This window comes from Desulfatiferula olefinivorans (assembly GCF_054657895.1).
Map to the genome: position 1 here is coordinate 172,282 of NZ_BAAHXV010000004.1, position 56,716 is coordinate 228,997.

53 protein-coding genes (2 of these 53 running past the window's edge) are annotated in these 56,716 nt (G+C 57.5%); 14 read left to right on the forward strand and 39 right to left on the reverse strand.

All coding sequences use genetic code 11. The annotated features are described in order from the left end of the window. Together uvrA and pdxA are read right to left on the reverse strand one after the other, a co-directional pair. Positions 1-1,525, reverse strand: the 5' portion of a protein-coding gene (uvrA, locus tag ACYQ11_RS05050; protein ID WP_459922662.1) for an excinuclease ABC subunit UvrA. It extends 1,313 nt beyond the left edge of the window; only the first 1,525 of its 2,838 coding nucleotides appear in the window; the start codon lies at positions 1,523-1,525; its stop codon lies off the left edge, out of view. Beyond that, complete coding sequence (gene pdxA / locus ACYQ11_RS05055) at positions 1,522-2,532, reverse strand: 4-hydroxythreonine-4-phosphate dehydrogenase PdxA (protein WP_459922663.1); 1,011 nt, start codon at positions 2,530-2,532, stop codon at positions 1,522-1,524. Before pdxA ends, uvrA begins: the two co-directional genes overlap by 4 nt. Before the next feature lie 598 nt (positions 2,533-3,130). On the opposite strand from pdxA, the gene dnaA reads away from it, so the two are divergent. The 3 genes from dnaA to ACYQ11_RS05070 all read left to right on the forward strand — a co-directional run bounded on the left by dnaA (position 3,131) and on the right by ACYQ11_RS05070 (position 6,235). Further along, positions 3,131-4,504 carry a chromosomal replication initiator protein DnaA gene (gene dnaA, locus ACYQ11_RS05060; RefSeq protein ID WP_459922664.1) on the forward strand — a complete coding sequence of 458 codons (1,374 nt, stop codon included), beginning with the start codon at positions 3,131-3,133 and terminating at the stop codon, positions 4,502-4,504. A gap of 54 nt (positions 4,505-4,558) precedes the next feature. Then, positions 4,559-4,735 carry a hypothetical protein gene (locus ACYQ11_RS05065; RefSeq protein ID WP_459922665.1) on the forward strand — a complete coding sequence of 59 codons (177 nt, stop codon included), beginning with the start codon at positions 4,559-4,561 and terminating at the stop codon, positions 4,733-4,735. Positions 4,736-4,855: 120 nt separating this feature from the next. Next, on the forward strand, positions 4,856-6,235 hold the full coding sequence (locus ACYQ11_RS05070) for an FAD-binding oxidoreductase (protein WP_459922666.1): 1,380 nt from the start codon (positions 4,856-4,858) through the stop codon (positions 6,233-6,235). 30 nt (positions 6,236-6,265) lie between these two features. On the opposite strand, the gene ACYQ11_RS05075 is transcribed toward ACYQ11_RS05070, so the two are convergent. The 8 genes from ACYQ11_RS05075 to rpsF form a co-directional block, all read right to left on the reverse strand. Next, the gene (locus ACYQ11_RS05075) at positions 6,266-6,460 is read right to left on the reverse strand and encodes a hypothetical protein (RefSeq protein WP_459922667.1); all 195 of its coding nucleotides are present in this window, start codon (positions 6,458-6,460) and stop codon (positions 6,266-6,268) included. A gap of 4 nt (positions 6,461-6,464) precedes the next feature. Continuing rightward, on the reverse strand, positions 6,465-7,241 hold the full coding sequence (locus ACYQ11_RS05080; protein WP_459922668.1) for an inositol monophosphatase family protein: 777 nt from the start codon (positions 7,239-7,241) through the stop codon (positions 6,465-6,467). A gap of 56 nt (positions 7,242-7,297) precedes the next feature. Beyond that, the gene (gene hflX, locus ACYQ11_RS05085; RefSeq protein ID WP_459922669.1) at positions 7,298-8,941 is read right to left on the reverse strand and encodes a GTPase HflX; all 1,644 of its coding nucleotides are present in this window, start codon (positions 8,939-8,941) and stop codon (positions 7,298-7,300) included. Positions 8,942-8,949: 8 nt separating this feature from the next. Then, positions 8,950-10,329, reverse strand: coding sequence for a replicative DNA helicase (gene dnaB, locus ACYQ11_RS05090; protein ID WP_459922670.1), 1,380 nt, complete (start codon positions 10,327-10,329; stop codon positions 8,950-8,952). A gap of 172 nt (positions 10,330-10,501) precedes the next feature. After that, positions 10,502-10,969 carry a 50S ribosomal protein L9 gene (gene rplI / locus ACYQ11_RS05095; protein ID WP_459922671.1) on the reverse strand — a complete coding sequence of 156 codons (468 nt, stop codon included), beginning with the start codon at positions 10,967-10,969 and terminating at the stop codon, positions 10,502-10,504. Between the two features lie 86 nt (positions 10,970-11,055). Next, positions 11,056-11,964 carry a DUF2232 domain-containing protein gene (locus tag ACYQ11_RS05100; protein WP_459922672.1) on the reverse strand — a complete coding sequence of 303 codons (909 nt, stop codon included), beginning with the start codon at positions 11,962-11,964 and terminating at the stop codon, positions 11,056-11,058. 31 nt (positions 11,965-11,995) lie between these two features. Next, positions 11,996-12,277, reverse strand: coding sequence for a 30S ribosomal protein S18 (gene rpsR, locus ACYQ11_RS05105; protein ID WP_459922673.1), 282 nt, complete (start codon positions 12,275-12,277; stop codon positions 11,996-11,998). Then, entirely contained in the window at positions 12,277-12,717 is a 441-nt protein-coding gene (gene rpsF / locus ACYQ11_RS05110) for a 30S ribosomal protein S6 (protein WP_459922674.1), read from the reverse strand. The genes rpsR and rpsF overlap by 1 nt, the downstream gene beginning before the upstream one ends. A gap of 335 nt (positions 12,718-13,052) precedes the next feature. On the opposite strand from rpsF, the gene ACYQ11_RS05115 reads away from it, so the two are divergent. Then, positions 13,053-14,147, forward strand: a complete 1,095-nt coding sequence (locus ACYQ11_RS05115) for an acyl-CoA dehydrogenase family protein (protein WP_459922675.1) — start codon at positions 13,053-13,055, stop codon at positions 14,145-14,147. Positions 14,148-14,215: 68 nt separating this feature from the next. Continuing rightward, positions 14,216-15,421, forward strand: a complete 1,206-nt coding sequence (locus ACYQ11_RS05120) for an acyl-CoA dehydrogenase family protein (protein ID WP_459922676.1) — start codon at positions 14,216-14,218, stop codon at positions 15,419-15,421. A gap of 66 nt (positions 15,422-15,487) precedes the next feature. Here the strand turns inward: ACYQ11_RS05120 and ACYQ11_RS05125 are convergent, their stop codons facing one another. Continuing rightward, positions 15,488-17,371, reverse strand: coding sequence for an AMP-binding protein (locus ACYQ11_RS05125; RefSeq protein ID WP_459922677.1), 1,884 nt, complete (start codon positions 17,369-17,371; stop codon positions 15,488-15,490). A gap of 385 nt (positions 17,372-17,756) precedes the next feature. On the opposite strand from ACYQ11_RS05125, the gene ACYQ11_RS05130 reads away from it, so the two are divergent. Then, entirely contained in the window at positions 17,757-18,374 is a 618-nt protein-coding gene (locus ACYQ11_RS05130) for a TetR/AcrR family transcriptional regulator (RefSeq protein WP_459922678.1), read from the forward strand. A gap of 124 nt (positions 18,375-18,498) precedes the next feature. Here the strand turns inward: ACYQ11_RS05130 and satP are convergent, their stop codons facing one another. The 9 genes from satP to ACYQ11_RS05175 form a co-directional block, all read right to left on the reverse strand. Continuing rightward, positions 18,499-19,062, reverse strand: coding sequence for an acetate uptake transporter (gene satP / locus ACYQ11_RS05135; protein WP_459922679.1), 564 nt, complete (start codon positions 19,060-19,062; stop codon positions 18,499-18,501). Between the two features lie 423 nt (positions 19,063-19,485). Next, complete coding sequence (locus ACYQ11_RS05140; RefSeq protein WP_459922680.1) at positions 19,486-20,910, reverse strand: sigma-54 interaction domain-containing protein; 1,425 nt, start codon at positions 20,908-20,910, stop codon at positions 19,486-19,488. A gap of 91 nt (positions 20,911-21,001) precedes the next feature. Beyond that, positions 21,002-21,298 carry a hypothetical protein gene (locus ACYQ11_RS05145; RefSeq protein WP_459922681.1) on the reverse strand — a complete coding sequence of 99 codons (297 nt, stop codon included), beginning with the start codon at positions 21,296-21,298 and terminating at the stop codon, positions 21,002-21,004. Continuing rightward, the gene (locus tag ACYQ11_RS05150; RefSeq protein ID WP_459922682.1) at positions 21,288-21,491 is read right to left on the reverse strand and encodes an addiction module protein; all 204 of its coding nucleotides are present in this window, start codon (positions 21,489-21,491) and stop codon (positions 21,288-21,290) included. Before ACYQ11_RS05150 ends, ACYQ11_RS05145 begins: the two co-directional genes overlap by 11 nt. A 157-nt stretch (positions 21,492-21,648) precedes the next feature. After that, positions 21,649-22,407 carry a SagB/ThcOx family dehydrogenase gene (locus ACYQ11_RS05155; RefSeq protein WP_459922683.1) on the reverse strand — a complete coding sequence of 253 codons (759 nt, stop codon included), beginning with the start codon at positions 22,405-22,407 and terminating at the stop codon, positions 21,649-21,651. 28 nt (positions 22,408-22,435) lie between these two features. Beyond that, positions 22,436-23,833, reverse strand: a complete 1,398-nt coding sequence (gene rsmB / locus ACYQ11_RS05160) for a 16S rRNA (cytosine(967)-C(5))-methyltransferase RsmB (RefSeq protein WP_459922684.1) — start codon at positions 23,831-23,833, stop codon at positions 22,436-22,438. A gap of 607 nt (positions 23,834-24,440) precedes the next feature. After that, complete coding sequence (locus tag ACYQ11_RS05165) at positions 24,441-25,133, reverse strand: substrate-binding periplasmic protein (protein WP_459922685.1); 693 nt, start codon at positions 25,131-25,133, stop codon at positions 24,441-24,443. A 322-nt stretch (positions 25,134-25,455) separates the two neighbouring features. Continuing rightward, positions 25,456-25,710: a helix-turn-helix transcriptional regulator gene (locus tag ACYQ11_RS05170; protein WP_459922686.1), complete on the reverse strand. Its 255-nt coding sequence runs from the start codon at positions 25,708-25,710 to the stop codon at positions 25,456-25,458. A gap of 147 nt (positions 25,711-25,857) precedes the next feature. Continuing rightward, a complete protein-coding gene (locus tag ACYQ11_RS05175) occupies positions 25,858-26,532 on the reverse strand; it encodes an NUDIX hydrolase (RefSeq protein ID WP_459922687.1) in 675 nt (224 codons plus the stop codon). A 441-nt stretch (positions 26,533-26,973) separates the two neighbouring features. On the opposite strand from ACYQ11_RS05175, the gene ACYQ11_RS05180 reads away from it, so the two are divergent. Beyond that, a complete protein-coding gene (locus ACYQ11_RS05180) occupies positions 26,974-27,975 on the forward strand; it encodes an FAD:protein FMN transferase (RefSeq protein ID WP_459922688.1) in 1,002 nt (333 codons plus the stop codon). Here the strand turns inward: ACYQ11_RS05180 and ACYQ11_RS05185 are convergent. The 7 genes from ACYQ11_RS05185 to ACYQ11_RS05215 form a co-directional block, all read right to left on the reverse strand. Then, the gene (locus ACYQ11_RS05185; RefSeq protein WP_459922689.1) at positions 27,967-28,665 is read right to left on the reverse strand and encodes a zf-TFIIB domain-containing protein; all 699 of its coding nucleotides are present in this window, start codon (positions 28,663-28,665) and stop codon (positions 27,967-27,969) included. The two genes, ACYQ11_RS05180 and ACYQ11_RS05185, sit on opposite strands and share 9 nt — an antisense overlap. 90 nt (positions 28,666-28,755) lie before the next feature. Further along, the gene (locus tag ACYQ11_RS05190; protein WP_459922690.1) at positions 28,756-29,865 is read right to left on the reverse strand and encodes an SPFH domain-containing protein; all 1,110 of its coding nucleotides are present in this window, start codon (positions 29,863-29,865) and stop codon (positions 28,756-28,758) included. Positions 29,866-29,921: 56 nt separating this feature from the next. After that, positions 29,922-30,452, reverse strand: coding sequence for a DUF2914 domain-containing protein (locus tag ACYQ11_RS05195; protein ID WP_459922691.1), 531 nt, complete (start codon positions 30,450-30,452; stop codon positions 29,922-29,924). Between the two features lie 53 nt (positions 30,453-30,505). Next, positions 30,506-30,994: a YchJ family protein gene (locus ACYQ11_RS05200; protein ID WP_459922692.1), complete on the reverse strand. Its 489-nt coding sequence runs from the start codon at positions 30,992-30,994 to the stop codon at positions 30,506-30,508. A 185-nt stretch (positions 30,995-31,179) separates the two neighbouring features. Continuing rightward, positions 31,180-31,566: a hypothetical protein gene (locus tag ACYQ11_RS05205; RefSeq protein WP_459922693.1), complete on the reverse strand. Its 387-nt coding sequence runs from the start codon at positions 31,564-31,566 to the stop codon at positions 31,180-31,182. A gap of 35 nt (positions 31,567-31,601) precedes the next feature. After that, positions 31,602-32,516, reverse strand: a complete 915-nt coding sequence (locus ACYQ11_RS05210; protein WP_459922694.1) for an SUMF1/EgtB/PvdO family nonheme iron enzyme — start codon at positions 32,514-32,516, stop codon at positions 31,602-31,604. Beyond that, entirely contained in the window at positions 32,513-32,896 is a 384-nt protein-coding gene (locus ACYQ11_RS05215; protein ID WP_459922695.1) for a PaaI family thioesterase, read from the reverse strand. Before ACYQ11_RS05215 ends, ACYQ11_RS05210 begins: the two co-directional genes overlap by 4 nt. 199 nt (positions 32,897-33,095) lie before the next feature. On the opposite strand from ACYQ11_RS05215, the gene ACYQ11_RS05220 reads away from it, so the two are divergent. Together ACYQ11_RS05220 and ACYQ11_RS05225 are read left to right on the forward strand one after the other, a co-directional pair. Next, positions 33,096-33,647 carry a YkgJ family cysteine cluster protein gene (locus ACYQ11_RS05220; protein WP_459922696.1) on the forward strand — a complete coding sequence of 184 codons (552 nt, stop codon included), beginning with the start codon at positions 33,096-33,098 and terminating at the stop codon, positions 33,645-33,647. A gap of 205 nt (positions 33,648-33,852) precedes the next feature. Continuing rightward, positions 33,853-34,053, forward strand: a complete 201-nt coding sequence (locus ACYQ11_RS05225) for a hypothetical protein (protein WP_459922697.1) — start codon at positions 33,853-33,855, stop codon at positions 34,051-34,053. A 6-nt stretch (positions 34,054-34,059) separates the two neighbouring features. Here the strand turns inward: ACYQ11_RS05225 and ACYQ11_RS05230 are convergent, their stop codons facing one another. The 3 genes from ACYQ11_RS05230 to ACYQ11_RS05240 all read right to left on the reverse strand — a co-directional run bounded on the left by ACYQ11_RS05230 (position 34,060) and on the right by ACYQ11_RS05240 (position 37,679). Beyond that, positions 34,060-36,186, reverse strand: a complete 2,127-nt coding sequence (locus ACYQ11_RS05230; protein WP_459922698.1) for a DEAD/DEAH box helicase — start codon at positions 36,184-36,186, stop codon at positions 34,060-34,062. Between the two features lie 96 nt (positions 36,187-36,282). Further along, positions 36,283-36,852 carry a hypothetical protein gene (locus tag ACYQ11_RS05235; protein WP_459922699.1) on the reverse strand — a complete coding sequence of 190 codons (570 nt, stop codon included), beginning with the start codon at positions 36,850-36,852 and terminating at the stop codon, positions 36,283-36,285. After that, positions 36,849-37,679 (reverse strand): FRG domain-containing protein, encoded by an 831-nt coding sequence (locus ACYQ11_RS05240; protein WP_459922700.1) that lies wholly within the window; start codon positions 37,677-37,679, stop codon positions 36,849-36,851. Before ACYQ11_RS05240 ends, ACYQ11_RS05235 begins: the two co-directional genes overlap by 4 nt. Before the next feature lie 204 nt (positions 37,680-37,883). On the opposite strand from ACYQ11_RS05240, the gene ACYQ11_RS05245 reads away from it, so the two are divergent. Continuing rightward, complete coding sequence (locus tag ACYQ11_RS05245) at positions 37,884-39,569, forward strand: MXAN_6640 family putative metalloprotease (RefSeq protein WP_459922701.1); 1,686 nt, start codon at positions 37,884-37,886, stop codon at positions 39,567-39,569. A gap of 24 nt (positions 39,570-39,593) precedes the next feature. Here ACYQ11_RS05245 and ACYQ11_RS05250 read toward each other — a convergent pair whose 3' ends face one another. From ACYQ11_RS05250 to dapF, 6 genes are all read right to left on the reverse strand, one after another. Continuing rightward, positions 39,594-43,544, reverse strand: coding sequence for a beta strand repeat-containing protein (locus ACYQ11_RS05250; protein WP_459922702.1), 3,951 nt, complete (start codon positions 43,542-43,544; stop codon positions 39,594-39,596). Positions 43,545-43,629: 85 nt separating this feature from the next. After that, a complete protein-coding gene (locus ACYQ11_RS05255; RefSeq protein ID WP_459922703.1) occupies positions 43,630-44,589 on the reverse strand; it encodes a hypothetical protein in 960 nt (319 codons plus the stop codon). Beyond that, positions 44,586-45,077, reverse strand: a complete 492-nt coding sequence (locus ACYQ11_RS05260) for a hypothetical protein (RefSeq protein ID WP_459922704.1) — start codon at positions 45,075-45,077, stop codon at positions 44,586-44,588. The genes ACYQ11_RS05255 and ACYQ11_RS05260 overlap by 4 nt, the downstream gene beginning before the upstream one ends. Then, the gene (locus tag ACYQ11_RS05265) at positions 45,043-45,681 is read right to left on the reverse strand and encodes a hypothetical protein (protein WP_459922705.1); all 639 of its coding nucleotides are present in this window, start codon (positions 45,679-45,681) and stop codon (positions 45,043-45,045) included. Before ACYQ11_RS05265 ends, ACYQ11_RS05260 begins: the two co-directional genes overlap by 35 nt. A gap of 295 nt (positions 45,682-45,976) precedes the next feature. Further along, the gene (locus ACYQ11_RS05270; protein ID WP_459922706.1) at positions 45,977-46,267 is read right to left on the reverse strand and encodes a GYD domain-containing protein; all 291 of its coding nucleotides are present in this window, start codon (positions 46,265-46,267) and stop codon (positions 45,977-45,979) included. 286 nt (positions 46,268-46,553) lie between these two features. Next, positions 46,554-47,405, reverse strand: a complete 852-nt coding sequence (gene dapF, locus ACYQ11_RS05275) for a diaminopimelate epimerase (protein ID WP_459922707.1) — start codon at positions 47,403-47,405, stop codon at positions 46,554-46,556. A gap of 172 nt (positions 47,406-47,577) precedes the next feature. On the opposite strand from dapF, the gene ACYQ11_RS05280 reads away from it, so the two are divergent. Beyond that, positions 47,578-47,988: a hypothetical protein gene (locus tag ACYQ11_RS05280; RefSeq protein WP_459922708.1), complete on the forward strand. Its 411-nt coding sequence runs from the start codon at positions 47,578-47,580 to the stop codon at positions 47,986-47,988. A gap of 277 nt (positions 47,989-48,265) precedes the next feature. Here ACYQ11_RS05280 and ACYQ11_RS05285 read toward each other — a convergent pair whose 3' ends face one another. Beyond that, complete coding sequence (locus ACYQ11_RS05285) at positions 48,266-49,024, reverse strand: Mut7-C RNAse domain-containing protein (protein WP_459922709.1); 759 nt, start codon at positions 49,022-49,024, stop codon at positions 48,266-48,268. A 5-nt stretch (positions 49,025-49,029) separates the two neighbouring features. Further along, complete coding sequence (amrS, locus tag ACYQ11_RS05290; protein ID WP_459922710.1) at positions 49,030-50,217, reverse strand: AmmeMemoRadiSam system radical SAM enzyme; 1,188 nt, start codon at positions 50,215-50,217, stop codon at positions 49,030-49,032. A 559-nt stretch (positions 50,218-50,776) separates the two neighbouring features. Between amrS and ACYQ11_RS05295 the strand changes: the two genes are divergently transcribed. The 3 genes from ACYQ11_RS05295 (at position 50,777) to ACYQ11_RS05305 (ending at position 55,824) form a co-directional block, all read left to right on the forward strand. Then, positions 50,777-53,035, forward strand: coding sequence for a methyl-accepting chemotaxis protein (locus tag ACYQ11_RS05295; protein WP_459922711.1), 2,259 nt, complete (start codon positions 50,777-50,779; stop codon positions 53,033-53,035). 99 nt (positions 53,036-53,134) lie between these two features. After that, a complete protein-coding gene (locus ACYQ11_RS05300) occupies positions 53,135-53,743 on the forward strand; it encodes a chalcone isomerase family protein (protein WP_459922712.1) in 609 nt (202 codons plus the stop codon). A gap of 272 nt (positions 53,744-54,015) precedes the next feature. Further along, a complete protein-coding gene (locus ACYQ11_RS05305; RefSeq protein ID WP_459922713.1) occupies positions 54,016-55,824 on the forward strand; it encodes an acyl-CoA dehydrogenase in 1,809 nt (602 codons plus the stop codon). An 86-nt stretch (positions 55,825-55,910) separates the two neighbouring features. Here the strand turns inward: ACYQ11_RS05305 and ACYQ11_RS05310 are convergent, their stop codons facing one another. Continuing rightward, a protein-coding gene (locus ACYQ11_RS05310; protein WP_459922714.1) for an MATE family efflux transporter crosses the window boundary here: on the reverse strand, positions 55,911-56,716 show its 3' portion. It continues 538 nt past the right edge of the window; only the last 806 of its 1,344 coding nucleotides appear in the window; its start codon lies off the right edge, out of view; the stop codon is at positions 55,911-55,913.

Here is a 56,716-nt window from a genome sequence, read left to right on the forward strand (position 1 = left end):
AACCGATCTGGGTGGCAAGGCGGATGCGCTGGTTTTCCCCGCCGGACAGGGTTTCCGCCGGACGGCTCAGGGTCAGGTATTTCAACCCGACGTTCGTGAGAAAACCCAGGCGGTTCCGGATTTCAGCGACGATGCTTTCGGCAATGGCTCGATGCTTGTCCGAAAGGGCCAGCCCGCCTATGAATTCGTAGGCCTGGTCGATGGGCAGGGCTGAAAACTCCGGGAGGTTGAGGCCACCGACCTTCACTGACCGTCCGACCGGATTCAGCCGTGTGCCCCGGCACTGGGGGCAGGGCCTGAAGCTGATGTACCGGCGGACGTCCTCCCGGGCACGGGATGCGGCCCCGTCGCCGAGACGGTCCCTCAAACCGGGGATGATCCCTTCGTATACCTTTTTATAGGTGATTTTCTTTCCGTCCCGGTCAAAATAGAAGGGGACCTCCTCACCGCCGGAACCATACATGATGACGGTTTTGAAGCTGTCGGGCAACGCTTTGTACGGGGTGTTCATGTCCACGCCGTAATAACGGGTCAGGGCGTCGAGAAATTCAAAAAACTGCATGGATTCCCGATTGGCCCAGGGGGCGACGGCACCCTCGCGCAGCGATAATTCCGGGTTGGGAACGATCAGGTCCGGATCGAAGTCCGTGGTGGTTCCAAGGCCTTCACAGGCCGGGCAGGCGCCCTGGTGTGAGTTGAACGAAAAATTGGCGGGACTGAGGTCCGGATAGCTTACGTTGCAGTCGACGCAGGCCGCCTGTTCGGAAAAGAACCATTCCTGATCCTTCCGGGCGGGATCATCGGACAGAATCAGGACGACGGCCCGGCCCCGGGATTGGGCCAGGGCCAGTTCCAGGGAGTCGGCAAGGCGGTTCCGGATGGTCGGTTTGGCCACCAGCCGGTCGATGACAACGTCCACAGAATCACCAACGAGGGAGGCCGGATCGCCGATCTCGTCGATGTCGATGATTTTCTCACGGTGGCGCAGACGGGTGAACCCGTTTTTTTTGAGCGCCCGGAACCGTTTTTCAGGGGGCTGGTCATCCGAGTCCGTGATCGGAGAAAGAATGAGCAGGCGGGTGCCTTCCGGCAGTCCCATGACCTGATCAATGATCTGATCCAGCGATTGGGACAAAATTTCCCGGCCGCACAGATGACAGTGGGGGATGCCGATGCGGGCATAAAGAAGACGAAGATAATCGTGGATTTCGGTAACGGTCCCCACCGTGGATCGGGGGTTGTGGCTGACGGACTTCTGCTCGATGGCGATGGCCGGCGAAAGGCCGTCAATGGTGTCCACATCGGGTTTTTCCATGCGTCCCAGAAACTGGCGGGCATAGGTGGACAACGATTCGACATATCGTCTCCGGCCTTCGGCGTACAGGGTGTCAAAGGCCAGCGAGGATTTACCCGATCCCGACAGGCCGGTGATGACCACCAGCCTGTTCCGGGGGAAGCTTAGATCGATGTTTTTGAGATTGTGCTGCCGTGCGCCACGGATCACAATGGTGTCGCTGGTTGTCATGTGTCTTTCCGGTTGAGGGCCTGACGGACCGACAGTTTGACGGCTGCAACCAGACTGCCGGGATCCGCCTGTCCGGTTCCGGCGATGTCGTAGGCCGTGCCGTGATCCACGGAGGTCCGGATGATGGGCAGGCCCAGGGTGGTGTTGACCCCGTCTTTGAAGTGAATCATTTTAAAGGGAATCAGGCCCTGGTCGTGGTACATGCAGACCACCACATCGTAACGCCCGTCAACGGCATGATAAAACAGTGTGTCCGGCGGCAGGGGATCGGTGACATCGAAGCCCTCGGCCCGGGCCATGGAAACGGCCGGAGCGATCACGTCCTGTTCTTCGGAGCCGAACAGGCCGTCCTCCCCGGCATGGGGATTGAGTGCGGCCACGGCGATGCGGGGGTGATCGATGCCGAAACGGTTTTTCAGCGCCTGACCGGTGACCCGGATGGTTGAAAGAATCGTGTCGGGGCTCAGGGCGGCAGGGACGTCGGCCAGGGCCGTGTGGATGGTGACCAGCACGACCGAAAGGCGCGATCCGGCCATCATCATGACAAAATCCCGTGAGCCGGTCCGGGCGGCGATCAGTTCGGTGTGGCCGTGAAAGGCCGATCCCGATTGTTTCATCGATACCTTGTGGATGGGGCAGGTGACCATGGCCGCGATGTCTCCCGCATAGGCCAGGTCGGCGGCTTCTTCGATGTACCGGACCATGGCCCTGCCGCTTTCCCCGGTGGGTTTTCCCGGTGCCAGCGTCGAGGGGTCAAGATCCGAAAGGGGCAGCACCTCCACGGTTCCCGGCAGGAACCGGGCCTCGTTTACCCGCAAGACCGGTAGAATGGTCAGGCCGGTGCCCAAAAGGGCCTCAGCGGCCTCAAGGATCCGGAGATCCCCAAGGACCAGGGGGCGACAGCAGGCCCGGACATCTTGCCGGGCCAGGGCTTTGAGCAGGATTTCAGGGCCGATTCCAACGGGATCACCCATGGTGATACCGATGATCGGAAGAGGATCTTTCATGGTCACGTCCTTGCGTTTGTGATTGGGTTGTTTCTGAGGAGTTATAAATGATCGGATCACCGCAGGCAAGGGTTTAAAACAGCCGTCCTGAAAAGAGAAATTTTGGAAAAAAGGGGTTGACAACCCCCGAAGCCGGGGCGGAGTAGGGGGGGCATGAACGGGTCGAAATGCCGGTCGTGGATTTAGAAAATAGAAGGTAATTAAAGAAAATCAAAGAATTTTCGAGTTTATCATTACAGGGAACATCCCAGGCAATCCCGTGAATCTCCTTAAAAACACTTGTGATAATTCATGCGTGAAAATAGGTTGTATTTCGAAAAGGTTGAACGTGTGAATTTAAAAATATTTTTTAAAAACAATATGTTGCGCTTTGATTAATGTTCCTCTCGGGGCGCGCAAAAAATTCAGATCTTCCGGCTTGACTGAAAAATAGCTTTGTCCTAAAACGATTCTCACATTGTTCAGGGCACAATAGCCATTTATTTTCAGGCCCTGAAATCCTGAATAAACCTCAGAGTTTCGACATATTAAAGAATAATATCATTATTATTTTATTGATGATGTGTGTCGTCTTTTTTTTGGATGAAGGTGTATCGTTATGAAATCTGTCTGGGCTGAAGTGAAAACATCGATCAAAGAGCAGATTCCAGGCCACAGCTTCAGGATGTGGATTGAACCCATTCAGTTTATCCGGGGTGAAGAGTCGACCTTTATTCTGGGTTGCCCCAGTTATTTTTCAAAAAAAAGGGTTGAAAACCAATACAGCACTCTCATTGAAGATGCCCTGAGGCGGTTGACCGGCAGTGACAGCCGCCTGATCATCGAAGTCAGTGCCGGTCCTTCGGGCTCTGAGACAGCGGAAAAGCATTCCGAGGTCCTGTCGGTCAAGCCCCGGCCCCGTCAGATGCTTCTGCCCAGCGTCGGCCAGCCGGTGATGCACAGCGGCCGGATGCTTCGTGAAAATTATACCTTTGACGAATTCGTCGTGGGACGGAACAACGATTTTGCCTATTCGGCGGCCCTTTCCCTGGCCATGTCCGATCAGGCCGCCGGCAATTCCCTGTTTCTGATGTCCGGAACGGGCATGGGAAAAAGCCATCTGTCCCAGGCCATCGGTCATTACATCATTCGGAAAAAGCCCGCCCAGCGCGTCTATTATATCACGGCGGAGGATTTCACCAACGAGATGATCGGGTCCATCCGAAACAAAACCGCCGAGCAGTTCAAGGAAAAATACCGCAATCACTGTGATGTCCTTCTGCTCGAAGATATTCATTTTCTGACCGGTAAGGAACACACCCAGGTCGAACTGGCCATGACCCTGGATCACCTGTCCGAATCGGGCAAGAAAATCATGTTCAGCAGCTGTCATCTCCCCTCGGATATTCCCAAGATGAACGATCAGCTCAAATCCCGGTTCGCATCCAGCCTGATCTCCAATATCGACGCACCGGATTTTTCTACCCGCCTCAAGATTCTCAAGCGCAAGGCCAAACGGGCCGCCTGCCAGGTGCCCGATCACATTCTCGAATACCTGGCCGGCGAATTGACCGAGGACATTCGTCAGCTGGAAAGCGGTCTGGTGGGGGTGATCACCAAATCATCCCTTCTTGGGGTCCCCATCGATTATGAACTGGCGGAGAGCGTGGTCAGAAATATTGCGGCCCGCAAAAAAGCGATCACCATTGATCTGATCAAGAATACGGTGTCCCGGGAATACGGCATTTCGGTCAATGAAATGGTGTCCAAGTCCCGACGACAGGCCGTGGTCCGGCCCAGGCAGGTGGCCATGTACCTGGCCCGGCGATACACGGACCAGACCCTCCAGGCCATCGGACGAAGCTTCAACCGGTATCATGCCACCGCCATGCATGCGGTGGGATGCATTGAAAAGAGTATGAAAGAGGAAACGGCCGTTAAAAAACATATCGAATACATCGCAAAAAAGCTGGAAGCCGGAATGATAAAATAGTAAACTATGTCCATGGATTGAACTGCTGTTGTTGTATACAGGAGTGTTGATGTCATGAATGAGAAACTGGCTTTATGTAATCGGAAGACCTCGGAAAGCTTCGAACATGCGTTAAAGGGTCTTGATCGGGCAAGTGAGATCGCCGTGAAGCTGGGCGTTTTCCCCGGCGAGGTGGATCGGCTGAAAGAGCAGGAACTCAAGGAACTACGCCGGCATTTCTTGAAACGCTGACCGGATCGCATCACGGATCTCTGATTGTCCGTTCACTTTGTCTTTTCTTTTCAAACACCTGGACCCATCGACTGATCGCTGAGAAACCCTTACGGACGTTCAGGACACCTGCGGACGATCATGCGCCTATCCAATCAGATTTATAAGGAACTGAGGGCCATCACGGGCCCAGACCGCTGTCTTCGCGACGCGGAAGACCTCGCCTGCTACGCCTACGACGCCATTACACGGAATGCCCTTCCCGATGTGGTGATGTTTCCGGACAACGCCCGGGAAATCTCCGCCATCCTGGCCCTGGCTGACCGGGAGCGGATTCCGGTTACTCCCCGGGGTAACGGTACCGGAACCACGGGCGGTTCCTTGCCGGTAAACGGCGGCATCGTTCTGGTCATGACCCGGATGAACCGGATTATTGAGATTGATCGGGATAACTTCGTGGCGAGGGTGGAGCCCGGGGTGATCACCGGGGATTTCCACAAGGCCGTGGAGGCCCAGGGGCTGTTTTATCCCCCGGACCCGTCGAGCGCCATGTTTTCGACTCTGGGAGGGAATCTGGCCGAGTGCGCCGGTGGTCCCCGGGCCGTCAAATACGGTGTGACCCGCGATTATGTCCTGGGGCTTTCTGCGGTCCTTCCCGGAGGGGAGATCATCAAGACCGGGGTAAAAACCGCCAAAGGGGTGGTGGGATACGATCTGACCCGGCTGATCGTCGGTTCGGAAGGTACCCTGGCCGTGATCACGGAGATGACGATCCGTCTGCTGCCCCTGCCCGAGGCGGTCAGGACCATGTCCGTGTTTTTCGACAGCATGGACACGGCCGCCGAGACGGTCAGCGCCGTCATCCGCAGCGGCATCGTTCCCCGTACCGTGGAATACCTGGACCGGGCCTCCATCGACTGCGCCCGGAGCTATGCCTCCCTCGACCTTCCCGAGGACATTCAGGCCCTGTTGATCATCGAAACCGACGGGCGTCGTGAGGCGGCGGATCATGATATCCGAACCCTGGCCGATCTCTGCCGGGCCCGGGGGGCCATCGGCCTGCGGACCGCCGAGTCGGAGCAGGACAAGGAACGTCTCTGGTCGGCCAGGAAGGCCGTGTCCCCGGCCCTTTACATGTATGGCCCGGATAAGATCAACGAGGATATCGTGGTGCCCCGGAGCCGGATTCCCGATATGGTCAGACGCATCGAGGCGATACGGCAGGAATGCAATCTGACCATGGTCAGCTTCGGACATGCCGGGGACGGGAATATCCACGTGAACATCATGCTCGATAAAACCCGTGCAGACGATGCGGCCCGGGCGAAACGCGCCGTTGACCGGATCTTCGATGACACCCTGGCCCTGGGCGGGACCCTGTCCGGAGAGCATGGGGTGGGTATTACGAAAGCGCCCTATATCGCCAAGGAAATCGGTCCGGTGGAAATGGATTTGATGAGGAGGATCAAGAAGGCATTCGATCCGAACAACATCCTCAATCCGGGTAAGATGTTCGATTGAGGCCGCGCTGCGTCGAAACGAACGCTGCGGTTACTGGATGCGCGCGGGAATCAGTTCCGAGGCCATCATTTCTTCGAAAATTTCCATACGCGTGTTCTGATTCTTTTCGATGATGCATCGCAGGCAGAGGATGCAGTGCAATTTGCAAATGGGATCGGTCATATCGAAATTGCCGAAACAATTCAAATAGGTATCCGTAATCAGTTCGTCAAGTTTATTTGTCATGGCATCAGAGCTTCAAAAGTGAAAGCATATCCTCGTGAATGTTACCGTTCGTTGCAAGTATCTGTTTCATCGCAAGGTCAAAGGGTCGGCCTGAAAAATCGGTAACCCTGGCCCCGGCTTCCCGGCAGATCAGAAGTCCGGCCGCCGTGTCCCAGGGATTGAGATTCTGTTCCCAGAATCCGTCAAACCGACCGCATGCCGTGTAGCAGAGATCCAGAGCGGCAGAGCCCAGTCGTCTCACGCCTTGAACCGCTTTGAGGCATCGGGCGAACCGGGGCAGGACCTCGTCGACGATATCATTGAAATTGTAGGGGAAACCGGTTACGAGCAAGCACTCCGAAAGGGATTGCCGTGTCGTTACCGACACCTTTTTCCCATTTAAAAAAGCCCCTTCCCCGAGGGCGGCTGAGAAAAGTTCACCCGAAACAGGGTTATGAACAATGCCCACCTTGACCACGCCGTCGTGTTCAAACGCGATGGATGAGGTGAACAGCGGCAGTTCGTGGGCGAAGTTGGTTGTTCCGTCCAGAGGGTCGATGATCCACCGGCAACGGGGGTCATCTACGATAAGACCCCGTTCTTCAGCCAGAATGGAATGACGTGGGAAGCAGGACCGGATGATGCTGATGATGGCCTTTTCAGACTGGGTGTCCGCTTCGGTCACCAGGTCGATGCGGCCTTTTTTGGCAATCGAAGAAATATTCCCATATCGGGAACGAAGAATTCGTCCGCTTTCATGTGTGGCAGCCAGGGCCACCTGTTTGATCCGTTCCAAGTCCATTGGGGCTCTTTTATAATTTTTCCAGGCGGGAGTCAATACAATAATCCGGGGAGGTTTCAGGGCTCCGGCTGAATCACCAACGGTTCCACGGTTTTTTCCAGCTCACGGAGCAGGGGAAGAAGGCTTGCCCGGTCCTGGGCGCAGACGGCGAATCCCCGGTATTTTAAGGCCAGGTTTTCCGACATCTGTCGGGGGACACGATCCGATTTGTTGAGCACATTGACCGTGGGAATCCGATCGAGCTTGAGTTCGCCTAAAATGGCGTTGACGGAATGGATCTGTTCTTCAAACCGGGGGTTGCTGATATCGATCACATGAAGAAGGATATCCGCATTTTCCAGTTCCTCCAGGGTCGCACGGAAGGAAACCATCAGTTCTTTGGGCAGATTGCGGATAAAACCCACGGTGTCGGTGATGATCACCTCCACATCCGCGGGGAAACGCAATCGTCTGCTGGACGGATCCAGCGTGGCGAAAAGCTGGTCTTCGGCCAGAACCCGGCTTTGGGTGAGGGTGTTTAAGAGGGTGGATTTCCCCGCGTTGGTATAGCCGACGATGGAGATCACCGGAACCCCCTTTTTTTTCCGCATGGATTTCTGGAGGCCCCGCTGTTTTTTGACCTGTTCCAGGGCCTTCTGGAGGGCATTGATCCGGTCATGCACCCGGCGCCGGTTGAGTTCAAGCTTGGTTTCACCGGGGCCCCTGCCGCCGATCCCCCCGGTCAGGCGGGACATGGCCGTGTTCTGGGTGACCAGCCGGGGCAGCAGGTATTTGAGCTGGGCCAGCTCGACCTGGAGCTTGCCTTCCCGGGTCTGGGCCCTTCGGGCGAAGATATCGAGAATCATCTGGGTCCGGTCAATGACCTTGATCTCCACCTGGTTGGTGATCGACCGGATCTGGGAGGGGTTGAGTTCCTGGTCGAAAATCAGGATAGTGGCGCCTTTCTGCATGGCCAGAATGGTCAGTTCGGACAGCTTGCCCTGGCCCAGAAGGTACCGGGGGTCGGGTTTATGGCGAAGTTGCAACACGGTATCGAGAACACGGATATCGCTTGAACGGGCCAGTTCCTTGAGCTCATCCAGGGAGTCCAGAGCATCGGCCCGGGTCTCGGTGCTGACGCTGACCAGAATGGCCCGTTCCTGGCCCTTTTCCGCATCGTAGAGCCCTTCGTTTCGGGCCAGGGCGGCTTCGGTGGTTCGAATGATCCGGTCGCAGTCGACCATCAGGCCGCCGGGGTAGACCGGAGGCTCGATGATGCAGGGATCGCCGTCGGTTTCGGGGCGGACATGGGCCCAGTGGATGATGTGGGGGTTCCCGTCCCGCCCCAGGGTCACGGCGGCCATCAGATCGAAGCGCAACAGGGACAAATCCGTGATGTCGTCCCGGGACAGTGCCTCATCGGCGGTCAGGTGGGTATGGATGTATTTCAGGCCTAAAAGACGCCCCGGAACCACCCGATGGTCTGCAAGGGGAGGGATCACGATCTGGTGGGCGTCCCCGACGATCACGTAGAGAATTTTTCCTGCCCGATTGATCAGAAGGCCGATCTGACGCTGGATGTCGAAGGACAGCCGGGCCATTTCATGGCAGAGTTCGGAGCTGACGATGAAGGCGGAAGGCTCCTTGCGTCGGTAGAGATTGTCCAGTCTGCGTTTCTGGTCGGCTTTCAGGCCGTCGGTGTTACCGAAGATGGTTTTCATGGAGCCGATCACCCGAAATGGTCATATTCTCCGATCACCGCGTTTTCAAAGCGGGTGTACTTGCCGATAAAGGTCAGCATGGCCTTGCCCGTTGCGCCGTTCCGGTTTTTGGCAACGATCAGTTCGGCCTTGCCCTTGTTGGGGTTGTTTTCGTCCTTGTTGTACACCTCATCCCGATAAATGAAGGCGATGATGTCGGCGTCCTGTTCGATGGCGCCGGACTCACGCAAATCGGACATCAGGGGGCGTTTGTCGGCCCGCTGTTCGAGCATGCGGTTGAGCTGGGACAGGGCGATGACGGGTATGTTCAGCTCTTTGGCCAGCGATTTCAGGGACCGTGAAATTTCAGCGATCTCAAGATCCCGCCGGTCTCCCATGCTGGGGCCTTTCATCAACTGAAGATAATCGATGATGATCAGGGCCAGGTCCTTGTCGAGTTTGAGTTTTCGGGCCTTGGCCCGGATTTCCATGGCCGTGATGTTGGGCGTGTCGTCGATGTAGATGGGGGCTGCGGAGATCACATCGGCAGCCTGAATGACCTGGTGCCAGTCGTCGCCTTCGATCATGCCGGTTTTCAGCCTGTCCGAATTCACCCTTGCCTCGGCCGTCAAAAGACGCATGGACAACTGATCCTTGGACATTTCCAGGGAAAAGACAGCCACCAGTTTTTTCTGGTCGATGGCCACGTTGCGGGCCATGTTCAGGGCGAAGGCCGTTTTTCCCATGCTGGGCCGGGCCGCCAGGATGATCAGATCCGAGTTCTGAAGACCCGAGGTCAGGTCGTCGAACTGGCGGTAGCCCGTCGGGATGCCGGAGTATTCGCTGTTGTTGTTCTGGCGTTCTTCAAGGGTGTTGATGTTCTGGTTGATCAGTTCGCCGACATGGGAAAACGACGGTTTGAGCTTGTTGTCGGCCACGTTGAAAATGGCGTTCTGGGCAAAGTCAATGGTGTCGGCCACATCGCCCCGTTCTTCGTAGCAGCGGTGGATGATTTCCGAGGATTTTTCGATCAGGCGCCTGAGCGACGCTTTGTCGTGGATGATCCGGGCATGGTATTCGGCGTTGACGGTGATGGGCACCGAGTCCATCAGCCTGGCCAGATAGGCCGCGCCACCTGTTTCCTCGAGCTTGCCCGATTCTCTCAGCTGATTGACCAGGGTGACCAGATCCACCGGTTCGCCCTTGGAAAAAAGCTCGCCCATGGATTTGAAAATCAGTTGATGGGACGGCTTGTAAAAATCCTGGGGTTTCAGGATGTCGGCGACATCGTTCAGGGTGTCGTTGTCCAGGAGAATGGCGCTCAGGATGGACTCTTCCGCCTCGATGCTGTGGGGGGGAAGCTTAGTCTGGGCCTGATCCTGGATTTTTTGAATCGGGGTGGCTTGCATGTGTGGAAAATAGTCGGAGGCCGTTTAAAAATCAAGACAATTCTTATGAACGACCCAAGGAAAAAAACAAGGCCCCCGGCACGTACGATACGGCAGTCTGCAGTGTGTGGTTCGAAAAAAAATCATGGCCCCCGCCCGGAGTCCGGTGGGGGCCATGGAGCCTGAGACGGGCCTATTCTTCGGACGCGCTCTTTTCACCCATGACGGTGACGGTGATTTCAGGTTCGACGCTTTTGTAAAGACGGATCGGAACCTTGTATTCGCCGACTTCCTTGATGGGGTCCGCCAGGAGGATCATGCGTTTTTCCACGATGATGTCCTGGGCGCGGAGGGCCTCGAGAATGTCGTTGATGGTGATGGAACCATACAGACGGCCTTCGTTGCTGACCTTTGCACTGAGGGTACAGGCAATGGTTTCAACTTTTTTGGCCATTTCTTCAGCAGCTTCCCGCTCCTTGGCGATCTGGAGTTCGAAGCGCGCCTTCTGCTGTTCGATCATTTTCTTGTTCTGGGGTGTCGCAAGGACGGCTTTCCCCTGGGGAAGAAGATAGTTACGGGCGTAACCGTCTTTCACCGTGGCTTCAGTTCCGATGATACCGATGGTATCGATCGTTTCTGTTAAGATGACTTGTGTTGGCATGTTAACCTCCGTTAAAGGATACCCTTTACGTTTGATTCAGTCCGGACAAGAGGCGAAGGCGTCTTTTTTCCGGACATGGAATTTATCTATTCATCCCTGTCGCCGGTTTTTTTGAAGCTTCGGGTCCTGAAATCCGCCCACATGTCGAAGAAACCGACACCCGTGATCAGCAGATTCACCGGAAACTGGAAAAAAACCAGCCAGTATAGCAATGCGCGCAAGCCCATGGGAAGATTCGTCTTCTTCACGAAAAAAGCGACGATGGCGATTCCCTGGAAAAAATAGATCGGCGACATAACGCTGATCAGGTTCATGCTCAGGAGAAACACGGGCTCGGACGGGACGATCAGGCCGGTAAATCCGGCGATCACGGCCCAGACCAGAGGTTCCGGAGCCTTCCACAGGTCCAGCGAACCGAAGTTCGGGACGGGCAGACGGTTGCGCCTGAGCAGGGGCATGGCCAGAATCAGGTTCAGCCAGGCAAAGAAAAGCAGCGAGGCTAAAATGATTCCGGGCAGCATGCAGGTGATCATATGCACGAGCGTTGCAGGCGCCGCCTCGATGAGTCCGGCTTCCTGAAGGGTATTCAGAAAACCGGTCATCTGGGTGAGGGCCAGATCGTAGATCCCTGTGTGCGTCACATTGCTGTAAAAGATCAAAGCAAAACAGCCTGACAAAAAAACCGTGATGCTCGAAAACACCAGCGTGGTTTCAATCCTGAGGCCTCGTTCAATACATTCGCTCAGCAAAAAACCCAGCAGCATCCATCCGGAAAAGATCAGGAGCCCGGATGAGGCCCCTCTGCTGATCGCGGCCAGCAGCAGGATGACGACGGCAGGAATGATCAGGCTGTTTTTCCTGCCGAGTTTGATCCTGTAAAAGAGCAGGGGCAAGGGGACCAGCCATGCGGTGATCGACCCGAGAATCAGAAGCTGGGTGATGACGATGCCTGCCAGAACGTCTCTGGTGATCGGGTGTTGCTTGACGGCATGCACGGCGTGCGCCTCCTTTTCAGGCCCGCCCGGATCAGGCTTCGAAGTTGCCTACGTACGGCAGAAGGGCGATGGTCCGTGCCCGTTTGATGGCCGTGGTCAGGCTTCTCTGATGCTTGGCGCAGGTTCCCGTGATGCGTCTCGGAATGATCTTTCCCCGCTCGGAGATGAAATATTTCAGCGTTCGGACATCCTTGTAGTTGATTTCCATGGTGCTGTCCGCGCAGAACTTGCAAACTTTACGTCGATGAAAGGTGCGTTTGGCTCGGCCTCTTCTGGGCCCGCCGCTCTTGCTCCCGGTTTTTCCGTAGGCCATTAGTTGTCCTCCTCATTGCTGTCGTCATCGGTATCGTCGGTGGTGTCGTCATCAGCGTCGCTCTGTTCGCTCTGGGCGGCGCGGGATGCTTCTTCCGCGGCTTTTTTGGCCCGGCTTTCTTCAAGCTCGACCTTGATCTTTTCCGGATCGGCGTTGTCCTGGAGAATGATGGTCATGTATTTGAGGAACTTGTCGTCGATGCGACAGTTACGCTCAAGCTCAGCCACCAGCTCGCCGGTGCCGCAGAAATCGAAACGCAGGTAATGGCCGCGGGTCTTTTTTCTGATTTCATAGGCCAGACGCTTGCTGCCCCAGTCTTCCGACTCGATGAGGGCCCCTTTCATCTGGTTGATCAGATCGAGAATTTTGTCAAAACGCTGCTTGCGCTCGGGTTCCGACAGATCCGGATCAACAATGACAATTGTTTCATACCTTCTCATGGTACCTCCTTCTGGATGTAAAGCCCCCGGTCACGTGTCGCCGGGAGCAAGGAAATAAAAAAACTAAAAAAACCATTTCTGATATCATTAATGATTATAAGGTGTCAAGGAGACTCTTCGTTTTTTGCCTGCGCCAGGCCCATGGATTATAATAAGGTAGCGCAGAATCGTTTTTTCCGATCCGGCCGGCCTCAGCATCGGTGAAAATAAGGATTGACAAGTCGTAAAAAAACAGGGATAAGTTTAAAAACTGACATGTCAGTCTATTTTCATCCGGGTCATGTCGCCCTCTGCACGGCAGGGGTGTTTCCATATCTCAATCTCAGGAGGAAAAAATGTTTGGTTTTTCCATGTCGAAAGAACAGAAGATGGTCAGCAAGGAAGTTGCAAAGCTCGTCAAGGGGCTTGTCATCGATAGCGCACATGAAATGGACGAAAGCGGAACCATTCCGGCCGATGCCGTTCAGAAGGCCTGGGGCCTCGGGGCGTCGGTATCCATGGTCCCCGAAGCATACGGGGGATACGGGATGGAGGATTCGCCCGTGGATACCACCATTATTCTCGAGGAACTGGCCTATGGGGACATGGCCTTCGCCGTGGCGGCCCTGTCGCCGTCTCTGTTCATCAACCCCCTGGTTACCATGGGAACCGAAGATCAGCAGAAGACCTATCTCCCCCTCTATTGCAAAGAGACCTTTTCGGCCTGCACCCTGGCCCTTAACGAGCCCCATTTCGGCGCCGATGTCATGGCTCTGAAAACCACGGCCAAAAAGAGCGGGGACGCTTATGTGCTGAGCGGCGCCAAATGTTTCGTGCCCATGGCGGACACCGCCGGCCACATGCTGGTGGCCGCGTCCCTGGACGGTCAGAACAACCTGTTCATCGTCGCACGCGACAATCCCGGTTTGACCGTCAGCGACCGTGAGAAGAACCTGGGCTGCTATGCCCTGCCCACTTTCGAAGTGACGCTCACCGACTGCACGGTGCCTGCTTCGGATCGACTGGGAGGCGAGGCCGGCTGTGATTACGCCCGGTTCATCCAGAAAACCCGGGTGGCCATGGCGGCCATGGCGGCGGGCATTGCCAGGGCGTCTTATGAATTTGCCAAAGGCTATGCCAAGGAACGGGTGCAGTTCGGCGAACCCATCGCCCATCGTCAATCCATTGCCTTCATGCTGGCCGAGATGGCCTATGAGGTGGATTCCATCCGGCTGATGGCCCAGAGGGCCGCCTCCGAACTGGCGGCAGGCAAGGATGTGGCCCGGTCCTCCTACCTGGCCAAACTGTATGCCGGAGAGATGGCCATGAAGGTGACCGATTTCGGGGTTCAGGTCATGGGCGGCCACGGCTATATCCGGGAGTACCCCGTGGAACGGTATTACCGGAACGCCCGGGGAATCAGCATCCTCGAAGGCATGGCCATTGTCTGATCAGCGTTTTTGCGCTGAACCGGGGTTTTACATTTTACTCATGACACGCACGAAACAAGGAGTTTGATATGATCAAGATCGATACCCCTGAAAAAATAGAAAAGATGAAAACAGGCCTGAACAACCTCGCCAAGGGGATGATCCGGCCCATTGCCCGCAAGTACGACGAGGCCGAACACGAGTACCCCAAAGAACTGGACGTGTTCCGCTCCATGCCGATCATGGGCAAGAAACCCAAGAAAAACGGCAACGAGCCTGCCAAGGGTAAAACGGCCGACGCCGGTGAGTTCAAGGTCGGCCAGAACCTTGGGACCGTGGTCTCGGTGGAGGAAATGTGCTGGGGCGATGCGGCCATGCTTTTGTCCCTGCCCAATGCCGGACTGGGCAATGCGGCCATCGCCGCCGTGGCCACCGAGGAACAGCTGGAACGGTTCGGCGGCAAATGGGCGTCCATGGCCATCACGGAACCGGCGTCGGGCTCGGATTCCGGGTCCATCCAGGCCTCGGCCGAACTCGATGGCGACGAATGGGTGTTAAACGGAGAAAAGATTTTCGTCACCTGCGCGGACCGCTGCGACGTGGCCGTGGTCTGGGCCCGGGTCAAGGGCGTCGAAGGCTCCTCGGCCATCAAATCCTTTATCGTCGAAAAGGGTACACCGGGATTTAAACTCGAACATCTCGAGCACAAGCTGGGTATTCGGGGCTCGGACACCGGCACCTTCGTCCTGAACAACTGCAGGATTCCCAAAAGCAACCTTCTGGGCGGCGATTCGGACAAAAAGAAGAAAACCGAAGGGTTCAAAGGGGTCATGAAAACCTTTGACAACACCCGCCCGATGGTGGCCGCCATGGCCATCGGCGTGGCCCGGGCCGCCATCGATTTTACCCGGGAAAAAATGGAGGAAGCGGGCATTGCCATCGATTATACCGAAAACCCCAACAACGTCAGCGCCGTGGTCCGGGACTTCTACATGATGGAGGCCAACCTGGAAGCCATGCGCCTTCTGACCTGGCGGGCGGCCTGGATGGCGGACAACGAGGAGGAAAACACCCTGGAAGCCTCCATGTCCAAGGCCAAGGCCGGGCGCTACGGTACCCTGATCACCCAGAAGTGCTGTGAACTGCTCGGTCCCATGGGGTATTCCCGCAAATACCTGGCTGAAAAATGGATGCGGGACAGCAAGATCATGGACATCTTCGAAGGCACCGGTCAGATCCAGCATCTGATCATCGCCCGCAATATCCTGAAGTTGACGCGTAACGAACTGAAATAAACGGTTTAGGCGGTCCTGTGTGTGAAACTGATGCAGAGGGGGGCAGAAGTAAGGCCCCGCTCTGCATCAGGCCGTCCGGGCCGGAGCCGCATGGGCAAACTGCCGGAGGGCCATTTCACGGATCAGTTTCTTGTTGAGTTTCTGGACCTCGGTCAGCGGCATCTGATCGATGATCATCACCGCTCTTGGAATCGCATAACGCGCCACCCGGGTCGACAGAAAGACGATGAAATCGTCGGCGGTGATGCGGTCCTTGAATTCGGCCTTGGGCTGGACATAGATCACCACCCGCTCGCTGCCTTCGCGCTCGGCGTCGGGGACGCCCACCGTGGCCGCATGCTCGATGGCCGGATGGCCGTAGAGAATGTCATCGATTTCCCGGGAGTAGACCTTGTAGCCCGATACATTGATCATGTCCTTGGTCCGGTCGACGATGGTGAAATAGCCCCGCTCGTCGATGCTGACCACATCACCGGTACGGACATAGCCTTCCTCGTCGAGGCCGCTGCCCGCATTCGGCCAGTAGCCCAGCATGCGCTGGGGCCCCTTGAGGCAGAGCTCGCCCACCATGCCCGATGTGATGGTTTCGTTCACGCCCAGCACCTCGCCGGTTTTGACGTCCAGGAGCTTGACCTCGGTATCGGGAAAGGGAAATCCCGAGGTTCCCCGTTTCTCCGGGGTTTTCCCTCGGACGGCCTTTCGGCTGGACAAAAAGAGAATCAGGGCGATGCCTTTGCAGAACAGATACCCGACGGTCCGGGGGCCCAGAAGGCGCAGAAAACGGTTGATCACGAAGGCCACGCCGGGAATGCCGTAATTGAAACTCATGATCCGCTGGGGAATGCGTCCGCCGGCGATGCGGAGCAAAAGCGACGGGTTCAGGTGGGTGCAGGGAGACATCTCGGAGAGGCCGTACCCTTCCATGATGGCGCCCCCGGATTTTTTTTCGAAATCCTTCTGGGTGCTGGGCGGCAACGGTGCGGACCCGGACACGCCAAGCATGGCATGGCCTTTGAGCTCTTCCCGGGACAACTGCATGAACTGGGCGGGCACGCCGATCTGCATCAGGGGCCTGTAGCGTTTGATCATCCGGACCATGGCGGCGGTGTCCCGGGCATCGGGAATGAGGATCATGTCAAAGCCCTGCATGGTCATGGAATGCATCACCACATGGCCGTAGGAATGGAAAAAGGGCAGGCCCAGCAGCACGGACACGGCGCCGCCCAGGAGGTTTTTCGAATTGCCGAAGGCCCAGCTGCTCTGGATGGTGTTGGCATAGATGTTCCGGTGACTGAGCATGCACCCTTTGGGCAGGCCGGTGGTGCCGCCGGTGAACAGCAACAGTTCCAGGTCTTCGTCCGTGTTGAACTTTACGGCGGGCGGGCAGGGCTCGTGGCGGTCGATCAAATTCGTCATCCAGACCGCGCCCCGGAGACGGAGAGGCTCATGGGTTTCGGGCGGTGCATCCGAATAGTCCATCAGGTCGGTGACGACGATGTGGGGGATATCGCAGTTCTCGACGATCGGTGCGATGGTGTCAAGACCGGTATCCAGTAAAATCAGGGCCTTGGGCGCGCTTTCCTTGAATTTGTGGGACAACGACGGGGTGGGCTCCAGGGAGCTGCACGGCACATGGACCAGCCCCGCCTTGGAAATCGCATAGTCCGCGATCACGAACTGAATCGACGTGGGCAGAAGGGTGGCGACCCGGTCGTTTTTGACGAGCCCCATGGCGGCGAAGGCCGTAGCCAGCCTGTCTGCGTGATCCTTGATCTTTGGGTAGGTCATCCTGATATTGTACTGGATCGCCCCGGTTTTTTTGTACCGGGCCGCCGCACGGTCCAGGATGTCGAACACGGGTTTGTCCGGATAGGGTCGAAATGTCTTGGGGATTCCGAAAACCTTGTATTCACTTCGCCATGGAACGGTCATTTCCTTGCTGCTGAACATGGGTTCACCTCCGGAAAAAAGTGTTGATGGAAAGTGTGTCTGTGATCGGGGTCGCTTGAGCCGGTGAGTCGATACCTTCCTTTTTACATGGGAAGGCCGAGGAAATCAATAGGTTGACCGAAAAAATGTACAACAGTTAAAAAAATATGGTTGTCACGGATCGTAAGTTATTTCGGTTGGATTGATGAACGTGTCGGGATATTGTCAGCCGGAATGTCGGAATATAAAGGTAACATTGCGTATTTGACCGGGGCGTCGGGCCGTTTTGCCCTGACAGGTCGGGAAAGATCGGGTTGATTTATCGACTGAAACGGGATAATTACACAGGCAGTCGGAACGCCGGAGGGCCTTGCCTTTCGGCATAGCATGCGGCAGGGGGGGAGACGTGAAAGCCGAAGACAGAAAAGCCATGATACTGATGTACTCCAAACAGCTGTTTTCGGAGTTCGGGTATCATAAAACCCAGATATCGGACATCATATCCCGTGCGAAAATCGCCCGGGGCACCGTTTACCAGTATTTCAAGAGCAAGGACGACCTGTTCATCACCCTGCTTGAGGACTATTTCACCAAATGGCGTGAACTTTTAGGCAAACGGGACTATGAACTTGATTTTACCTCGATCACGGCCGAAGCGTTTCTGAAACACCGCATCACGACCACCCTCAGGTTTTTTGCCGATGACCCCGAACTGTGCAACATCGTCCTTCGGATGGGGGTGGGGCTTCACGAAGACATCGAGCGGGTCATCCAGCGTCTTGAGAGAGATATTCTGAGCATCATCACCGACGAGCTTCGATTCGGCCAGAAAACCCGGAATGTGCCCCAAACGCTGGACACGGATCTGGTGGCCAACCTTCTGGCCGGGGCGGTGCTGCGAACGGCGTTGTTCTACTTTGTCCAGGAACGGGATAAATTCGTTGGTAAAACCGTGGATGATCTGGCCGACGGCATCACCCGATTCTTTGCGCCCGGTCTGTTTCGGAAAGAGGGAGACGGCTGAGCTTTCGGGTGATGAGAATCCATCATGGATGAAAATGGCCGGCCCCGTTGACGGGGACGGCCTTTTTGTTTGGGAACCCGGGTTGATCGCCGGCCGGTCAAACCCGCCGGGCTGACGCGGGTGATCAGTGCTGGCCGATGGGCAGAACCGGTCTGCTGTACTGCTCGTTGAGCACTTCGGCCATGGCCAGGTAGATGGCGCTCAGGCCGCAGATGATGCCCTCGAATCCGGCGATTTTTCCGATCAGTTCGGACCCGGTCCAGTCCTTGACGGCCAGAAGGAAGAACAGCACGGTCAGACTGGCAAACACGAATTGGAGTCCTTTGTTGGATTTCAGTGTTCCGAAATACATGAACAGGGTGAAGATTCCCCACAGAAACAGATACCAGCCCATGAATGAGGCGGGAGTGGCCTCGGCCCAGCCCAGCTTGGGCATGACGATCAGGGCGACCAGGGTCAGCCAGAAGTGGCCATAGGAAATGAAGGCGGTCACACCGAAGGTGTTGCCCTTCCTGAACTCAAGAACACCGGCGATGATCTGGGCCAGTCCCCCGTAAAACAGGCCCATGGCCAGAATCATGGCGCTGATGGGGAAAAAACCGGCGTTGTGGATGTTCAGTAACACGGTGGTCATCCCAAAGCCCATAAGACCGAGAGGACCAGGATTGGCCAGGGTATCGTTCTTCATTCTTTAAACTCTCCTTCCAGATACGTTGGTTGAACTGCTTTTCTGCGCGAAGGGTCAGGGCAGGCCCGAGTCGGGACCCTTCGGCAACACGACATTCCTTTTACCCGGCCGTTTGTCCGGCGGGTGCGGGCGTTTTCATGATCCTTGAGGATCATGTCCGGCAGAAAACCCGAGGAACCGACCCAGCTTGCACTGCCTGTGCCAAGGGGGGCCTTGCGTCGGTAAAGCCGCATATCAATCAGGCGTCAGACTGTGCCTGTGCTGTGGAAAAGGGTGGTTTGGGCAGGGGGAGGGCCTTGTGACACCGGATGGGAGACGGGTGGACCCGCACAGTCGCCCCATAAAAATGAGTCACATCTGACTCAACATCATGATAATGAATTGTATGACATTGAATTTGAAAGAAATTATCAAATGAGTCAATCATGACTCATTATGAGACTTGTCAAGGCCATGCCGGGCCATCTTCCGGAACAGGGTCCGCCGGGAGATGCTCAGCGATCGGGCCGCGTTGATCCGGTGCCATCGGGTCGTGTCTAGGGCGCTGACGATCAGTTTTTTTTCATAGGCGTCCACGGCGTCGGTCAGGGACATCGCGTGCGAGGGCGCCGTTTCGGAAACGGCCTGATCGGCCGGACCCTGAGCGCTGCCGGTAAAGTCCATGCGCCGGAGGGTCACGTAGCGGCGGAGCACGTTCTGCAGTTCCCGGACATTGCCCGGCCAGTGGTAGGTGTAGAGGGCCTCGATATCCTTGCCCGGCACCGCATCGATGTTGAGATCGGACCCCAGCTTCCGGAGAAAATGATCCACCAAAAGCCCCAGATCTTCCTTGCGTTCCCGTAAGGGGGGGATCAGCACGGGGATCACGTAGATGCGGTAGAAAAAATCCTCCCGGAACCGTCCGCGTCTGACCTCGTCATACAGATTCCGGTGGGTGGCCGCCACGATCCTGACGTTCGAATGCCGGACTTCGCTGCTGCCCACCGGGGAATACCCCCCGCCTTCGATGGCGCGAAGGAGCTTGACCTGCATGCCGTGGGACAACTCCCCGACTTCGTCGAGGAACAGCGTGCCCCCGTCGGCCTTGTCGAGAAATCCCTGCTTGGCGCTGTGGGCCCCGGTGAACGCCCCTTTGGTGTGCCCGAAAAATTCCGTTTCCAGAAGGGTTTCGGGAATGGCCCCGCAGTTGACCGGCACGAACCTCTTTTCTTTCCGACCGCTCATGTCGTGGATCGCCCGGGCCACCAGTTCCTTTCCTACCCCGGATTCCCCGACGATGATCACGTTGTCCGACGAACCCGCCGCCTTGAGGATCAGGTCGTAGACCTCCTGCATGGGGCTGCTTTTGCCGATGATGTCGCAGAACCGGAACCTCTCCTTCATCGCGGATTTGAGAAGAAGGTTCTGCTGCAACAGCTCCTCGGACTCCTTTTTCATGGCGATTTCAAAGCGTTTCTGCTGGGTGATGTCCTGGAGGGTCGTGACCGCGCCGGTCAGGGTTCCGTCCTTGTCGAACACCGGCGCGGCGAGAAAATAGATGTAGCGGGACTTGCCGTTCATGTTTTCGAAAAAGTCGGTGGCCTCCCAGGCATGGGGCACGATGTCCGAGGTGGCGGGATTCTTCCCTTCGTAAATGGAAAGGAAGGTGTCGTAATCCTGGTCGATGATCAGATCGGCCAGGACCGGACGGGGATGGTCGTAAAAGGCCTCCCAGGTCCGGTCGGTCCCGATCATCTTCCCTGCGGACAGTCCTGTCAGGATCTCACAGGCCCTGTTCCACACCACCACCTTGTGATCGAGCCCGATGGCGAACTGGGCAATGGGTATGCATTCCAGCAGATTCAGCATGATAAAAAAAACCTCCTCGCCTTATCCCCGGATAAGATGCGTTTGCCGGGCCTGCTCTCTATCGAACGGGATGCCTGTTGCGGGGATCGTGTTATTCATCCAAACGTGCCTGCCAATGCCATGGCCGTCGGTGTAAATGAGATACAGCCCAGATGACGATAGTGTCCCGGCCGAATGAAAAGAGGATTTTATAGGGGAATTTGGGAATGTAAGCCTTGTATATGTCGCCGTCTTCAACTAAAAACCAGTCCGGTGCTTGTCTGATTTTTCTTATTTGAGCAAGAACAGTTTTTTTGAACCGTTTCCCAAGACCCGTAGATTGAATGTCATACCACCTGATCGCTTCATCAAATTCAAGCGCCGCCAGTTCATGGATTTTAACGTTCATCGACGACGTCTTCAAAATCAAGAAGTTTTGCCTTTCCCGTTCTTACAGCCTCCATACGGCTTTTGACTTCACTGATCCATTCCAGCCTCAGGGATTCATCTTCCTTGTCGATGCTCGCCAAGATCAGCTCGGCGAAAATCACCCGTTCATTGGGCGGCATTTTTAATGCTTTTTCCAATAAGACCTTATCCATTTATGTTCCTTTCAATCGTCTGTTCCGTTCTTACTTAACCTTAAACAGCGTCTTTCTCCACAGTAATCAGGCCCTGGTCGAGGGGTGGTCGTTATTTCTTATATAAGTCATATCGGTGCATCATACAAGCCGCCTGGAGGAAAAGATCCGTCTCACATCATCGGACCCGCCCCACCGGGGCCAGGTACATGGCGAATTCGTCGGTGCCGTCGAGGCCCAACAGTTCGTCGAGTTCGTCCTGGTCGTAGGCGGCGATGGCGCAGGTGCCGGCGCCGATGGCTTCGCAGGCCAGGTAGAGGTTCTGGCAGACGTGACCGGCATCCAGGGCCATGACTTTGTGGGCGGCCAGGCCGTAGCGCCATTCCATGCGACGGGGCACGGCGGCCCAGATGAAGGTGACGGCGGCCTTGCCCGGATAGGGCTGGCCCAGGGCGGCGATGGTGATTTTTTCGGCAAGCATGGCGGGGGCGGATACCTGAACCAGCCGATGGGACAGGGGAAGATAGCGGTAAATGCCGGGGGCCAGGGTGTCGACGGCCAGCACGACCAGATAGGTTTCAAAAGCGTGGCGGCAGCCCGCCGAGGGCACGGTGCGGTAGGCGCTGCCCTGAACGGGACGGGCCCTCAGGCCCTGGGTGGCCCAGAGCAGGTAGGCCAGATGCTCCAGGGTCAGGGGTTTTTTCTGATAGGCCCGGTGGCTTTTGCGCCGGGCGATGGCCTCGGTCAGGTCGGTTTGGTAAATGGTGGTAAAGTCGCCGGGCCGGGACAGGTCGATGAGCGTCGCCCCGTCGGGCACGGGCTTCTCCAAGGGCGGTGCGGGCAGGCCCCGGTTCTGGTCGGTCAGGCGGAAATTGACCCGTTTACGGATGCGGTCCGTGAGAAAATCACGATACATCGAAAGCCTGTCGTCATGCATGGGTTACCTCCTCGATGACATTGATGGGTCATCTTTCAAGGATTCCTTCTGGTGGGAATGTTCGGCCGTTTGCCGCCACGCGTCTGAGCCGGGCGATGAAAAAACCGTCCATGTGGTGGCGGTGGGGGTGGGAGACCAGGCAGCCGCGCAGGGTTTTCAGGGGCCGGATGGGTTCCGGCAGATCATCGGTGTCGGAGACCAGGGTGACATCCGGGTGGCTGTGTAAAAAGGAATCGATGACCGCTTCGTTTTCTTCGGGTTCGGTGGAGCAGACGGCGTAGACCAGGAGCCCCCCGGGTTTGAGCAGGCCCGAGACCGTGGACAGAAGGCGGACCTGGCGTTTTTTGTAGCGGTTCAGGTTTTTCTTGGTCAGGCTCCATTTGCTGTCCGGGTTTCGGCGGATCACCCCCATGCCCGAGCAGGGGGCATCGAGCAGAATGCGGTCGAACCACCCTAATGATTCGATGCCGACGGGTTTTTCAAGGTCCATGGCCCGTGTTTCGACAACGGTCACGCCCAGGCGAACCATATCCCGGGTCAGGGCGGTCAGCTTGGCCGGATCATGGTCGATGGCCAGGATCTCGCCCCGGTTGTTCATCAGCTGTGCCAGGTGACCGGTTTTGCCGCCCAGTCCGGCACAGGCGTCGAGGACCCGCTCGAAGGGTTTGGGGTCAAGCACCAGGCTGACCAGCTGGGCCCCTTCATCCTGGACCTGGAATCCGCCTTCGGCAAAGCCCGGCAAAAGAAAAATGGGCCGGTCCGGATGATGGAAGCTGAGGCCGTCGGGCGAGTAAAGGGTGTCGGCCGGATCGGTCACATGGGGGGAAAGGGCATGTTTCAGGGACTCCCGGTCGGTTTTCAGGCGGTTGACCCGGATGCTGATTTCCGGGATGGTGTTCAGGTAGTCACAAAGGGCAAGGGTCTCCTCTTCGCCGAACCGGTTCAGCCATTTCTGAACCAGCCAGGTTGGGAAAGACCGGGTCAGGGCGATCGACAGGGTCAGGTTCTGTGCCGGATCGGGGAAGGGCACCTCGGGGGTCCTCACGACCGTCCGAAGCACGCCGTTGACGAACTTGACCACCCAGGCCGGGGCGGTTTTTTTGGCCAGCTCCACCGAGGTGTTCACGGCGGCGGATTCGGGAATTTTCGACAGGTATCTGATCTGAAAAACCCCCAGCCGAAGGATGTTTAGAATTTCGGGGCTGATTTTGGCAAGCGGGGTTTTGGAAAAATGACCGATCACGTGGTCCAGGGTTCCCCGCCGACGCAACACCCCGTAAACCAGGGCGTGGACCAGGGCCTGGTCGCGCCTGTCCAGTTTCGGATGAGCCTCGGTGAAATCGTTCATCACCGTGTCCAGGGTCAACGGCTTTCTGTCCAGGGCATTCAAGATAAATAGGGCCGATTCGCGCGCCGTGTTCGACATGTCTATCCTTTAGGGTTCGGGTGATTGGTCCGGAGTGTTCGAAAATCCTATAGTACACTTTTGTCGGTTTGGCGAGGGGAAAAAGGCCGGACAGCGCCCGCAGCCGTTTACGGGGGAACAGACAGGAACGTTCGCTCAGCCCGTCAGGACCCGGATCCGGTTCATTGAAAAAAACAGTCATGCCTTGATGAAAATGCAGAAGGGCCAGAGCGTTTTTTGCTGCACGTATGTTTGATGAACTCGAAAAAAGTCAATGTTTGGACGGCGTCGTAAAATGTTCGAGATCAAGGATTGCGAATCCATAAGGAATGAGGCGTACTTCGGGTACGCCGCAGTGACGAGGGATGACGCGTAACGCAGATATCGGACGTTTTACGACGCCGTCATGTTTGAGGGAAAGAATTCGTTCGAGCCACCGGTCCTCTTTGTCATTTTGTGTGCCCAGGCTTCGTTGCCGCCAGAGGACACCCGATCGGAGAAGGCAACAAGGGGCACCTTCAAGCGTTTGAAGAAACGCCTGAAGGCGGCTTGGCGCTCCATATTCGGCTTTACAGGGCGCCCGGCCGGCCCCGAATCATGCAGGCTTTCAAGACGAAACGGCCGGGTGTCAGGGCTGATTCAAAAGCCGTTTCAACAATTCTGCCCGTTTTACGTTGTCGTCGCCGTTTCTGAAAGCAATGACCAGCTCTTTCCTCATCAGGCTGTCTCCGAAGGATTCGATATTGGAAATGCCTTCTTTCTGGGCGGTGTAAAGCATGACGTTGGAATCCGTCAACGCAGCCTGGAACCGGCCTTTTGAAAGCATTTTCGCAAGGCTGGCCTCGTTCGTTGCAGGGCGCGCATGATGGGCATAGGCGGCGATGGCCCGGGTGATCGATTCCGGGTAGACGTAATTGTCGATATAACCGACGTCATGCTTTTCGAACAGCTCGTCGATGGTTGTGAACACAAGGGTCGTTCCGATTTTTTTCATCACATCGATGCTGGACTGGTCAACGGGGACCGATGCAAAGAAACCTTCTGCGACCTCTTCGGGCCATGCGGGAAAATAGCCCACATATTCGGGGTCCTTGGCCTTGTCCTGAGCGCGTTTCCAGGGGTAGAACTCAACGATCAGGTTGATCCCCTCCTTTTTCAGAAGCTCCCTCAATTTCTGGACCGAATTGCCCTGGGTCGCCATGTCGGCCCCCGAGTAGGGCTGCCAGTCAAGGGATGTGATTTTCCAGGTCTCTTCCGCCGAACCATTTGAGACTATGCAGACAAACAACATGAGGACAAACAGCGACAGTGTTTTTTTCATGGCGGTATCTCCTTTTGGCTTTCCTTACATTCGGGTTTCGTTGTTGATAGACGACAAACGGGTTGTTTGCGGCCTAAAACGACGGCTTCAGCATGAAAAACGACATCGGCAAGTCTGGAAACAGGGCTTATGCTATAACGTTCGAATCGGTTGTCGGAGTGATTGGAGCATGAGTTCTGCAATGATGAATTTCTGTCTTTTTTTAAGCCTCTCCGAAGGTTTTGTCAAATGATATGTGATGCTATCTGTCTGATTTTAGTAAACAGAATCTTTAACGGACCGACGACTTTGTCGCCCGGCGACGGGCGGTTTTTTTATTGGGTCAGCTTAGACGCCGTTTCAACTCATGCTGCAGGGCGAGTCGGACCAGGAGTGTTTCGGGGCCGCCGATTTGCCGGGCGATGATCGCCGCACGTTTTGATGACGGCGTCCGGCGACCATTTTCGATATCGCACAGACTCTGCGATGAAATCCCGATTATTTTTGCAAGGGCGGTCTGGGATAAGCCTTTCTCGAGTCTGAAGTTTCTGATCGCTTGCCCAAAAGTAAGGTCACTGCGCTTTTTTTCAGGTTTCATGATGATAGAACCCCACTATGCCGTCAATCCGTTGGAAGAAGATCGACACGCACAAGCTTAACATTATATATAAGCCGTGAACGCGCCGTTAACCGGCAGGTTGACGTTTACGGCACACGGTTTTTGTGTCGCCGGAAGAACCACGATCTACGGTTCGTCCGGGCGGTTGATGCGGGTGACCATGTCGTGGATGATTTCGGCGGTGATGCCCCAGATGACCCCGAAGTCGGTTTTGTAAACCAGGATTCGGTGGCGGGCTTTGCCCCAGGGTTTGTGGTACATGGGGGGCAGTCCCAGATCCTTGGCCGGGAGGAGGACCACGGTGTTGCCGTTCCGGTCGGTGTAGCAGGGTTCGACCACCATCCGGACCATGTAGGTCTCCGGCGGGGTTCGGACAAAAAAGGACAGGGGGAGGGTGAAGACCTGGGCCACTTCCTCGGTATTGACCGACAGCGCATCCAGACCCCGGATGTCCAGCCGCCCCAGAAAGGCGTCCACCGTAGCGCCGATGCTGGCCACCAGGGTGTCGAACCGGCCGAGTACGGTGATGCGCTCCCGGGTGAGCCCCAGCTCCTCCATGGTTTCCCGCAGTGCCGTTTCCCGGCAGGAGGTGTCCACCTTCGGATCATGCATGCCGCCGGGAAAACAGATTTCTGATGCCTGCCGGATGCCTTCGGCCCGTTTTTCGAACAAAAGATGGGGCTCGCCGTCCCTGTCGACCAGGGGCACCAGGACCGCCGAGTTGAAATACCGCTCGCGGCCGAGAATGTGGGGGGTTACGGGAAGGCGTTCGATGAGCCGGTCAATCATGTCGTGGGTCATGCCAGTGTCCTTGTCTGAATGAAAAAAAGGATTATGCCAAGTTTTCATGAAAAACGAAACCCCCCAGTCAAAATTTCCCCGTCCATGATTGACTTTGCCGGCGGCCCTGCCGGGGGCCCGCCTTTTGAAAAGGCGGCCAAACAGGTTTTTGGGGTTTTTCAGGGTGGGGCTGTCGGCGTTATGCGGTGCGCGGTTGTTCGGTGGGGCAGGCATGGCCGAACCATGCGGAAGGCATTTTCAGGCGGAGCCCGGGAACGAGGGGAACCGCTGTTGCGCCCACCCCGTCCACAGGGTCCACGCCGTCCACCCTGTCCACCCGGCGCCTGCCCCTGAAAGAAAGGTTCATCACAACGGCGCGGAGAATACGGTTGACGAGGCGGAAGCGCGGAGGGTATGGATAGGGCGAAGAACCACTGTCGACGATGTTTTCCAGGAGGTGCCATGCGATTTGTTTTTTTTGTACTTTGCGGGGTGTTCTGTTTCGCCTGTTCGACGGACACGGTCTGGCATTTGTCCGGAAAAACCATGGGGACCACCTATCATATCACGGTGGTCGGCAGGGAGAACCCCGAGGACCGCGATCTGTCCGGGTCGGTTCGCCGCCGGCTGTCAGAGATCAATCATAGCATGTCTTTGTTTGACCCGGCCAGTGAGCTGTCCCGGTTCAACCGCACCGGGGCCGGGGAGGCGGTCTGCGTGTCCGATGACTTCAGGCGGGTGTTTGAGGAAGGACGGCGGCTGTTCGTTCTAACAGGCGGGGCCTGGGACGGGACCCTGGCACCCTTTGTCAATCTTTGGGGCTTCGGAGTCGACCCGACAGACGGGGCGATGCCGGAAGAGGCGGCCCTTGAACGGGTTCGGTCCTGGGTGGGGTATGATCGGATTGCCGTGAACGGCGAGGGGTGTCTGGTGAAAACCGTGGCGGAAACGGCCCTGGATTTCGGCTCCATCGCCAAGGGCTATGCCGTGGACGTGATTTGTGAGCTTGTCATTGAAAAGGGCTACCCCGACTGCCTGGTGGAGATCGGCGGCGAGGTCAGGACGGCGGGGTCCAAAAAGGGGCGACCCTGGGTGATCGGCATCAACATCCCCAAACCGGAAGCCTCCGCCGATGCGGTTCTGACCTCTCTGCCCCTGTCGGGCCGGGCCATCGCCACCAGTGGAGATTACCGGAATTTCAAGGACCGTGGGGGTGTTCGCTACACCCATGTGATCGATCCCAAAGACGGCAGGCCGGTAAAAAACACCGTGGCCAGCGTGTCGGTGCTGGCCGATACGGCCGTGTTTGCCGATGGTCTGGCCACGGCGCTGATGGTGATGGGCGACGAGCGGGGGCTGGCTCTGGTCGAGGGCTTGGACGGTGTGGACTGTCTGTTTATTCTGAGAAACGATGCGGGCGGGTTCCGGCTCTCGGCCTCGTCCGCATGGCCGACGCTACCGTGAGGCTATCCATCGGATGACGCGGCTGATGACGGTGAAGATGTCCGGCGCGTCGTTTCTCAGGGTGCCGGTGTAATGGTCGAGCACCACGGTGCCGGTGCTGCTTCCCAGGGTGGGACGCTCTTTGAACTTTTGGCGTTCGATCCGTTCGTTTTCCTTTTTCAGCATTTCTTTTCGCTGCTCATTGAGCAGTTCGCCGCCGGCCTTGACCCATTCCAGAAGATGGCGGAGTTCTCCGCCGTCCAGCCACATGCCGTGTTCGGGACAGCGGTCGATGATCACGCCGCTCCTTACTCCGAAGTTCACCCGGTTCATGATGGTGCCGCAGACCGGGCAGGGGATGTAGGCGGCCGGATAATCCCTGCCGGGACTGTGAAGGGAAAGGTCCGCGAGTTTTTTCCGGTCGATGTGGTACACATGGTCGATGGACGCCTTGATCAGGGCCTCCAGCTCCCCGGTGTCGAAGAACAGGCCCAGGCACTGGTCGCAGCGCTCGATCAGAAAGGTGCCGTCCACCTTCAGGTCGATGGTCTGGAGGCTGATCTTGCAGCGGGGGCAGGTCCGCTGGGTGTCCGGGGCATGGAGGGTGTAGCGGTGAATGCCTTTCAGGTCCGTGTCGTTCTTGCTCCCGCAGTACACGCAGATGTTGGAATGGGGGGGCAGCGGCGCGGAACAGTTGTCACAATTGGCCATGGGCGCTCGAATCGATGGGTGTGGGTGTCTGCCGGTCGGCAGCGGGCCTGACCGGCGTCTTATTGTTACAGGTGTCGTCCCTCCGCGGCATCAGGACGGGAGGGGCGGGGGCACGGCGTCGAAATCACGTTTCAGTTCATCCATCTCCGAGGCCTTGATCCAGGTATCGAGCCCTTTTTTCCAGGTCGGTGTATCCGGGGCGATGAGCCGGTCTTTGATCATTTCGCAAATGATTTTTCTGGAAAAGGGGCCTTTCTGTTCGCCCTTGAGCGCCACGAAGTAGTCCACGGTTTCCGAACCGGGCAGGGGAGGAGGCGTCGCTCCCCCTGTTGTCTGGGGCGGCTGGGGGCCCAGGGCCTTGCCCATCTGGTTGGCCATGGCGAATCCCATGCCCATGCCCACACCGGCCGAGGCGTCCCCGCCGGGATTTTCGGCGGCTTTTTCCATGGCGTTGGCGGTCTGGAACTGGGTGTAGCGGCTCAGGTCGCCGATGATGCCCATGCTGCTCTTCTTGTCCAGGGCGTCTTCCACGTCCGGCGGCAGACTGATGCTCTCGATGACCAGTTTGGTGATGTCGAGGCCGTAGGCGTTGAATTCCGGCGCCAGTTTGGCGGAGACGAACCGGGCCAGCTCGTGGTAGTTGGACGCCAGATCCAGCACGGGGATCTTGCTTTCAGCGAGGATGTCTGCAAAGCGGCTTGCGATCATGCTCCTCAGCTGATCGCTGATCTCATCCATGCTGAAATGGGCGTCGGTGCCCACGATTTCCCGGATAAAGACCGAGGGGTCCGAAACCTTGACCACATAGGTTCCGAAGGACCGCAGACGGACCGGGCCGAATTCCGGATCCCTAAGCATGATAGGATTCTTGGTCCCCCACTTGAGATCGGTGAAGTTCCGGGTGTTGATAAAGTACACCTCGGCCTTGAAGGGGCTGTCAAATCCGTAGTACCAGCCCTTGAGGGTGGTCAGCACCGGCAGGTTCTTTGTGGTCAGGCTGACCATGCCCGGGCCGAACACGTCGGCGATTTTGCCTTCGCTGACGAACACCGCCACCTGGGATTCCCGGACGGTGAGTTTTGCGCCGTACTTGATTTCGTTCTGGTAGCGGGGGAAGCGCCAGACCAGGGTGTCACGGGAATCATCGGTCCATTCGATGATATCCACCAGTTCCGCTTTGACTTTATCCCAGAGTGCCATTAAGGGTCTCCTTGTGTCCGGGCGGGGGCAGGTGAACGCCGCCCGGTGCCGTCTGATCAGTTGACGATGAACCGTAAGGTCTTGACCGGTGTGCCGGAGGCGGTGACGATGTCCACTTTCCAGTTGCCTTTGTCCGACGGGGTGATGGTTTTGGAGCTGAAGGTGCGCCAGGCCGATGAGGCGCCCACGGCCAGGGGGACTTCGGCCACGGCTTCGCCGTCGTGGTACCAGACGTGTTTGATTTCGGTGTCTTCCTGAGACTGGATGCGTGAAAAACAGAACAGGGAATGGATGTCGCTGGTGAAGATGTCCCCGGGGGCCACGGGCTCGCGGTCGCTGACGCTTTCGCAGATCCGGGCCTCGATGACGGTTACCGTGGGGGCGGCGGGCTCGTCGGCGGTGTAGGTGATATCCCCCTCGTCACCCATGGCCTCGTCCACGACCGGTTGGGGCGGTGCCGTGTCGGGGGCGGTGACCGAAGCTTCCGGGGATGCGGCGGGTTCTGCAAGGTCGTCGGCCCGGCCGGGACCTGCCGTCAGGACAAACAGACATACAAACATGATGAAACAGATTCGGATCGTTTTCATGGCGTTTTCTCCTGTTTGATAAAGGGTGATGAACTCGTAAAAAGTCATCAAGGTTATTTTCCGCAGCACTTTTTGTATTTCTTACCGCTGTTGCACGGACAGGGATCGTTCCGTCCGATTTTTGGTTCGCTTCGGATTACCTGCCCGGGGAGGACGGCGTCGCCGTCGTCGAAAAACCATTCCCCGTCCACTTTGACAAAGGAGGCCCGTTCATGATGACGGGTCCGCTCGCCTTTGACCGTGTAATGGGCGATGAATTCGACCATCCCGGTGTCGTCGTTTTCTCCCCCCTTTTCCGTTGACAGGATTTCCAGGCGGTTCCATTGGGACTTGGCCGCCCAGGTATGGGTTTCCTTCTGATTGTGCGTGGCCCTGCGGGACGGGTGAAGGGAGGTGAGAAGAAAATCCGTTTGAACCTTGGCGAAGGCCGAGTAACGGGCGCGCATGAGTTCGACGGCGGTTTGGGCTTTTCGCGCTTGGGTGATGACGGGTTCGCAGCAGTCGTTATAGTCTTTTCCGGATCCGCAGGGACAGGTGCTCATGAAAACTCCTTCATTCAGTATGGTTCAAGGATGTCAGGCCGGCCGCAGGTGCGCCGGCCGGTCATCAGGCGCGCGCGCGGCATGCACCGTTATAGGCAATCCCATGGATAAAATAAATACAAATTTTTAAAATATCACCGGGCCGTGCGCATCTGTTCAGGGTCCTGACGGAGGGCCGTCCTCCGTTAGAACTCCTCGTCATCTTCGGCAAAGGCCTTGATCAGCGGGGCGATGATCGGCGAGAGTTGGGACAGGGGAATGGCCTCCACCGGGATCTTGTGTTTTTTTGCCAGGGCTTTGAACACGCTTCCGGCCTTCGAGTTTTCGGGGATAATGAGTTTTTTCGGCGGTTTGCCCTGTGCTTTCAGCGCTTTGTCGAACAACTGCACCACATCGGATTCCTGGGGCACCTCGTCGGCCGCTTTGGCAAGGACATGGCCGTACACATGGGCGCTGACGGCGTCTAACAGCACATACACGTCATAGGGATCATCGTTGACGATCAGAAAGTTGTCATTGATACGGATGGCGATCCAGGCTTCATCTTTTTTCAATTGACTCGGTTTTGTCATGCTTTATACGTTATCCTTAAAACAATTCGTGATACTCAGGCGATCACCATGACCGGCCTGAAACCCAATCCTTTTCCCGAAAGGGCTTCGGGAAAACTGAACCGTCTTGAACACCTGAGGCTCCAGGCGTCCATCATAAAATTTCCCCCACGGGCGACCCGGTCCGCCGGTCCGTCGCCGTCCGTTAGGGGATTGCGGCGACCATGGGCGGCGTAGGCCGTTTCCGAATACACATCCCGGCACCATTCCCAGACATTGCCGCTCATATCGTACAGGCCCAGTCCGTTGGGTTTTTTCAGCGCCACGTCGTGGAGAAAGCCCTCGCTGTTTTCACCATACCAGGCCACGGCATCCGGGCTGTCCGATCCGGCGTACCGCTCATGCTTTCCCCCGCTGCGCGCCGCGTATTCCCACTGGGCCTCGGTGGGCAGGCTGAAACGTCGTGCCCCGTTGTGGTGCTCGTTGAGGATCCGGAGAAAGTCCCGGATCTGGTCGTAGTCCACAAAGGTCACCGGATGATCGGGCCCCCTGGTTTCGCTTTCAGGCTCACGTCCGGTTACCTGCTGGAACTGGCGGTTGGTCACCGGGGTTTTTGCCATATAGAATGCGTCGAGTTCAACGTCGTGAATCGGTTGTTCGTTCTCAAGGCCGTCGCCTTCGGCGTCACCCATCATAAAGGATCCCGGCGGAATCCGGATAAAGTCAATCCCCGACCGGGGCTCGGTCCAGGTGCCCGAAGCTGCCGTACCGGATGATCCGGCTGCGGCCTTTTTGCCCGGTTTCAGGCGGGTGTGGCACTCGGGACAGATCACCCAGTGGGCTTTGGTCTCCGATCCGCAACCGGGACAGGCCGGACCCGGAAGCCTCGCTTCGCAGGCCGGGCAGAGGGTCCAGTGAGGCCTGACCTCTTCGCCGCACCGGGCGCAGGTTTTCACGGCCTGACTTGTCATGACGGTTGTTTCCTGAACACGGTGCCGTTGAAGGTGGCGATCAGCTCGTCACCCTTGAACACATCCATCCGGTACACCCCGGTGCGCCGCGTGGTGTGGATCCGTCTGGCTTCGGCCCGGATCACATCCCCGAGTGCGGCGGTTTTCAAAAAGGACCCGCTGACATCGAGGGCGAAGGAAGGCCGGTGATCGCTGTTGCTCGCCGCTGAAAACGCCGCGTCGGCCAGGCTGAACACCAGCCCGCCGTGGACCGCTCCGAGAAAATTGAACATATAGTCCTTCACGACCAGCGAGCAGGACGCAAAGCCGTCGTCCACCCGGTCGATGCTAATTCCCAGATGCCGGACATAAGGGTCATTGATGATGTGTTGTTTCAACATTTCCTGTGAACCGCAAGCGTATAATTGAATCCTGTTTGAAAGAATGAATTCTTCTTAGCGCGTTTTTCTGTCAATAACAACATGAAATGAAAGGAAATCACAGAAAAAAATTACCGCATCCCGCCCACAGGGATGCTATTGCATGTTTTTTCCATTTTTTATATGAAGGGGCGATAACTGAAACCCGAGGAGACGACCCATGGAAGACCTGTCGGAAACAGCCCTTCGCCATTATCTTGAATTTCTGGAAAAAATTGACGGATTCTGCCGGGCTGCGGACGAGGCCCTGCCGGGAGCCATGGCCTGCCGCAAGGGCTGTGATTCCTGCTGCCGTCATCTGAGTCTGTTTCCCGTGGAGGCCGTGGCCCTTCGCCTTTCCCTGGACCGGGTTGAAGACGGGGTCCGTGAGCGGATCAGGGAAAAGGCCCATGAGGCCCTGGATGATCCCGACGGGCCCTGTCCTCTGCTGGACGGGTCGATCTGTCTCCTGTATCCGGCCCGTCCGATTATCTGTCGGACCCACGGCTATCCGATTCTGGTCGATAAGGGCCGTGAAAAAATCATCGATCATTGCCCCCTGAATTTCATCGACGGCCGGGAAATCCCCCGCAGTCACATTCTGGATCTCGAGACCCTCAACACCGCCCTGACCGCCATCAACCGGCTGTTCATGGACCAGGTGTTCGGCGATCCCCGGGCCATGGACCGCCTGTTGATGGCCGAGGCCCTCCTGATGGATTTTGACGGTTGAAGCGTCTGTGGCATGGCATTGAAAAATCGAGACTTTACACTGTTATCTCAGGTGTGCTAATCTGACCCATCGTCTTTTTTCCCATCGTGTATCATCCCTGTTTTTTCATCTGTGGCCATCGGGACGTTCATACCCGGTGAGATCTTTTTTGGCAACCGTGGGTCCTGGGCGCACACATCAATCCGGAGCCGGACAAGGAGGACGTATGGCGGAATGTGAGTTGCTTGACAGTTGCGGTTTTTTTCGTAAGTACATGAATTCCCACGAAGCGGCCTGCAAGGGGCTTATCGCCATGTACTGCAGGGGACCCAAGCAGGCCGGCTGCAAGCGGAAGGAGTATCGGACCAAGCACGGAAAACCTCCGGTGGACGAAATGCTGCCCAACGGCGCCATGTTCAAACCATGACAGGGGTCAGGTCGAAAACCAGGTGACCACCGGTTCGCGCATGATGATCTCCTTGGCCTCGGCGGCGGACTTCGCTTCTTCCGGGAAGGGTTCTGTGAGGTTGGCGATGTGGTGGAGGTTGTCCGCCGTCCTCAGAATCAGCCGCGAGAGGTCGCCTTCGGCCAGACCCGAATCGGCGCAGACCTCCTCCCAGTCGTTGCCCGAGGCCCAGGCGTAAACGCTGACGGCGGGCTGGAGGAACAGGGGGGAGACGTCGAATCCGCTGTCTAACATATTGTGGGCAAAGGGCGTGAGCAGGCGTTTGACCTTCAAAAAGGCGGTCACCAGTTTTTTCGGGGCGTTTTTCCTGTCCGCGGCCGTATCGCTGAACTCCCTTTCGTTGACGAATGATGAGATGATGGCCGCCAGAAGGGCCGGATCGTTTTTGGGGAACAGGTTCAGGCGGAATCCTTCGGCCACCAGAAGCGGGGTGTCGATCCTCAGGCGCGAGGCCCAGATGCCGTCGTCGGTCAGGCGGTTGTTTTTATCGACAAAACCTTCCTGTTTGAGAAAATCCAGATGCAGCAGAAAATCCCCCCACAGGTAATCGTTCTGGCCTTTGAGTCCGAAAATCTTATTCCCCACGGCTTCACCGTTTTTCTGTTTGAGCAGGTAAGTGGCGAAGGAATTCTGCAAAAGGGCCCGGATCTGGTCGGGTGAGTTGGACAGCAGAAGGTTCAGCACCATGGAAAAATTGATCCGGATCTGGCTGAGCACGCTTTCCGGCGGGGTGTTGACCAGCTTGGCCATCAGCCTGAGGTTCATGAACTTGCCGGGCAGGGCCACGGCAAAACCGATGTTGTCCATACCGCGCCTGCCGGAGCGACCGGTCATCTGGCTGAATTCCGTGGGCGTCAGGCTGATGAAGTCCACCCCGTTGAACCGGTCCGAATTGAGAATCACCACGGTCCGGGCCGGGAAATTCACCCCGGCGGCCACGGTGGAGGTGGCGAACATGGCGTCTAAAAGGCCTTCGGCCATCAGGGTTTCGATCACCACTTTCCAGGCCGGAAGCTGACCGCTGTGATGGGACCCCACGGCGTAATTTTCCAGGTTCCACCGTTGTTTGTGGGTCTTAATGTGGGCGTTGGCCGACAAAAGCTCGTCGACCCGGCGTTGCAGGGCTTCCTTGCGGTCCGGGTCCTCATCGAGTCCTTCGGACGAGCAGAGCTGGATGGCCGTGTCGCAATCGACCCGTGATTTCATGAAAAAAATGGCCGGCAGAAGATCGTAATGCCGCAGCACCCGAAGGATGGCATCCATGGGGGGCAGTTTGCCCGACCGGGCCAGTTGGGGGGCGTTTTTCTGGGCGGCAAATTCGGCCACCTTTTTATAAAGTCCGCCCTTGCCGCCCGGTGCGGCCATCAGGGGCAACAGCGTGCCGCCGGGATGAAAAAAAAGCGGGAACAGCGGAACGGGTCGCCTGGTTTCCTCGATGATCCGGCAGGGATTGCCCCGGACCCGGCTCAGCCAGTCGGCGATCTGATGGGGGTTGCCGATGGTGGCCGACAGCATCAGAAGGGGAATCCGCGAGGGCAGGTAGATCATGATCTCTTCCCAGACCACGCCCCGCTCGATATCTCCCAGAAAATGGGCCTCGTCTAATATCACCAGGTCGCAGCCCAGGTCCCTGCCGCTGTGCATGCTGTCGTAAAGCTGGTTTCTGAGGATTTCCGTGGTGCCGATGATCACCGGCGCATCGGCGTTTTCCTTGATGTCCCCGGTAAGAATGCCCACCGTGTCTTTGCCGAACACCTCCATCAGCCGGGCGTAGATCGTGTTGGTCAGGGCCTTGAGCGGGGTGCCGTACCAGACTTTCTGATTGTTTTTCAGGGCCTTGTCAATGGCCTGCTCGGCGATCCAGGTCTTGCCCGAACCGGTGGGGGCGGTGACCAGGCAGTCCGAATGGCCGATGGCGTCGACGGCTTCGAGCTGAAAGGGATCGGGCACGAAGGGCTTTTTTTCCGGCACGCCGATGTGGCTGAAGATTTTTTTCAGGACCCTGTCCGCACCGGGTCTGATGACGACCTGCTGAAGGGGCGGTCCCGCCTTTTTCTTTCGTGGATAGTATTTTTTCGGGCGTTTTTGTGTCATGGTCTCCGGGATGCTTTAAAAATGGCTAAAATTTTCAAGCCATTAATAAACGTTTCCCCCCGTGAGGTCAAATGCTTTTTTCCACGGTGGGAACGGTCAGAACTCGAAGACGACGCCCAGGTTGAACACGGATGAATCGTTTTCACGCCCTTCGGTGGTAACGAGGTAGCGCCCCGAAACGGTCAGGCGGCATTGGGGAGAAAGCCGGATGCGGACCCCGGCTTCGGGATAGATGCAGGCTATCACATCGTCGATCACATCTTTTTCTTCCCCGGATTCATCGACCCGTCCATCCTCGTCGTTGTCTTCTCCGTCATTGTCGGCCGATTCCTTTTTTTTGGTATATCCGCCAAAAAGACCCATGCCGATGAAGGGGGTGGCCACGGTACGATGGGAAAACAGGCTGAGCCGAACCCCTGCATTGGCCCCGCCGAACACGTCGTCGAACCGTTCGGACGCCAAAAAGGCGACGCCGCCCCGGAGACTTAGATGGTTACCGGTGTAACCGAAAAGACCGAGTTCACCTCCGATCATATCCGGATCGGAGCCTCCGGATAATTCCAGATATATGCCGGTGGGGTCGGTGGTGTCATCCGGGACGTCCCGGGCGTAAGCGGGACAATCGAAAAAAAGGCAGATCAGGGCGAAGGCCATGGCTCGCGTCACGGTGTGTCTCCTTTGGGCTGGGGCGCCTGGTCAACGGGCCGGTACTGGCGGGCCAGCCACTGGGCCAGGCCGTCCAGGCCGGGAAAGAGCATGCGTTCGGTGATGTTGGCCTGATCGAGTTTGTCCCGAACCTCCCATTTGAGAGCGGCAGGGATGATTACCCGGCGGTAGACCTCCGGATGACGGAGCAGCCAGTCGTCCATCAGCGTGGACGGATCGGACATCACCGAGAAAAAGGCGAACTGGTTGATGATGCGTTCGGCAATGGAGGGCGGCTCGAAGAACAGGACCAGGTCTTCGGGTACCAGGTTGTCAAACAGATGGATCTGCGGTACGGTGCTCTCCAGCATCTGGAGGGTGAACACATGGGCCCCGGCCCGGGTCAGGGTGTTGAGAAGTTTGGGCGGCAGCATGCGGTTGACCTTCACGTAGTCCACATGCCAGATGACGCCGTCCTTGTCGAACTTGTCGGTTTTGTCGGTGGCGAAATGCATGGCCACGAACGGTGAATAGGTCCAGTCGATCAGCCGGGTGGGCAGGCCGTGGTGCTGGGCGATGGTCAGCCATTTCCAGTCCGAATGGGCATCGCCGCAGTCTTTGATCTGGGCGTATTTCTTGAAATTTCTGAGAAGATGGTATTCGAGGTGCCGGTTCTCCCCGCAGTTTCTCAAAAAGCTGTTGGCCATGGTGTAGTTTCTGTCCGACACGCCCCGGAAGGCGTAATTGGACCTGAACCTGCCGATGTCGGGCTGGAAGGAATGGTCATAGAGGGTCTCGCAGAGTTCGCTCCAGGAATGGACGACAATATCGTTCCGGTCGATGGACATGGGTCTTTCACTCCGGTCGTTGAAATTCAAGTTTGGAACAGCAAACGACGATATACTGTCATGAAGCAGGATAAATGTCCATACGGTCGGAAGAAAAAACCGGGTAAGGAACAGGATGCCCGCAGCGTGGGGCAGGTGTCGGCGGTACCGGTTCCGGGAGGGAGCCGCCCGAACCTCACGACCACGGCAAAAAGGATGCTGGTGATGAAGAAAACACTGTTGTTGTGGATACTCCTTGTGGTGACCGCGCCCGGGGCCGCATGGGCACTGACCGACTATTCCGACCAGTTTGACGGCAAGACCATCCGGGCCGCCTACCGGGCCGGGCTGATCAGTCGGGAGGATTACCTGGTCTCGCGTCTGTCCGAGAGCTTCCGGCTCCGGGATGAACGCGCAGGCTCCAAAGCCTCATCCTCCGGTTTTTCTCCGAGAACCGGAAGGGAAATCACCCTTTTGCTCAAACAGGCGGCGGCCCATTACGACACCTTCAGCGACGAAGGCCGGGCCTTTGTGGACCGTCTGCTGATGCGGCCCACCAGCCCGGATGAGACCTGGCTCTCGAAAACGAATGAGCCGCCGTTTTATCTGCCTCCCGACGTTTTGTCCTTCAATCCTCCGGCAGATTCTCCCATTCACGGGATTTTTACGTTCTGGTACGTGACCCACGACACCCCCGACAGCAACGGCGTAAGGCACACCGCCACGACGGATTTTCTGGCGCAGGTGGTGTCCGCCTTTGAAACAGCCTATGTAACCGAGGTCGAGGATCTGGGATACCCGGCACCCCTTCCCGATACCAATGCCGAGGATCACGACAACGAGGGAAGCGGCACCATCGATATCTATCTGATGAACTGCGGGGCGTTCAATACCTATGGCTATACCGTTACCGTCGATGTCTATGAAGGAAACTCCTGTTCGTCGTTTATGGTGGTGGACAATGATTTTTCCTTTGCGGAGTTCGGCACGGAGCCTGTGCCGACCATGCAGGTGACCGTGGCCCACGAACTGCATCATGCCATCCAGTTCGGCATCAACGTCAACATGACCGATGAGTCCGAGGGCTGGATCATGGAAGCCACCTCCACCTGGATGGAAACCCAGGTGTTTCCCGATATTAAGGATAATATCCAGTATTTGAACGGATCCTATGGATTTTTCGCCAATCCCGGCGTGTCCCTCGATGACGTGGATCAATGGTACAACAACTGGATTTTTCTTGAATACCTGAACAGGAACTGGGGGACTGACAGTGTGTGGAGAATCTGGGACTATCTGGAAGACGTGGATATCGCCCACGTGGCCGTGGCCGTCGAACTGTCGAATCATGGAAAAACCTGGGCCCTCGCCCTGACCGATTTTGCCCTGAAGAATTACAACCAGACGGCCTTGTATCTGGATGCCGATCTGTACGACGAGGTCCGCATCGACAACGCCCCCGGTCAGATCCTGGATTATTCCACGCAGGACTCTCATCTGATCAATACGGGAACCCTCGAAGTCAATCATCTGGCGGCGTCTTACCACGCCTTTCGGCCCGGGCCGTCGATCGGCCCCGACGACAGCGACACCCTGCTGATCCAGGTGACCCGGCAGCCCGGCCGGACTCTCAAAGCCGCCGTGGCGGTCCGTCGTCCCGATGACAGCGTCAGTGAATACGAGCTGACGGAGGACTCCTGGGGACGATACGCCCTGTCCCTTTCACCCTTCAACCAGGCCGATGTGACCGAGGCGGTGGTGGTGCTGGTCAACCCGTCCACCAGCGGCACCATGGACCCGTCGTGGATGACCATTAAAGGCGGCCTGGGCCAGACCCTTCCTCCGGTGAACGACACCCTGGTGGCCACCGAGAGTAAGTCCTCCGGCTGCTTTATCGGTGCACTTTTCTGATTATAAAACAACCTGTGACCCGTTTTAGGGACGGGCCGTTTCAATGAAACAGCCGCCGCCTCCTCCTCCGTCCGATTCACTGTCCGGCCGTGAAACCAGCGGGGCGGAGCCCAGCCCCGAGGGATCCTCGATCATACCGTCTTCGCGATTGTCGTCATACGGCCCGTCATCGGTGATGAAGAGGGTGACGCTTCTTCGATCGGCGCTGAACACGGCCCCGTCGCCGGTTCCTCCGGAGATCAGGTTGCGGTCGAAATCGATCCAGCGGTCCTGGTCCGGCAGGTATTTGAACCAGGAGTAGCCGGTCGGTGCGGCCTGGGGAAAGTGAACGGACAGAACGGCGACGCCCCCTGCGGTGACGCTCATTTTCATGGAGATCAGTCCGAAAATCATCGACTGGGGCATTAAATCGCTGTGGATGTCGTCCCGATCCATGGGGGTCAGTTGAATCAACAGGCCGTCACTGACCAGCTGGGCGCCCAGATCGCGGTTGGTCGCGGATTTGAATGAAACCACGCCGGGCGGGTAGCTGACGATGCCGTTGTCCGCGATGGTGACAAGCATGAAATCGGTGTCCTGGCCGTCTACGGTGGTGACGGTCAGTTGAAAGCACAGGGTGTGCCCGCTGATGTCCGAAAGAGGGACCGTGAACGAGGGCGTGGGGGAGGTCCGGTCCGACAGGGTCACCGTTGCCGGCGTGACCGGGACCGTGGGATCGTCCGGCCGGGTCTGAGTCCAGAGCAGGGAACTCCGGCTGAGCGTCGGGTCGCTGAGGTTTCGGCCTGAAAGCGTCACCGTGGCGTTTTCGGTGACCAGCAGCTGGTCCGGGCCGGCATCGGCATCGGGCAGAGTGCCGGTGCCTCCGCCGGGATCCGCTTCGGTGACGGTCACGACGATTTCCTGGGCTTTTCTGATGTTGTCGGTGACCGTCACCACGGTGGACCCCGCCGACACGCCGAGAACGGTGACAATGCCCCCCGCTTCGGAGGGCAGGGCGATCCGGCTGCGGCGCGTGGCCACCCGGTAGGGGCTTTTGCCGCCCTGGATGGTGATGGTGCCCTGTTCGCCCTCGGCCACGGTCAGGGTGTAGGCCGACAAGGTCATGGGGACGATGACAAGGGTGACGGCGGCGGTGTCCGTGGCCCCGTCGTTGTCCGTGGCGGTAAGGGTCACGGTGTGGGTTCCGCTGGTCAGGGTCTCAAGGGAAAGTTGGGTTCCGGTGCCCAGGATGCCGTCCAGGTTGGACGACCAGCTCAGGTGTTCTCCGGTCAGTGCGCCGTCCTCGACATCATCGGCGGTGCCCTGGAAGGTGACCGGCATACCCTCGTTCACGGACAGGCCGTCTGCGGGGGCCAGCAGGGTGGCCACGGGCGGGGCATTCTGGGCCTTGATGGTGATGGACGCACTCCCAGCGGCCCCATCGTTGTCGGTGGCCGTGAGGGTGATGGTGTGTTCCCCCCGGGCCAGATTGTCAAGGGACAGGGAGGTGCCCGTGCCGATCACCCCTTCCCGGCTGGAGGTCCAGACCAGGGCGGCGTCCAGCAGAACCCCGTCTTCGGCATCCACGCCCGTGCCTTCGAAGCTGATGGTTTCACCGGATTCGAAGGTCGAATGATTGATGGGGCTGAGGATGGTGACCACGGGCAGGGTGTTGCCCACGCGGATCACGACGGGGGTGCTGTAGGTGACCGCACCGTTGCTGTCCGTGGCCGAAAGGGTGATGGTGTGGCGTCCCGTGGGCAGGGTGTTGATCGGCGCGGGGGTCGCTCCGACGGCAAAGGTGCCGGACAGGCTCGATGACCAGACCAGGGACGCCCCGGTCAGGGTGCCGTCTTCGTCGTCGGTGGCGATGCCGGTGAAGGTGATGAATTCCCCTTCATCGAAATTGGTTCCGGTCAACGGGGAGATGATGGTTGCCGTGGGCGGTGTGTTGCCGATGTGCACGGTGATGGAGGCCCGTCCGGTCACCCCCTCGCTGTCGGTGGCCGTGAGGGTGATGATGTGGCTGCCCTTGCTCAGAATCACGTTCGTGACGGCGTTGCCCGTGCCCAGGTTGCCGTCCAGGCTCGAGGCCCAGGACAGGGACGCGCCGGAAAGAAGATCGTCTTCCTCATCCATGGCGGACCCGGACAGGGTCAGGGGCGTTCCGGTCTCGTAGATGCCCCCGTCCGGCGGGCTGTTGATGGTGACAACCGGTGCGCTGTTGATGATGGTGATGGCGATGGCGGTGCTGTCGGTGTCACCCTGGCTGTCCGTGACCGTGAGGGTGATGGTGTGGGTCCCGATGGACAGGGTGGCGATGGGCAGAATGGTTCCGGTTCCGATGAGACCGTCCACACTGGACGTCCAGGTCAGGGCCGCGCCGGTGAGACTGCCGTCTTCCGTATCGGTCCCTGTGCCCCGGAAGGTAACGGTGGCACCCTGGTTGAACGATGCTCCGTCCGCCGGAGAGGTGAGGGTCGCAATGGGAGGTGAATTCCCCACGGTGATGGTGAGCGGGTCGCTGTCCGTTGAGGCTCCGCTGGAATCGGTGGCCGTGAGGGTGATCACGTGGTCGCCTTCGGGAAGGGTGTTGATGACCAAGGGACTGCCGGTTCCGATCTGCCCGGACAGGCTGGAGACCCAGACCAGGGAGGCGCCGGACAGGGGTCCGTCTTCGGCATCGTTGCCCAGGCCCGAGAAGGTGATGTCGGTGCCGGGGTAGAAGGAGCTTCCGCCCGGCGGTGATGAGATCGAGGCGGTGGGGAAGGTATTGTTGACGGTGATGATCACCGAGGCCGTGCCGGTGCCCGCAGGAGTGTAGGTGTCACTGGCCGTGAGGGTGATCACGTGGGTGCCGCTGGACAGATTGCCGAGGGTGAAGGTCGACCCGGTTCCGATGGGGGTCGCCCCTTCGAGGTTGGATGTCCAGACCAGGTTGGGGCCGGTGAGGGCACCGTCTTCCGTATCGACGGCGCTGCCCTGGAACAGGATGTCCTGGCCCATGTTGTAGGAGGTGCCGGCGGCGGGGCTGGTGATTACGGCTGCGGGATCATGGTTCCCCACGAAGATCGTCACCGACTGGGTGGCGGTGTTGACGGCCCCCACGCTGTCGGTCACTTCGAAGGTGATGGTGTGGTAGCCGGCGACCAGGGTATTGTCGGTGAACGCGGCCGAGGTGCTCAAATCACCGTGTTCGTTGCACGACCACAGATAGGACAGGGCGCTCTCCGGGTCTTCGGTGTCCTGCCCTTCACCGTTGAAATTGATGGGGTCTCCCGGATAGAAACTGGCGTTGTCAGGAGGGCTTAAAATAACGGCCGTGGGCGGATGGTTGGTGATAGTGACCGTGATGGGGGTGCTTTCCGTGGATCCGCCCTGGTCATCGCTGACCGTCAGAACGATCACATGGGTGCCGACCGCGAGGGTCGATACGGAAATCACGCTCTGGCTGCCGATGACCGTCGTGATTCCTCCGAAGGTCGATGACCACGAATAGCTGAGCACATCCCCGGTGTCGATGTCGGTTCCCGTTCCGGAGAAGGTGACGGCCGACCCGGCGGCAAAGCTGCTGTTGTTGGAAGGACTGGTGATCACGGCCGAGGGCGGATTGTTGGACACCGTGATGGTGATGCTTGTCCCGGAGGTAAGGCTCTCGCTGTCCGTGGCCGTGAGGGTGATGGTGTGGGTCCCGGATTTCAGGGTGTTGACGGAAAAGTTCTGGCCTGTCCCAATGGGGCCGTTCTTGCTTGATACCCAGACCAACGACTCCCCGGACAGGGGGCCGTCTTCCGTATCGACGCAGGAGCCGGTGAAGGTCACGTATTCCCCGCCCGTGTGGGCGCTGCCGTTGGCCGGCGAGGTAATGCCCGGCGGGTTCGGAGCCACAGCCAGGGATAATGACGGGCAAAGGCACACGATGAAAAGACCGGTGATCAGCGCCGACAGGGCAAGGCGGAAGGGTATGGCCATGGGCAAACGTTCGTCCCGTTTCATGAAAACCTCACATGTGAAGTAAGCCTGTTTCCTGCTTTCATCGGCAGATCCTTCACGGTCCTTGACCCCGTTGTGCCGGCGGGGCTCAGGGCTCGATGGTGATGGTGATGGTGTCGATATCTTCCAGATTTCCGGCGTCCACGGCCCGGAGATTGATGATGATGGTGCCCGCCTGGAAAAATCTCACGGTGGGACTTCCCCCCTCACCGATGACATCATAGCTCCCGGCATACCAGATCAGCGAGCGGCCGGTCAGGTTGCCGTCCTCGTCATCTGTTCCCGATCCGGAAAAGGGGATCGACTGTCCCACGGAAAAGGTGCTGCCGTCCGCCGGGTAATGGATGGCGGCGACGGGGGGCGTGTTGATGATGGTGACGGCCACCGATGCCGTATCACTGGTTCCGGCACTGTCCGTGGCCCGAAGGGTGATGGTGTGGGAGCCGCTGGTCAGGCTGTGGGTCGTCACGGTATTTCCGGTGCCGACCTGGCCGTCCTTGCTCGAATGCCAGACCAGGGACAGGCCGCTCAGAAGGCCGTCTTCGGCGTCGTAACCGCTGCCGGTGAAATCGATGAAATCTCCCAGGTTGTATGTCGATCCCGTGGTCGGATAGGAGATGACGGCCGTGGGCAGGGTGTTGGACTGCGGGTTCATGGTGATGGAGACCGAGGTGCTGCCGGCCCATCCCTGGCTGTCCATGGCGGTCAGGGTGATCTGGTGGGTTCCCTGGGAAAGGGCACCGGTGGTGAAATGGGTTCCGGTACCGATGTGTCCGTCAATGCTGGAATCCCAGGACAGGGAACTCCCGGCCAGAACACGGTCTTCGGCATCGGTGGCCGATCCCGTGAAGGTCACCGTGTGGTCAACCTGGTAGACCGCCTCATCGCCGGGGGATTCGATCCTGGGCGTCGGGGCCGTGTTGGACCGCGGACCGTTGTCGTCATCGTCGGACCCGGTGCCCACGATACTGATCAGGCCAAGGCCGATGACAAGCAGAATGAGTGTTTTTCGCACCAGCATGCGACAGGTATCAACGAGTGCGTTCATCGTCTGTCACTCCTTTTTTCTATCATCGTGAGAACAACGGCCGCCGCCGGTCCGCCGGCGATGCAGGCCAGAATATCCAGGATATCGAAGGTTCCCTTCGCAAAATAGTTCAGAAGCCGCCCCTCGGGCAGCACGAGCCCAAGGATATCGGGTCGGGCCTGACCCAGTTCGAACAGGATGTTGACCAGAACCCAGAACATGCAGGCCCCGTAAGCGGACCGCCTGGTCGTCATAAGGGCCGCCGTGATCAGTGAAAAGGCGAACACATGGGCAAAGGCCGGAAGATTGTCGCCCAAAACGCCGAAAACGTCCGAGCCGCAGAAACTCAGGCTGAAACGGCCGGTCAGCCGATCGATCAGCCAGGCCGATGACGGGGACCGGTCCGTCAGGTAAACCAGGGCTCCCAGCGTCAGGGCGGCCAGGCCGATCAGAATCGGCCGGGGGGATATGGTATCAGTGTGCTGAATACGCGGCCCCTCCCACGGCACCCGCGCCTGCTCCGATGGCGGCGGCGGCTTCGATTTCAGCGGCGGTGGCCCCCACGGCCAGACCGCCGACGGTTCCGGCGGCCACACCCACGGTGGCTCCGGCCAGGGCGGCCAGGATGGCCCGGGACAGCTTGGTCCCGTGGTAGGCCTTGACCTGCCTGGGTTCGATGAAAATTTTCGTATTTACGATGGCCACGCCGTTTTTGTAGCTGATCAGCCGGGCCTGGGCGCCCCGGAGATAGGCGTTGGTCTCACTGGTCACCTGGTCTTCGGTGATGCCGGTCATGCCGGACTTGGTGTAGGCCGTGACCAGGATGCCTGACAGGCGTTCGGACAGTTTTCGGTAGCCGTCGATGGTGGCGGCCCTCTCCGCCAGGTATTTCTTTTGGTGGATGCTGCCGTTTTCCGGGTCGAACCCTTCACCGAAGACGCTGATGGTGATCTTGTTGTCCGACTCGCCCGGCTCCACCCCGGGCACCAGATTGGAAATGCTTCGGATGGGGTTCTCGTATTTGAACACCTGATGGGAACTGGTGCAGGCCGCCCCCAAGGCCAGGGCCGTCAGAATCGCCGTGATTCTCAGGGTTTGTCTGAACATATTCACCGTGGTAACCCTCCCTCGTTCGTCTGTCTTATAAACGGTGCGTCGGTCGAACGGCCTCAGGCCATTTTTTACGAAAAGCCCGTTTGATGACCGGAAAAAATCAACGCAAAGAACGCTGTGTCAAACGACTATGCAATGGATGTGCCATGGGTTGGAAGCGTGTTACGACGGGTTTTGAAGCGAACGGAAGGATATGAAGCGGGAAAATTATTCCCGTCCGGTAGGAAAGGCTGTGAGGCCGAAATTTATGGGTCCGGCCCCCGGCCCGATATGCCGGGGGCCGGGATCGCGTTGTTCAGGAGCCTTTGATGTCGTTGATAAAGGCGTCGATGGTGACGGCGGGAAGCGTCAAGGTCTTGACGGTCCCCAGGGCGCCGATTTCCGTCGCGATCCGGTAGATGGCCCGTTCGTCCTTGACCCGGATCACGGTCAGAAAATCATAGGGGCCCAGGAGGGCGTACTGCTCGACCAGTTCGCCGCCCCGGTGGGCCAGGGATTCGGCGTTCAGACGGGTTTTTTCGGGATGGTTCTGAATGAGTTTCTTGCCTTCTTCGGTCAGGGTGGTCAACATGATATAAGTTTGCATAATGGACCTCCTTCTAAGAATAGGAAAAACGGGGTGAAACCATCGTCACGGGCGTCAACGGCTGACAGTGTGAATTATAAAGGAAGCGCTGGGCGTCGTCAATCGCCGGTTTCCGAAAAGAGCATGTCAGAGGTTGACGATCTCGTAAAAAGTAAGTTTTTGGACGGCTTCGTAAAATGTTCGAGATCAAGGCTTGCGAATCCGCAAGGAATGAGGCGTACTAAGGGTACGGCGCAGTGACGAGGGATGACGCGTAACGCTTAAGATCGGACTTTTTACGGAGCCGTCAGAGGCTGATCCGCCCCTGGAATACCGTTTCGGCCGGTCCGGTCATGATGATATGGTCCCGTGCCCTGTCCCAGGTGACCGAAAGATCGCCGCCGTCGAGGCGCACCCGAACGTTTTCGTCCGTTTTCCCGTTCAGGACGGCGGCGACCACTGCGGCGCAGGCCCCCGTTCCGCAGGCCAGGGTGATGCCCGCACCCCGTTCCCAGACTTTCATTTTCAGTTCGGATGACGATACGATCTCGATGAATTCCACGTTGGTTTTTTCAGGAAACCGTTCGTGGGTTTCAAGAAAGGGGCCCAGGGTGGTCACCGGGCTTCGGTCGGCGTCATCCACGACGATGACGGCATGGGGATTGCCCATGGACACGGCGGTGAACGTCACAGGGCCGTAAGGCGTTTCAAGGGTGTCGGTCAGCCCGCCCTCCGGGGAGGGCCGGAAGGGAACGGCCTCAGGATCCAGCACGGGGCGGCCCATGTCCACGGTCACGGCCGTGATCTGTCCCGTTTGATCGAAGACCAGTCGGGGGACGATGACGCCGGCCGGGGTTTCCACCCGGATTTCCGTTTTGCCGGTGATGCCGGATTCATAGGCGAAACGGGCCAGGCAGCGTATGCCGTTGCCGCACATCTGGGCTTCACTGCCGTCGGAATTGATGATGCGAAAGCCCAGGTCGCAGGTGTCTGACGGCCGGATGATCAGAAGGCCGTCGGCGCCGATGCCGAACCTACGGTCACAGAGTCTGACCGCCAGGCCGGGATACGGATGTTTCCGTTCCAGGGTGAGGCTGCGGTCGTCGATGAGGATGAAATCGTTACCGATGCCGTGCATTTTTGTAAAGGTCAGATCCATGATGTGCTCCTTGAATATGAAAGGAAGTCATTGTAAGCCGAAATGAGTGATTGCGCAATGCCAATCGCGGCTCGAAAGAAATTGGCATTGCGACTTGCCGCGCTATTTGGTACTTATTTGCGGTGTTTTGAACACGGATGAAGAAAACAGAAATGAGATGGAGGTGCCGACCATGAGAAAAATGAGTTTATACGATGAGGCCCATGTGCTTGTGGCCGCCGTCCGGGTTCTGGAATTCAGGAAAAGCGCCACGCCGTCCCTCAAGGAAATCAGCGACTTCCTCGGCATGAACATCGACCGGGTGACCCGGATCAGCAACGATCTGAGGCACCTGGGTATTGTCAATATGGTGGACGGCCCCTTTGAGAGCATGAATCTGATCGTGGCCGACCATACGCTGATCGAAACGATCTCAAGGGACGTCAAAGAGATCAACATGGAAGACGAGATCCGCAAATTCCAGGAAAAGTCGAAAAACGTCTACGAAGACAAGGTCAAGGCCTTCAAGGAAGAGGCCAAGAAGAAGGAGAAGGCCCTGTTCGACGCACTCCAGAAGAAGCTCAAAGAGGAAGTCAAAAAATGAGGGCGGCCTGAAATAAGCCCGATTCCCGCGTTGCGTCTCATCTCCCGTCACATGCCGACATCGCCTCGCCGGGCAGGTTCCCAGGCCTGCCCGTCTTTTTTTATCCTTTTACGACGCCGTCAAAACTTGATGAACTCGTAAAATGTCATCAAGTGACGGCAAAGAAAAACGTTCGAGTTCAAGGCGTCGCGAATCCCGAGGAATGAGGCGTACTAAGGGTACGCCGCAGTGACGAGGGATGAAGCGCAACGCAGAAATCGGACGTTTTACGAAGCCGTCAAAACTCGATCCCCACCGATTTCAATGACGCGATCATATGATCATGGTGGGATCCCTTCCAGACGATATTGCCGCAGTCCGCGCACTGTTTGAATTCATGATAGTAACGTTTGGTCTTGGGCTCCAGCCGGTCGAGAATGGTCTCTTTTTTCACGGGAACCAGCGGGGCGTTGCAGATCAAACATCGCGAAAAGGGACAAAGCGGCCGGGGCAGGGCGAAAAAATCGAGAACCTCCCGCAGCTGGTCAAGGGGTCTGAGCGCTCGGATGTATCGGCCGAAGACAATCATCCGACGTTTGAAAAGCTCGATGTCCTTTGACAGGAGGATCCGGTGCTCATCCCGGGTGATCCGGGCCAGTTCGTCATCGTTTGCGCCGGGAATAAAGGCGGCGTCGAGGCCGACCATGCGAAGAAACGGCGCCAGTCTGGCGACGTTTTCGTCAACCGTGAAGCGCAGGTCGGGAAGGGGGACGGGGCGAAGGGGGCCGGGTTTTAGGACATCGACGGGCGGCGTCAGGGGTTCGATGACAAGATGCAGAAACGATGTGGGAATGAAGCCAAAGTCCAGGAGTTTCCCCGTGTGACGGATGCCGCCGATTTCCGTGTGGGGGATGCCGATCGCTTCGATGATGTCGCAGACGGTTGTCTTGCGCTCAAGGCGGTAGACCACGGTCCGTGATTTTTTTCGTCGTTTCAAAAACGGGTCGAAGGCGGGATGAAAATCGAAAACAAGATCACAGGGTGCGTTTCGGGGCATGGCGGTCACGCGTCCCAGTGCCCGGGGATGACGGTACCGCAGAATGCGCAGCGGCCGTCTGTGATACGAAAATCGCCGATCCGGTAGCCGTTCCGCTCGATGATGCGTTGGTTGCAGCCGTGGCAGTAAGTGTGGCTGCCGTCATGGCCGGGGACGTTGCCCACATACACATAACGGAGCCCCTCGGCCATGGCGATCTCACGGAATCGGGACAGGACGGCCACGGGGGTGGGGGCCAGCCGGTCGAGTTTGTACTGGGGGAAGAACCGGGTGATATGAAGGGGATGGTCCGGGCCGAGGTTTTCAAGCATCCAGCCGACCATCCGCCGGGCCGTCTCCGCGTCGTCGGTGTAGCCCGGAACCACCAGATGGGTGATTTCCAGATGGACGTTTCTCTCGTGCAGGGTTTTCAGGGTCGCAAGCACCGGCTCGAGGCGTCCGCCGTTGAGTTTGCGGTAGACGGCGTCGCTGAAGGACTTGAGATTGATGTTGGCAGCATCGAGAACGGTGCACAGGGTGTTTAAGGGGCCGGGGTTCAGGTAGCCGTTGGAAATATAAAGGTTGGCCAGTCCCTGTGCCCTGGCCTGTCTGGCCGTGTCCAGCATGTATTCGAAAAAGGTGCTTGCCTCGGAATAGGTGTAGGCCACGGACAGGCAGCCTGAAGCCCGGGCTTCGGCGACGGCCGCCTCCGGAAAGAGGTCGCGGCTTTGAACCTCGTGGGGTTTGGCCTGGGAGATTTCCCAGTTCTGGCAGTTCAGGCAGCGGAAATTGCAGCCTGCCGCGCCGATGGAAAAGGCCAGGGTCTGCGGTTTGAAATGATAAAGGGGCTTTTTTTCCACCGGATCCACATGGACGGCGCAGGGATTGCCGTAGACCAGGGTGTACAGACGGCCCCCCTTGTTGACTTTCGACCGGCAGACACTGCGGTCGTTTTCCGAGAGTTCGCAGGCGTTGGGGCAGATATCGCAACGGACACGGCTGCCGGGAAGAGACGTGTAGGAAAAGGCTTCCCGGGACCAGGCCCAGAGTTCGTCCGGGGCGTCGTTTCTGAAAACCGTTCCGGTGATGTCCTCCGCGCCGGACGTCAGGACACCGGCGGTGAAGGCTTTGAGATCAAAGGCTCCGGGCCAGGCGAGGCAGGCCGGCAGGCAAAGGCCTGAGGCGATAAATCGGCGACGGGTGACGGGTGGCATTTTATCCCTCCCTCAACGTTTGTATAAGGGTGTTATAATACAGGCACGAAAAAAATTCAAATTGTCCGGCCGGTTTTCGTCCGGTCCGGTTCGATAGGGTTGTATTCTTTCTTAAACATCATTTCGATTAAAAATTGATGTTCATGCCCGACCATGTTATAGTTGCTCATAATTTTTACGGTACGATATCGACCACACCCATGTGCACGGCAAACAGACGAAACGAATTCTTGATGAACGCGTAAAAAGTTGTCAAACGACGGCAAAGAAAAACGTTCGAGTTCAAGGCGTCGCGAATCCCGAGGAATGAGGCGTACTAAGGGTACGCCGCAGTGACGAGGGGTGAAGCGCAACGCAGACACGAAGTGAAGCTTTAGCGCTAAATCGGACGTTTTACGAAGCCGTCAATTCTTGTCTTCATTCAACACAAAACGATACGCCTGACCGATTGTTTGACCGATTGTTTGTTTTTGGGATCGGGTTTGATTTTGGGATCGGGTTTGATTTTCACCCCTCGGATCTGAGCGATGATGAATAAATTTTTACGACAGGGATGATCATGATAAACAACTGGAAGTTGGGACCGAAGCTGATCGGCGGCTTCGGTACCGTGCTGGCTCTTTTTGTCTGTGTGATGGTTCTCTACCATAATTCGGTCACCTATTCCACGAACACCTTCAATGCCCTGATGGATCTCGAGCAGGCCATTTCCGAGCATGCGGCCCAGATGGAAATCAGCCTGTTCCAGGCGCGCATCGAGGAAATGAATTATCTGAACCGCCCGGATGAGGCCCATCGCACCGGACTGTTGACCTTCGTGGACGGGGTGATTGCCCAGGCCGATATCATCGCCGCCCTGGCCGAGAAGGCCGATGACAGGGAAACCCTTGAAAAGATTAAGACGATTCAGGGCGGTGCCCGTTCGTACCGGGACGATTTCAACAAGGTCGTCGACGCGATCAACACCCGGGGCGTGGACGAGACGTCGGGCCTATTGGGGGCCTTCAACAAGACCGTGACCATTTTCATGGACAACATGAGCCTTTTGGAGGTGGAGGAGCATTATTTCGAACTGCTGATTCTGAACAAACTCCAGGCCGAATACATGCTCTACCGCACCGAGGCTCTCGCAAACAGCATGCGGGACAGCATCGACAGGTTCATCGCCCTGGCCAACGAAAAAGAAGCCAACGCGGTCAAGGACATTATCAACAACATGATTCTCGATGTGATCCCCCGCTTTGCCATTCATTTTGACGCTCTTGTGAAAAAGAAAGATCTGGCGGATATCCATGACCCCGACTACAAGGCCATGCGATCGCTTTTGAAGGAAATAACCGAAATTCTCGGGGCCGCCTATTTCAAGCAGGCCAGGGCCTATGCCCTGGATATCAGGAACAATGAGAAAGATTACCTGCTGACGGGTGATCCGCGCTATGTCAAGTCGACCAAACAGTCCATCCAGAACGTTCTGGATGCCTTGAAGGTGGCCACCGTCGAGGACGATTATAAAGAGGTGGGCCGGGACAATCTGGCCGAGTATGTCAAGGCCTTCGACACGCTGGTGGCCGTGGATCAGAAGATCAAGGCCCTGAAGGAACGCATGCTCGGGACAGTGAACGCCATCCTTCCCATCGTGGAGGAACTGAACGAACGGGCCCAGGCCGTGAGCACGGAAAAACGCCAACAGGCGGAAACACGGATTCGAAACCGGGTGGCCATGGCCTTTGCCATCGGTCTGTGTGCCATTGTCCTTGGGATTGTCCTGTCCATCGTGATCACCCGGGGCATCACGCGGCCGATCGTCGCCACGGTCGAATTCGCACGGAATATGGCCCAGGGGGACCTGACCCAGAAACTGGCCATCCGGCGAAAGGACGAGGTCGGTATCTTGTCCGAATCGCTCAACGCCATGGTGGCCAACCTCAATGTCATGTTTCAGGACATCACCCGGGGTGTGAATGAGCTGACCGACGCCTCGTCGTCTTTGTCGGATATTTCCGGTGAGATGCTCGGGGGGGCCGAAAAAACTTCGGAAAAATCGAATTTTGTTTCCGAAGCCTCTGAAAAGATGAACGACACCATCGCCCAGGCGGCCCAGACGGTTCAGGCCTCGGCGGACAATATGGAAACGATTGCCCGGACCACCGAGGATATGAACCATACCATCCAGGGAATCGCCCGGAGTACCGACGAGGCCAGAAAGATTTCCGATTCCGCCGTGATCCAGGCGGACAGTGCCACACGCAAGATCGGGGCCCTGGAGCAGGCCGCCATGGATATCGGCAAGGTCACCGACACGATCCGCGACATTTCCGAACAGACCAACCTGCTGGCCCTGAACGCCACCATCGAATCCGCCCGGGCCGGAGAAGCGGGAAAAGGGTTTGCCGTGGTGGCCGGGGAAATCAAGGCCCTGGCCCAGCAGACCGCCGAAGCCACCCGTGAAATCAGTGAACGCATCGACGGTGTCCAGACCATTTCACGGGAAACCATGGACGAGATCAAGGCCATCACCGACGTGATCAATGCGGTCAACGATATCGTGCTGTCCATTTCATCGGCCGTCAGCGAACAGACCCAGGCCACCCGGGACATGAGTGAAAACATCGTCCAGTCCAGCCGGGGAGTTCAGGCCATCAATGAAATGATGGCGGAGAACTCGGCGGTCACCGCCGACATTGTCCGGGATATCGCCGAGGTCAGCCGGGCTGCCGAAGAGATGAATCACAGCAGCCGCAAGGTCACCCGGAGCTCCGAAGGGCTGATGCATCTGGCCGGACGGCTCAAGGAGATGGTCGGCCGGTTCAAACTCTGATCGGGATGTTACCGGTTCATTGTGTCTGACGCAATGAACCGTAAACAAGGCCTTGGCCTGATAACCACCTTCACACACAACAAAAAAAGGAGCATGACCATGATGAGAAAAGCGATCGTTCTTCTGACGGCGTTGATGCTGACATCGGCTTCCGCCTGGGCTTTGGAACTGGGTGGGGTCGAGATCCCCGATACCGCGGCGATCAGTGACACGAATCTTGTTCTTAACGGGGTGGGTCTGAGAAAGAAGTTCGGTATGAAGATCTATGCCGTGGGCCTGTATCTTAAAGCCAAATCCACCGACGGCCAGGCCATAATCGATGCCGACGAACCCATGCGGCTTGAAATGCACTGGCGCATGTCCTCGCCGTCCCAGAAAATCGATGAAACCTATTATGAAAGCTTTGCCGGTTCCGTGGGTGCGCCCAAGGCCAGCAGCTACGGTCCCCAGACGGATTTCGGCCCCATGTCCAAGGATATCGTGACCTTCATGAGCTGGCTGAACCAGCGGGCCACGACCAAGCAGGACGTCTGGACCTATGACTACATTCCCGGCAAAGGCACCGAGGTTTATATCAACGACGGCACCAAAAAGGAACTCAAGGGCGTGGTTCCCGGTCTTGATTTCAAAAAAGCCCTGTTCAAAATCTGGCTGGCCGAAGATCCCCCCGTGGGCAAAGGCCTGAGAGAGGACCTTCTCGGCATGTAACACACCGCGCCCTTGGGGCGGGGACCTCCCCCCGCCCCATCCGCCGGTCCAGCCCGTTCACTTCGTTCGCACTGTCCACCTCGTCCACTCTCGTCCGTGTCCCCGTTAAAAATCTTGACAAACTTTCGCCATATAATTAAAGTTGGCTTTAACTTTATAATGACGTTCACGCTAACGTTAAGAATGGGGCGGCTTCCCTCCGGAAAAATCGGGTGTCAACCCAATGGGGGAGCGGTGGACAAAACCGTCAACAAGGAAGGGAAAAAAGGACAATGGCACAGTTTATCGCGGATCGCAGGGACATCGACTTTGTTTTAAACGAGCAGTTCAAGGTGGATGAACTCAGCAAACACGAACGTTTCGCCGAGTTTAACCGGAAGACCATGGACCTTATCATCGGTGAAGCCAGGAACCTTTCGCTGAAAGAAGTCCTGCCCACCAACGTGATCGGGGACAGGGACGGCTGTGAATACGTGAACGGCACCGTCAAGGTTCCGCCGGAATTCCATAAAGTATGGAACCTTTTCCGGGACGGAGAATGGATCGCCATGACCGAGAAACCCGAATGGGGCGGCCAGGGCATGCCCCACTCCCTGGCCGTGGCGGCCACGGAATACCTGAACGGCGCCAACATGGCCATGTTCATGTACGTGGCCCTCACCCACGGCGCCGCCAACCTGATTGAAGCCTTCGGTACGGAAAAACAGAAAAAACTGTATCTGAAAAACATGTACTCCGGCAAATGGACCGGCACCATGCTGCTCACCGAACCCCAGGCCGGATCGGACGTGGGTGCGCTCACGACCACGGCGAAGAGAAATGACGACGGCACCTATTCGATCACCGGCAACAAGATTTTCATTTCCGGCGGTGAGAACGATTTTGCCGAAAACATCGTCCATCCGGTTCTGGCCCGCATCGAGGGCGCTCCGGCCGGAACCCGGGGTATTTCACTGTTTCTGGTTCCCAAATACCGGGTAAACGACGACGGGTCTCTGGGCGCGTTCAACGACGTGGTCTGCACCGGCATCGAACACAAGATGGGCATCCACGGCAACTGCACCTGCTCGCTTGCCCTGGGCGGCAAGGGTCAGTGCGTGGGAACCCTTCTCGGTGAAGAGAACAAGGGCATGAAGGCCATGTTTCAGATGATGAATGAAGCCCGCCTCTACTGCGGCGTCCAGGGCCTGTCCCTGGCTTCGTCCTCGTTCATGAACGCCCAGAACTATGCCAAACAGCGCGTTCAGGGCCCCAACCTGATGACCATGATGGACAAAAACGCCCCGGCAGTGCCCATCGTCCAGCACCCGGATGTTCGGCGCCAGCTGATGACCATGAAAGTCTATGTGGAAGGAATACGAAGCCTGCTTTATTATGTGGCCTACCTGACCGACACCATGCATGTGACGGAAAACGAACAGGAAACGGAACGGCTCCAGGGTATCATCGACGTTCTGATTCCCGTGGCCAAGGGTTATGTGACCGACAAGGGGTTCGAGGTCTGCTCCCATGGGATCCAGGTTTACGGCGGATACGGTTTTATCGAGGAGTATCCCCAGGCCCAGCTGATGCGCGACGCAAGGATCACCATGCTCTACGAGGGAACCAACGGCATCCAGGCCATGGACCTTTTGGGCCGGAAACTGGGTATGAAAAAGGGAAAACCCGTGATGGACCTGATGGCCGAAATCAATAAAACCATCGCTCAGGCCAAAGCAAACGACGCACTCAAAGACCTGGGCCGGGATCTGGAAGAGGCCCTGGCAAAACTCGGTGAGGTGGCCATGCACATGGGCAAAACCGCCATGAGTGCCGAGGTGATGAGCGCCTTTGCCTTTGCCCATCCCTTCCTTGAGGTCACCGGCGATTTGGTGATGGCCTGGATGTTGTTGTGGCGTGCCCTGGTCGCCTCGGAAAAGGTCGAAGACAAGAAAAAGGACCGGGTGTTCTATATCGGACAGATGAAATCCGCCGAGTTCTTCATCGAGGCCGTTCTGCCCGTCACCCTGGGCAAGATGAACGCCATTTTGAAAACCAGCCGGGCCGCCGTGGAAATCCCCGAAGACGCCTTTGTCAACTGATCGCGTGAACGCTTCGGACTCGCCGCCGTGATTCAGGCACCATGAAAAAACCGCCCGTCCCGACGATAGGGGGCGGGCGGTTTTTTTTAGTGAACCCCAACCAGTTTTTCCGGCCTGTTGTAATTGATCAGAACGATACCGATGATAAACGCCGCCAGTTCCGATAAGGGCAGGACGATGAAAATGCCCTGATCCCCGGTCATGCGCGGCAGGATCAGCAGAAACAGAACCGGCAGGAACAGGTTCCGGCAAAGGGAGACCGCCGTCGACTGCACCGCCCGGTTCATGGCGGTCAGGTAGGATGAAAACACGATGTTGATGCCGTTGAGCAGGAAGATCGGCCAGATGCCGGCCATGAACCCGGTGGCCAGCGTGAGGATTTCCATGTCGTCCGATGCGATGAACAGCCCGGCCAAGGCATGGGGAAACACAATCAGCGCAAGGCTGATCCCAAGGCCGACGGCAAACACGGTCAGGGTCGAAATGCCCAGAAAATCCGAGATTCGGGACGGTTTTTTCGCCCCGTAGTTTTTGCTGACCACCGGCTGGATGGAATCGCTGATGCCGCAGTTGATGATGATGCCTCCCAGAATGATGCTGTTGATCACGGAAAAGGCCGCCACCCCGTTTTCTCCCATCCGCTGCATGATCACCCAGTTGAACACGAAGGTCAGAAGGCCCGCCGACACCTCGTTCGAGAATTCTGAAAACCCGTTGAAGGCCCCTTTCAGGGCTTCGGACAGGCCCGAGACATTACCCTTGAACCGTAATCGTGTTTTGTTCATGATAAACGGCGCGGCAAGCGCCGCAACCGTGATCAGCTCGGACAGGCCCGTGCCGATAGCCGCGCCGGTATGCCCCATGCCCAGCCTCACAATAAACCACCAGTCCA

What these genes read in the sequence shown, in the direction of transcription:
- ACYQ11_RS05210 (WP_459922694.1), bottom strand. Translation starts at nt 32,516, where the DNA reads ATGACAAGTCAGGCCGTGAAAACCTGCGCCCGGTGCGGCGAAGAGGTC.
- rpsR (WP_459922673.1), bottom strand. Translation starts at nt 12,277, where the DNA reads ATGGCCTACGGAAAAACCGGGAGCAAGAGCGGCGGGCCCAGAAGAGGC.
- ACYQ11_RS05255 (WP_459922703.1), bottom strand. Translation starts at nt 44,589, where the DNA reads ATGAACGCACTCGTTGATACCTGTCGCATGCTGGTGCGAAAAACACTC.
- rpsF (WP_459922674.1), bottom strand. Translation starts at nt 12,717, where the DNA reads ATGAGAAGGTATGAAACAATTGTCATTGTTGATCCGGATCTGTCGGAA.
- ACYQ11_RS05185 (WP_459922689.1), bottom strand. Translation starts at nt 28,665, where the DNA reads ATGGCCAATTGTGACAACTGTTCCGCGCCGCTGCCCCCCCATTCCAAC.
- ACYQ11_RS05140 (WP_459922680.1), bottom strand. Translation starts at nt 20,910, where the DNA reads ATGCTGAATCTGCTGGAATGCATACCCATTGCCCAGTTCGCCATCGGG.
- ACYQ11_RS05190 (WP_459922690.1), bottom strand. Translation starts at nt 29,865, where the DNA reads ATGGCACTCTGGGATAAAGTCAAAGCGGAACTGGTGGATATCATCGAA.
- hflX (WP_459922669.1), bottom strand. Translation starts at nt 8,941, where the DNA reads ATGAAAACCATCTTCGGTAACACCGACGGCCTGAAAGCCGACCAGAAA.
- ACYQ11_RS05250 (WP_459922702.1), bottom strand. Translation starts at nt 43,544, where the DNA reads ATGAAACGGGACGAACGTTTGCCCATGGCCATACCCTTCCGCCTTGCC.
- dnaB (WP_459922670.1), bottom strand. Translation starts at nt 10,329, where the DNA reads ATGCAAGCCACCCCGATTCAAAAAATCCAGGATCAGGCCCAGACTAAG.
- ACYQ11_RS05225 (WP_459922697.1), top strand. Translation starts at nt 33,853, where the DNA reads ATGGCGGAATGTGAGTTGCTTGACAGTTGCGGTTTTTTTCGTAAGTAC.
- ACYQ11_RS05165 (WP_459922685.1), bottom strand. Translation starts at nt 25,133, where the DNA reads ATGAAAAAAACACTGTCGCTGTTTGTCCTCATGTTGTTTGTCTGCATA.
- ACYQ11_RS05195 (WP_459922691.1), bottom strand. Translation starts at nt 30,452, where the DNA reads ATGAAAACGATCCGAATCTGTTTCATCATGTTTGTATGTCTGTTTGTC.
- ACYQ11_RS05155 (WP_459922683.1), bottom strand. Translation starts at nt 22,407, where the DNA reads ATGCATGACGACAGGCTTTCGATGTATCGTGATTTTCTCACGGACCGC.
- dnaA (WP_459922664.1), top strand. Translation starts at nt 3,131, where the DNA reads ATGAAATCTGTCTGGGCTGAAGTGAAAACATCGATCAAAGAGCAGATT.
- rsmB (WP_459922684.1), bottom strand. Translation starts at nt 23,833, where the DNA reads ATGTCGAACACGGCGCGCGAATCGGCCCTATTTATCTTGAATGCCCTG.
- ACYQ11_RS05215 (WP_459922695.1), bottom strand. Translation starts at nt 32,896, where the DNA reads ATGTTGAAACAACACATCATCAATGACCCTTATGTCCGGCATCTGGGA.
- ACYQ11_RS05125 (WP_459922677.1), bottom strand. Translation starts at nt 17,371, where the DNA reads ATGTTCAGCAGCAAGGAAATGACCGTTCCATGGCGAAGTGAATACAAG.
- ACYQ11_RS05145 (WP_459922681.1), bottom strand. Translation starts at nt 21,298, where the DNA reads ATGAACGTTAAAATCCATGAACTGGCGGCGCTTGAATTTGATGAAGCG.
- ACYQ11_RS05305 (WP_459922713.1), top strand. Translation starts at nt 54,016, where the DNA reads ATGGCACAGTTTATCGCGGATCGCAGGGACATCGACTTTGTTTTAAAC.
- amrS (WP_459922710.1), bottom strand. Translation starts at nt 50,217, where the DNA reads ATGCCACCCGTCACCCGTCGCCGATTTATCGCCTCAGGCCTTTGCCTG.
- ACYQ11_RS05295 (WP_459922711.1), top strand. Translation starts at nt 50,777, where the DNA reads ATGATAAACAACTGGAAGTTGGGACCGAAGCTGATCGGCGGCTTCGGT.
- ACYQ11_RS05180 (WP_459922688.1), top strand. Translation starts at nt 26,974, where the DNA reads ATGCGATTTGTTTTTTTTGTACTTTGCGGGGTGTTCTGTTTCGCCTGT.
- ACYQ11_RS05175 (WP_459922687.1), bottom strand. Translation starts at nt 26,532, where the DNA reads ATGACCCACGACATGATTGACCGGCTCATCGAACGCCTTCCCGTAACC.
- ACYQ11_RS05075 (WP_459922667.1), bottom strand. Translation starts at nt 6,460, where the DNA reads ATGACAAATAAACTTGACGAACTGATTACGGATACCTATTTGAATTGT.
- ACYQ11_RS05065 (WP_459922665.1), top strand. Translation starts at nt 4,559, where the DNA reads ATGAATGAGAAACTGGCTTTATGTAATCGGAAGACCTCGGAAAGCTTC.
- ACYQ11_RS05280 (WP_459922708.1), top strand. Translation starts at nt 47,578, where the DNA reads ATGAGAAAAATGAGTTTATACGATGAGGCCCATGTGCTTGTGGCCGCC.
- ACYQ11_RS05270 (WP_459922706.1), bottom strand. Translation starts at nt 46,267, where the DNA reads ATGCAAACTTATATCATGTTGACCACCCTGACCGAAGAAGGCAAGAAA.
- satP (WP_459922679.1), bottom strand. Translation starts at nt 19,062, where the DNA reads ATGAAGAACGATACCCTGGCCAATCCTGGTCCTCTCGGTCTTATGGGC.
- ACYQ11_RS05245 (WP_459922701.1), top strand. Translation starts at nt 37,884, where the DNA reads ATGAAGAAAACACTGTTGTTGTGGATACTCCTTGTGGTGACCGCGCCC.
- ACYQ11_RS05220 (WP_459922696.1), top strand. Translation starts at nt 33,096, where the DNA reads ATGGAAGACCTGTCGGAAACAGCCCTTCGCCATTATCTTGAATTTCTG.
- ACYQ11_RS05150 (WP_459922682.1), bottom strand. Translation starts at nt 21,491, where the DNA reads ATGGATAAGGTCTTATTGGAAAAAGCATTAAAAATGCCGCCCAATGAA.
- pdxA (WP_459922663.1), bottom strand. Translation starts at nt 2,532, where the DNA reads ATGAAAGATCCTCTTCCGATCATCGGTATCACCATGGGTGATCCCGTT.
- ACYQ11_RS05115 (WP_459922675.1), top strand. Translation starts at nt 13,053, where the DNA reads ATGTTTGGTTTTTCCATGTCGAAAGAACAGAAGATGGTCAGCAAGGAA.
- ACYQ11_RS05080 (WP_459922668.1), bottom strand. Translation starts at nt 7,241, where the DNA reads ATGGACTTGGAACGGATCAAACAGGTGGCCCTGGCTGCCACACATGAA.
- ACYQ11_RS05230 (WP_459922698.1), bottom strand. Translation starts at nt 36,186, where the DNA reads ATGACACAAAAACGCCCGAAAAAATACTATCCACGAAAGAAAAAGGCG.
- dapF (WP_459922707.1), bottom strand. Translation starts at nt 47,405, where the DNA reads ATGGATCTGACCTTTACAAAAATGCACGGCATCGGTAACGATTTCATC.
- ACYQ11_RS05285 (WP_459922709.1), bottom strand. Translation starts at nt 49,024, where the DNA reads ATGCCCCGAAACGCACCCTGTGATCTTGTTTTCGATTTTCATCCCGCC.
- ACYQ11_RS05240 (WP_459922700.1), bottom strand. Translation starts at nt 37,679, where the DNA reads ATGTCCATCGACCGGAACGATATTGTCGTCCATTCCTGGAGCGAACTC.
- ACYQ11_RS05300 (WP_459922712.1), top strand. Translation starts at nt 53,135, where the DNA reads ATGATGAGAAAAGCGATCGTTCTTCTGACGGCGTTGATGCTGACATCG.
- ACYQ11_RS05070 (WP_459922666.1), top strand. Translation starts at nt 4,856, where the DNA reads ATGCGCCTATCCAATCAGATTTATAAGGAACTGAGGGCCATCACGGGC.
- ACYQ11_RS05170 (WP_459922686.1), bottom strand. Translation starts at nt 25,710, where the DNA reads ATGAAACCTGAAAAAAAGCGCAGTGACCTTACTTTTGGGCAAGCGATC.
- rplI (WP_459922671.1), bottom strand. Translation starts at nt 10,969, where the DNA reads ATGCCAACACAAGTCATCTTAACAGAAACGATCGATACCATCGGTATC.
- ACYQ11_RS05205 (WP_459922693.1), bottom strand. Translation starts at nt 31,566, where the DNA reads ATGACAAAACCGAGTCAATTGAAAAAAGATGAAGCCTGGATCGCCATC.
- ACYQ11_RS05120 (WP_459922676.1), top strand. Translation starts at nt 14,216, where the DNA reads ATGATCAAGATCGATACCCCTGAAAAAATAGAAAAGATGAAAACAGGC.
- ACYQ11_RS05200 (WP_459922692.1), bottom strand. Translation starts at nt 30,994, where the DNA reads ATGAGCACCTGTCCCTGCGGATCCGGAAAAGACTATAACGACTGCTGC.